47 protein-coding genes (1 of these 47 only partly in view) are annotated in these 57671 nt (G+C 37.4%); 25 read left to right on the top strand and 22 right to left on the bottom strand.

Going from position 1 to position 57671, the window contains the following annotated elements:
* Positions 1-84 precede the first annotated feature (84 nt).
* The 3 genes from GWI68_RS06930 (at position 85) to GWI68_RS06920 (ending at position 4776) form a co-directional block, all read left to right on the top strand.
* Positions 85-1344 carry an MFS transporter gene (locus GWI68_RS06930; RefSeq protein ID WP_166539799.1) on the top strand — a complete coding sequence of 420 codons (1260 nt, stop codon included), beginning with the start codon at positions 85-87 and terminating at the stop codon, positions 1342-1344.
* A 67-nt stretch (positions 1345-1411) separates the two neighbouring features.
* Entirely contained in the window at positions 1412-2437 is a 1026-nt protein-coding gene (locus GWI68_RS06925) for a mechanosensitive ion channel family protein (RefSeq protein ID WP_109409598.1), read from the top strand.
* Positions 2438-2613: 176 nt separating this feature from the next.
* Entirely contained in the window at positions 2614-4776 is a 2163-nt protein-coding gene (locus GWI68_RS06920; RefSeq protein ID WP_166539798.1) for an ornithine decarboxylase, read from the top strand.
* An 85-nt stretch (positions 4777-4861) separates the two neighbouring features.
* Here GWI68_RS06920 and ybbP read toward each other — a convergent pair whose 3' ends face one another.
* Together ybbP and ybbA are read right to left on the bottom strand one after the other, a co-directional pair.
* Complete coding sequence (ybbP, locus tag GWI68_RS06915) at positions 4862-7303, bottom strand: putative ABC transporter permease subunit YbbP (RefSeq protein WP_166539797.1); 2442 nt, start codon at positions 7301-7303, stop codon at positions 4862-4864.
* The gene (ybbA, locus tag GWI68_RS06910) at positions 7300-7986 is read right to left on the bottom strand and encodes a putative ABC transporter ATP-binding protein YbbA (protein WP_109409595.1); all 687 of its coding nucleotides are present in this window, start codon (positions 7984-7986) and stop codon (positions 7300-7302) included. Before ybbA ends, ybbP begins: the two co-directional genes overlap by 4 nt.
* Between ybbA and tesA the strand changes: the two genes are divergently transcribed.
* The 5 genes from tesA (at position 7957) to GWI68_RS06885 (ending at position 11816) form a co-directional block, all read left to right on the top strand.
* The gene (gene tesA / locus GWI68_RS06905; protein ID WP_166539796.1) at positions 7957-8586 is read left to right on the top strand and encodes a multifunctional acyl-CoA thioesterase I/protease I/lysophospholipase L1; all 630 of its coding nucleotides are present in this window, start codon (positions 7957-7959) and stop codon (positions 8584-8586) included. The genes ybbA and tesA overlap by 30 nt on opposite strands.
* Positions 8587-8636: 50 nt before the next feature.
* Positions 8637-9422: an SDR family oxidoreductase gene (locus GWI68_RS06900; RefSeq protein WP_166539795.1), complete on the top strand. Its 786-nt coding sequence runs from the start codon at positions 8637-8639 to the stop codon at positions 9420-9422.
* A gap of 84 nt (positions 9423-9506) precedes the next feature.
* Positions 9507-10364 (top strand): co-chaperone YbbN, encoded by an 858-nt coding sequence (locus GWI68_RS06895; RefSeq protein WP_166539794.1) that lies wholly within the window; start codon positions 9507-9509, stop codon positions 10362-10364.
* A 37-nt stretch (positions 10365-10401) separates the two neighbouring features.
* Complete coding sequence (locus GWI68_RS06890; protein WP_166539793.1) at positions 10402-11325, top strand: SPFH domain-containing protein; 924 nt, start codon at positions 10402-10404, stop codon at positions 11323-11325.
* Positions 11326-11327: 2 nt separating this feature from the next.
* Complete coding sequence (locus GWI68_RS06885; RefSeq protein ID WP_166539870.1) at positions 11328-11816, top strand: NfeD family protein; 489 nt, start codon at positions 11328-11330, stop codon at positions 11814-11816.
* Here GWI68_RS06885 and cueR read toward each other — a convergent pair.
* A complete protein-coding gene (gene cueR / locus GWI68_RS06880; protein ID WP_109409590.1) occupies positions 11770-12183 on the bottom strand; it encodes a Cu(I)-responsive transcriptional regulator in 414 nt (137 codons plus the stop codon). The two genes, GWI68_RS06885 and cueR, sit on opposite strands and share 47 nt — an antisense overlap.
* Positions 12184-12317: 134 nt before the next feature.
* Here cueR and copA point away from each other — a divergent pair, with 134 nt between their 5' ends.
* From copA to ybaK, 4 genes are all read left to right on the top strand, one after another.
* Entirely contained in the window at positions 12318-15260 is a 2943-nt protein-coding gene (gene copA, locus GWI68_RS06875) for a copper-exporting P-type ATPase CopA (RefSeq protein WP_166539792.1), read from the top strand.
* Positions 15261-15629: 369 nt separating this feature from the next.
* Positions 15630-17036, top strand: a complete 1407-nt coding sequence (locus tag GWI68_RS06870; protein ID WP_166539791.1) for a YadA C-terminal domain-containing protein — start codon at positions 15630-15632, stop codon at positions 17034-17036.
* Between the two features lie 110 nt (positions 17037-17146).
* Positions 17147-17956 (top strand): TraB/GumN family protein, encoded by an 810-nt coding sequence (locus GWI68_RS06865; protein ID WP_166539790.1) that lies wholly within the window; start codon positions 17147-17149, stop codon positions 17954-17956.
* Positions 17957-17990: 34 nt separating this feature from the next.
* Positions 17991-18470, top strand: coding sequence for a Cys-tRNA(Pro)/Cys-tRNA(Cys) deacylase YbaK (gene ybaK, locus GWI68_RS06860; RefSeq protein ID WP_109409801.1), 480 nt, complete (start codon positions 17991-17993; stop codon positions 18468-18470).
* 120 nt (positions 18471-18590) lie between these two features.
* On the opposite strand, the gene ushA is transcribed toward ybaK, so the two are convergent.
* Positions 18591-20255, bottom strand: coding sequence for a bifunctional UDP-sugar hydrolase/5'-nucleotidase UshA (gene ushA / locus GWI68_RS06855; protein ID WP_166539789.1), 1665 nt, complete (start codon positions 20253-20255; stop codon positions 18591-18593).
* Positions 20256-20516: 261 nt separating this feature from the next.
* Here ushA and GWI68_RS06850 point away from each other — a divergent pair, with 261 nt between their 5' ends.
* Together GWI68_RS06850 and ybaL are read left to right on the top strand one after the other, a co-directional pair.
* A complete protein-coding gene (locus tag GWI68_RS06850) occupies positions 20517-21755 on the top strand; it encodes an MFS transporter (protein WP_166539788.1) in 1239 nt (412 codons plus the stop codon).
* A gap of 237 nt (positions 21756-21992) precedes the next feature.
* Positions 21993-23753, top strand: coding sequence for a YbaL family putative K(+) efflux transporter (ybaL, locus tag GWI68_RS06845; protein ID WP_166539787.1), 1761 nt, complete (start codon positions 21993-21995; stop codon positions 23751-23753).
* Between the two features lie 111 nt (positions 23754-23864).
* Here the strand turns inward: ybaL and GWI68_RS06840 are convergent, their stop codons facing one another.
* The 5 genes from GWI68_RS06840 to htpG form a co-directional block, all read right to left on the bottom strand.
* Entirely contained in the window at positions 23865-25175 is a 1311-nt protein-coding gene (locus GWI68_RS06840; protein WP_166539786.1) for an inosine/guanosine kinase, read from the bottom strand.
* A 103-nt stretch (positions 25176-25278) separates the two neighbouring features.
* On the bottom strand, positions 25279-26397 hold the full coding sequence (gene wzz(fepE) / locus GWI68_RS06835; protein ID WP_109409797.1) for an LPS O-antigen length regulator Wzz(fepE): 1119 nt from the start codon (positions 26395-26397) through the stop codon (positions 25279-25281).
* Between the two features lie 162 nt (positions 26398-26559).
* Complete coding sequence (hemH, locus tag GWI68_RS06830) at positions 26560-27540, bottom strand: ferrochelatase (protein WP_166539785.1); 981 nt, start codon at positions 27538-27540, stop codon at positions 26560-26562.
* 174 nt (positions 27541-27714) lie between these two features.
* Positions 27715-28359 (bottom strand): adenylate kinase, encoded by a 645-nt coding sequence (gene adk, locus GWI68_RS06825; protein ID WP_023582632.1) that lies wholly within the window; start codon positions 28357-28359, stop codon positions 27715-27717.
* Positions 28360-28540: 181 nt separating this feature from the next.
* The gene (htpG, locus tag GWI68_RS06820; RefSeq protein WP_208105135.1) at positions 28541-30418 is read right to left on the bottom strand and encodes a molecular chaperone HtpG; all 1878 of its coding nucleotides are present in this window, start codon (positions 30416-30418) and stop codon (positions 28541-28543) included.
* Positions 30419-30636: 218 nt separating this feature from the next.
* On the opposite strand from htpG, the gene GWI68_RS06815 reads away from it, so the two are divergent.
* Together GWI68_RS06815 and modA are read left to right on the top strand one after the other, a co-directional pair.
* Positions 30637-31689 carry an ABC transporter substrate-binding protein gene (locus GWI68_RS06815; protein WP_166539784.1) on the top strand — a complete coding sequence of 351 codons (1053 nt, stop codon included), beginning with the start codon at positions 30637-30639 and terminating at the stop codon, positions 31687-31689.
* An 11-nt stretch (positions 31690-31700) separates the two neighbouring features.
* Positions 31701-32420, top strand: a complete 720-nt coding sequence (gene modA / locus GWI68_RS06810; protein ID WP_166539783.1) for a molybdate ABC transporter substrate-binding protein — start codon at positions 31701-31703, stop codon at positions 32418-32420.
* A 43-nt stretch (positions 32421-32463) separates the two neighbouring features.
* On the opposite strand, the gene purT is transcribed toward modA, so the two are convergent.
* From purT to GWI68_RS06795, 3 genes are all read right to left on the bottom strand, one after another.
* On the bottom strand, positions 32464-33648 hold the full coding sequence (gene purT, locus GWI68_RS06805) for a formate-dependent phosphoribosylglycinamide formyltransferase (protein WP_166539782.1): 1185 nt from the start codon (positions 33646-33648) through the stop codon (positions 32464-32466).
* 122 nt (positions 33649-33770) lie between these two features.
* Positions 33771-34682: an EamA family transporter RarD gene (rarD, locus tag GWI68_RS06800; RefSeq protein ID WP_109409791.1), complete on the bottom strand. Its 912-nt coding sequence runs from the start codon at positions 34680-34682 to the stop codon at positions 33771-33773.
* A 234-nt stretch (positions 34683-34916) separates the two neighbouring features.
* Complete coding sequence (locus tag GWI68_RS06795; protein ID WP_109409790.1) at positions 34917-35864, bottom strand: aminoimidazole riboside kinase; 948 nt, start codon at positions 35862-35864, stop codon at positions 34917-34919.
* Positions 35865-36139: 275 nt separating this feature from the next.
* Here GWI68_RS06795 and GWI68_RS06790 point away from each other — a divergent pair, with 275 nt between their 5' ends.
* A complete protein-coding gene (locus tag GWI68_RS06790) occupies positions 36140-37606 on the top strand; it encodes a glycoside hydrolase family 32 protein (protein WP_166539781.1) in 1467 nt (488 codons plus the stop codon).
* A 46-nt stretch (positions 37607-37652) separates the two neighbouring features.
* Here GWI68_RS06790 and GWI68_RS06785 read toward each other — a convergent pair whose 3' ends face one another.
* A complete protein-coding gene (locus GWI68_RS06785; RefSeq protein ID WP_166539780.1) occupies positions 37653-38648 on the bottom strand; it encodes a LacI family DNA-binding transcriptional regulator in 996 nt (331 codons plus the stop codon).
* A 467-nt stretch (positions 38649-39115) separates the two neighbouring features.
* Between GWI68_RS06785 and GWI68_RS06780 the strand changes: the two genes are divergently transcribed.
* The 6 genes from GWI68_RS06780 (at position 39116) to allS (ending at position 45442) form a co-directional block, all read left to right on the top strand.
* Positions 39116-39751, top strand: coding sequence for a LuxR C-terminal-related transcriptional regulator (locus GWI68_RS06780; protein ID WP_109409787.1), 636 nt, complete (start codon positions 39116-39118; stop codon positions 39749-39751).
* A 944-nt stretch (positions 39752-40695) separates the two neighbouring features.
* Positions 40696-41358, top strand: a complete 663-nt coding sequence (locus tag GWI68_RS06775; RefSeq protein ID WP_166539779.1) for a CDP-alcohol phosphatidyltransferase family protein — start codon at positions 40696-40698, stop codon at positions 41356-41358.
* A gap of 3 nt (positions 41359-41361) precedes the next feature.
* Entirely contained in the window at positions 41362-42084 is a 723-nt protein-coding gene (locus GWI68_RS06770; RefSeq protein WP_166539778.1) for a lysophospholipid acyltransferase family protein, read from the top strand.
* Positions 42071-43006: a phosphatidate cytidylyltransferase gene (locus tag GWI68_RS06765; protein WP_166539777.1), complete on the top strand. Its 936-nt coding sequence runs from the start codon at positions 42071-42073 to the stop codon at positions 43004-43006. The genes GWI68_RS06770 and GWI68_RS06765 overlap by 14 nt, the downstream gene beginning before the upstream one ends.
* 326 nt (positions 43007-43332) lie before the next feature.
* On the top strand, positions 43333-44154 hold the full coding sequence (locus GWI68_RS06760; protein WP_166539776.1) for a CPBP family intramembrane glutamic endopeptidase: 822 nt from the start codon (positions 43333-43335) through the stop codon (positions 44152-44154).
* A gap of 373 nt (positions 44155-44527) precedes the next feature.
* A complete protein-coding gene (gene allS / locus GWI68_RS06755; RefSeq protein ID WP_109409782.1) occupies positions 44528-45442 on the top strand; it encodes an HTH-type transcriptional activator AllS in 915 nt (304 codons plus the stop codon).
* 58 nt (positions 45443-45500) lie between these two features.
* Here the strand turns inward: allS and GWI68_RS06750 are convergent, their stop codons facing one another.
* From GWI68_RS06750 to GWI68_RS06720, 7 genes are all read right to left on the bottom strand, one after another.
* The gene (locus GWI68_RS06750) at positions 45501-46745 is read right to left on the bottom strand and encodes an MFS transporter (protein WP_072070144.1); all 1245 of its coding nucleotides are present in this window, start codon (positions 46743-46745) and stop codon (positions 45501-45503) included.
* 25 nt (positions 46746-46770) lie between these two features.
* The gene (locus GWI68_RS06745; protein ID WP_109409780.1) at positions 46771-47676 is read right to left on the bottom strand and encodes a carbamate kinase; all 906 of its coding nucleotides are present in this window, start codon (positions 47674-47676) and stop codon (positions 46771-46773) included.
* A gap of 47 nt (positions 47677-47723) precedes the next feature.
* On the bottom strand, positions 47724-48551 hold the full coding sequence (locus GWI68_RS06740; RefSeq protein WP_109409779.1) for a DUF2877 domain-containing protein: 828 nt from the start codon (positions 48549-48551) through the stop codon (positions 47724-47726).
* Positions 48552-48593: 42 nt separating this feature from the next.
* Positions 48594-49859, bottom strand: a complete 1266-nt coding sequence (locus GWI68_RS06735; RefSeq protein ID WP_166539775.1) for a DUF1116 domain-containing protein — start codon at positions 49857-49859, stop codon at positions 48594-48596.
* Between the two features lie 12 nt (positions 49860-49871).
* Positions 49872-51539 (bottom strand): acyl-CoA synthetase FdrA, encoded by a 1668-nt coding sequence (locus GWI68_RS06730; protein ID WP_072070148.1) that lies wholly within the window; start codon positions 51537-51539, stop codon positions 49872-49874.
* Positions 51540-52085: 546 nt separating this feature from the next.
* Positions 52086-52652, bottom strand: coding sequence for a YceI family protein (locus tag GWI68_RS06725; protein ID WP_166539774.1), 567 nt, complete (start codon positions 52650-52652; stop codon positions 52086-52088).
* 106 nt (positions 52653-52758) lie between these two features.
* Complete coding sequence (locus GWI68_RS06720; RefSeq protein WP_166539773.1) at positions 52759-53436, bottom strand: hydrolase; 678 nt, start codon at positions 53434-53436, stop codon at positions 52759-52761.
* Between the two features lie 280 nt (positions 53437-53716).
* On the opposite strand from GWI68_RS06720, the gene GWI68_RS06715 reads away from it, so the two are divergent.
* Positions 53717-54589 (top strand): pirin family protein, encoded by an 873-nt coding sequence (locus GWI68_RS06715; RefSeq protein WP_166539772.1) that lies wholly within the window; start codon positions 53717-53719, stop codon positions 54587-54589.
* Positions 54590-54662: 73 nt separating this feature from the next.
* On the opposite strand, the gene GWI68_RS06710 is transcribed toward GWI68_RS06715, so the two are convergent.
* Positions 54663-55568, bottom strand: coding sequence for a LysR substrate-binding domain-containing protein (locus tag GWI68_RS06710; protein WP_166539771.1), 906 nt, complete (start codon positions 55566-55568; stop codon positions 54663-54665).
* Between the two features lie 521 nt (positions 55569-56089).
* Between GWI68_RS06710 and GWI68_RS06705 the strand changes: the two genes are divergently transcribed.
* Entirely contained in the window at positions 56090-57562 is a 1473-nt protein-coding gene (locus GWI68_RS06705) for an anion permease (protein WP_166539770.1), read from the top strand.
* 70 nt (positions 57563-57632) lie between these two features.
* Here GWI68_RS06705 and GWI68_RS06700 read toward each other — a convergent pair whose 3' ends face one another.
* Positions 57633-57671: the final stretch of a helix-turn-helix transcriptional regulator gene (locus GWI68_RS06700; protein WP_109409774.1), read on the bottom strand. It continues 264 nt past the right edge of the window; only the last 39 of its 303 coding nucleotides appear in the window; its start codon lies beyond the right edge, outside the window; the stop codon is at positions 57633-57635.

Below are 57671 nucleotides of genomic sequence, written 5' to 3'. Positions count from 1 at the left end.
CGAACAGACCTTGATTAAAGAGGTCTGTTATTCGCTATTTTCTCCTGATTATTCAGGTTACTGCACCCGTTTAATGGAGTCAGGATGCAAGCCACACAACAGAGTTTTGGGCCCATTTATCAGTGGAGTATGCTGATATTACTGGGTTTGGTCTATTTTTTAGCTACCGCTACCACATTTACATCTTTGGGTGTTGTTCTTCCTAGCATGATAAATGAGCTAGAGTGGAATTGGACTCAAGCGGGCCTTGGTTTTACGTTATTAGGATTAACCTGTGGTCTTGCTAGCTTTTTACCCACCTTACTTATTCGTAAATTAAGTGTTCGCTTTACCCTTCTTATTGGACTGATGATTTTCGTCAGCGGTTTTTATTTTCTTTATGAAACCTACACCATTGCTCGATATTTCCTTGGTACTGCACTATTAGGTATTGGTTTTACCTTACTTGCAACAGTACCCGGAACTTACGTAATTTCTCGTTTATTTGAAAAACAATCTTTTGCCTTCGGTGTTTATTTCACTATTGGCGGATTAGGTGGTGTGGCGGGACCTTGGATCTACTTTTTAGCCACGCATTTATGGCATACATGGCGTATGCATTGGCTTATTTCAGCGATCACTCTTACCGTTGTTACTCTTTTCACTATTCTCTTTTTACGTGAAGGAAGTAAAGAGCAAGAGCATGCCAAAAGAATTAGCCAACTCCAAAGCACAAAACGTATCTATCAAACTAAAGAAATTTGGACGGCACGCCATGCTTTAAGAACATGGCAATTTTATGTAATCGCTGCCACTTATACTGCTTTTTTATGGTGCGGTATTACCGTTAATAGCTTTGCAGTTGCTCATATTATTGAAAATGGCTTTGGCGAAACCATTGCCGCGACCTTATTAAGTAGCATGGCATTTATCAACGCTTTCTCACGCTTAGCCGGTGGCGCGATTGGTGAATGGCTAGAGCCTAAAAAATTACTTATTGCTAGTTTAAGTATTATCATTATTGGGCTGTTAGCACTCAGCATGGCAAACTCTTGGGTTTATCTGATCCTGTTTACAGTTTGTGTCGGTATCGGTTATGGAATGACCTTTTTAGCATCAAGTATATTACTGGCTAACTACTTTGGTCGCTCTCCTTATCTCGAACTCTTTTCAGTCATGAATTTAATTTCGACGCTTGCTTGTTTAGCGCCGTTCTTTGCGGGTGCAATAAAAGACATCTCAGGGAGTTTCACGCCTGCATTCTTAATTTTAACTATACCTGTGCTATTGATCCTTGCGGTAACACTCTTTATGAAACCACCGACTTACCCTAAATTTCAGCATGCTAGTGAACAGAAAAAATAACGATTAAATAAACATGGTAATAGATCACGTATTATACAAACGCATTTTCTAAGGAGATGTTAAGCTGATGAATGATGCATTAATAATAAAATACTCAATAGGTGTAGGCATTGCTTTAGCCTGTTTTATTGGTTTTGTCGCCGTCTCTCTTTTTCATGACAAAAAGAAAAAACGTCGTAGAAATATTATTATTCATATTAGCCAAGCCATCTTCCTTTGTAGTTTAGTAATTATCTTAAGCCAATACTGTGAAATGGCTGTTGTGGATTTTAATCTCCATTTTATCTCTTTTAGGATGATTAATTTCTTTACTTACGTTGGCATAGCCTTAGTTTTAATGCGTAAGTTTTTCTTACTTATTAATAGATTAGAGCAATCACAGATTAGAAAAGGTAGTGATCCCACTTCTGCCCGTATTATTTCTCGGATATTTAAAATTACCCTTTTTGTCATCATCATCTTATTGTTTGGTGAGCATTTTGGTATGAGCTTATCTGGCTTAATGACTTTTGGCGGATTAGGTGGTATTGCCATTGGTATGGCAAGTAAAGATGTACTCAGTAACCTTTTTTCTGGTGTTATGCTCTATTTCGATCGCCCTTTTAATATTGGTGACTGGGTGCGCTCACCTGATCGTAATATTGAAGGTACGGTAGTAGAAATTGGTTGGCGTATTACTAAAATTATTACTTTCGATCATCGACCACTTTATATCCCTAACTCAATTTTTTCCTCTATTAGTGTAGAAAATCCGGGCCGAATGACTAATCGACGTATTGAAACTGAACTCGGTTTACGTTACGAAGATTCAGATAAAATTGGTGTGATTGTTGAAGATATCCGCACCATGCTAATGCAAAATGACAAAATTGATACGCAACAAACCTTGTTAGTCTATTTTAATCAATTCGCAGACTCTTCACTCAATATCATGGTGTATTGTTTTACCAAAACAACTGTCTGGGCACAGTGGCTTGAAGCTCAGCAGGAAGTTTATTTGAAGATGATTGAGATTGTGCATAAACATGGCGCTGACTTTGCATTTCCATCTCAAACAATTTATATCGAAAAATCGTCTTCTATCCCACAATAATAGAAATGGATAAGTTTAGCCTCTTATAAACTTATCCATTTGCCAATCACCAATAACGGTAAGTTATGCATTTATTATGCATAAAATTATCAATCTTATTGCTTTAATTTATTTCAATCATATTCACAACCAAGTATATTGTTCGCCAATTCTCCGATTGATTAAACACGAGTGTAATGAAAAAAATGAAGTTGGCGTGTCGCCCCTCGCTTTCACACTATTTTTCGTGTGAACGCCCTATTATTGATATTGTTGATGCAAATTTAACGCAAGTATCAGCGGTGATATTGTCATTGCCAGATATTGAGTTAGGTGAATTAGCACGTATTCAACAAACAGGCTTTGAATTACCTATCTTTATTGCTGTTGATCTTAACGATAGCATTGGTGCTGACTTACTTAATCAAGTTTCGGGTGTTGTCATTACAGATGAAAGCGCACATCAAAAGAATAGTATTTTGATCAATAAAGCAGCTCATCAATATGAAGAAAATCTAACTACACCATTTTTCTCACGCTTAGTTAATTATGTTGCTGAAAAAAATGTTGCTTTTGATTGCCCTGGGCATCAAGGTGGCGAGTTTTTCCGACGCCATCCTGCCGGTGAGCAATTTTATCAATATTTTGGTGAAAATCTATTTCGCTCTGATCTTTGTAATGCTGATGTGGAAATGGGAGATTTACTTATTCATGAAGGTGCACCTTACGATGCACAAGCCTATGCAGCACAAGTATTTAATGCAGATAAAACCTATTTTGTCTTAAATGGAACTTCCTCTTCCAATAAAGTTGCCTTAAATGCATTATTGGCACCAAATGATTTAGTGTTATTTGATAGAAATAATCATAAATCTAATCACCATGGCGCACTTATTCAAGCGGGTGCAACCCCTATTTATTTAGAAACAGCTCGCAATCCTTTTGGTTTTATCGGTGGTATTGATGCACATTGCTTTGAAGAAAGCTATTTACGCCAACAAATTGCAGAGATTACGCCTGAACGCCAATTCGATAAGCGTCCTTTTCGTTTGGCCGTTATTCAACTAGGCACTTATGACGGTACTATTTACAATGCCAGACAAGTTGTTGATAAAATTGGTCATCTTTGTGATTACATTTTATTTGATTCTGCTTGGGTCGGTTATGAACAATTTATCCCAATGATGAAACAGTGTTCGCCTTTGTTACTGACGCTCAATGAAAACGATCCTGGTATTCTCGTCACTCAATCTGTCCATAAGCAACTAGCTGGCTTCTCACAAACCTCGCAGATCCATAAAAAAGATGCGCATATCAAAGGACAATCTCGATATGTTAATCATAAGCGTATGAATAATGCCTTTATGATGCATGCATCCACCAGCCCTTTTTACCCTCTTTTTGCAGCTCTAGATGTCAATGCAAAGATGCATTCGGGCAAAAGCGGTGAAGCTATGTGGATGAATTGTGTTAAGCAAGGCGTTGAGGCCCGTAAATCCTTACTTAGACAGTGCCAGTTTATTAAGCCATTTATTCCTGAAGTTATTGATGGTATTGCTTGGCAAGATCACGACACAGATGAAATCGCTCACGATCAACGCTTTTTCAACTTTGTTCCTAATGATAATTGGCACTCATTTGAAGGTTATGCCACCAATCAATACTTTGTTGATCCTTGCAAATTAATGCTTACAACGCCGGGGATCGATCCTCATACTGGAGAATATGAATCCTTTGGTGTGCCAGCATCTATTTTGGCAAACTATTTGCGGGAACATGGCGTTATTCCTGAAAAAAGTGATTTAAATTCTATTTTATTTTTACTCACCCCCGCAGAGCATAATGATAAATTTGAGCGCTTAATTTCATTAATTATGGGATTTGAAAAACGGCTAATTGATGACTCCCCATTAGAACAGGTATTACCTTCTGTTTGTCGTCGTTATCAATCTCGTTATCAAGGTTATACCTTGCGTCAACTCTGTCAGGAAATGCATGATATTTGTATCAAATACAATATCAAATTACTGCAAAAACAGATGTTTAGAAAAAATCATTTTCCTAAGCGAGCGCTAACCCCTCAACAAGCTAATATTGAATTTGTACGTGGCAATGTAGAGTTTTTACCTTTAAGTCAATTAGACGGCAGAATTGCTGCAGAAGGTGCTTTACCTTATCCACCGGGTGTTTTATGTACAGTTCCTGGTGAAATTTGGGGAGGTGCGGTGTTGCGTTATTTTCAAGCCCTTGAAGTAACCATTAACCAGCTTCCGGGTTTTTCAACGGAACTTCAGGGTGTTTATATTTATAATGAAGATGATGGTAGTAAGCGTATTTATGCTTATGTTATAAAAGAATAATGCTTTATTTTTCCATAAAAAATGCTGATGTTTGATGGCATCAGCATTTTTATTTAACTTTATTTATAGCTCTTGTTTCTTTTCACTACTCACCTTGGATCCGGCGGTATTGCCCTTTATCTTGCAACAGCCTTACACCTAAAATACTACCGCACAGAGACAATAGAAGTGCCGCGATAATAGGCACAGTAAGCCACATTCCCCATTGAGGCTGCCAAGAAAAATTAAATACAAATTTCTGCAATAGACCTAATGCCATCTCAGCGCCAATGGCTGCGGCTAAACCAGCCATTAAGCCTAATAAAGCAAACTCCGCCCAAAGAGTGCGTCGTAATAATAATTTACCCGCACCCAGTGTGCGATAAACCACCAGCTCAATGCGTCGTTGTGTCATTCCTACCTGAATTTGAGCAATTAATAATAATGCACCACAAATCATCACCAACCCAACCATAATCTCTAATGCGCGACTGACTTGCTGTAAGATTTGTTGCACTTGCTGAATTAATGCGCCTGTATCTAACACGCTTACGGTTGGGAATTGCCGATTAAGCGCCGTAATTAACGCACCATCTCCATTATAATAAAAACTACTCATCCATTTTTCTGGTTGATTATTTAATCCTTCTTCAGAAAAAATAAAGAAGAAGTTAGGGCGCATATTTTCCCAATCGACATGGCGAATACTCGTCACAACTGACTTAAACTCTCGAGTATCTCCCACAAAAGTTAATTCATCGCCCAGTTTAATCTCAAGTTGTTTGGCAACACCTTGATCAAGAGAAACACCATTACCCACTGGTGGCCATGTTCCTTCTACAATCACGTTATCTTTTGGCAATTCGCTATGCCACGTTAGATTAAGTTCTCGGCGAACGGTGTTATTACCCGCATCATGTTTATCAGCCCACTCTTTGGCATTATTCTCATTAATCTGCGTTAAGCGCGCTAATACTACAGGATAGGCGTCTGTAGGTTCGACGTTATATTGTGCCAATAAGGTGTTAATTTCTTGAACTTGAGGTGCGGACATATTAATCAGAAAATAATTAGGGCTATCTTCTGGCAACTGTTTTTGCCATTTATCTAATAAATCACCTTGGATCAGCACCAATAGCGTTAACAGCATAAATGAAAGTGCAAAAGCAGCCAGTTGAGTCATGGTCTGAAAAGGCTGTCGCAACAAGCGAGTTACTGCCAACCGAGCACTGAGTTGGCGAAATTTAAACTGCTTTAATACCCACAACCCAAGCCAACCAATAATCCCCAGTAAAAAGGCGATAACAACGATACCAAATAGAATTGACCACAATAAAACCCCTGTTCCAGCAAAAAGCGTTAAAGCACCAATGACAATTAACGCTACGAGTGGTAAATAGTAACGCAGAGGCCAGATAGGTGCTGTGGTATCACTTCTTAATACACGAGAAGGTTGGGTTGCCATTAACTGATAGTAAGGCCTTAACCCTGTTAATAAGGCGATTAACAATAAAGAGCCTACTGACCAAAACCACGGTAAAAAACTCGCTTCAGGCAAACTTTTAGGTAAAACAGGGGCTAAAATTTGTAACAGAATGCTTTCAAAGAGAAGCCCCGTCAATGAGCCAACAATGACGGCTCCGATAAGAATAACGCCCCATTGCCCTACTATCCATTTTCGCAATGCGCGTTTATCTGCACCTAAAGTTTTTAGTACCGCAATTAAGGTATGACGACTGCGGCAATAGTGTGCCATTGAAACCGCTACTGCCGATATTGCGAGTAGTAACGTTAATAGAACTGAGAGTAAAAGAAAGTTTTTTGCTCTTTCCATAGATTGTGAAAGCGCACCACTGTCTTGTTTTAAACTATTCCAACGTTGATCGGGCTTTAATAAAGGATCAAAGCGTTGTTGATAACTATCAATTACCGACTCATTACCCGCTAACATATAGCGATAAGTTAGGCGACTACCAGGTTGTACTGCACCTGTTGATTCGACATCATCAAGATTAATTAAAATACGTGGCGCTATTTGGAAAGGGTTGAATCCGCTATCAGGCTCTTGAATTAATACGCCACTGATTGTAAATGTAGCGTCACCTACATCAATTTTATCACCGACTTTTATATCCAATAGTTCCAGTAATCTGGCGTCAACAAGCGCAGTTCCTTTTTCTGGTTTCAAACCCGCTGGCTCTGTTTCTAATTCACCATAAAGTGGATACAAATTATCAGCTGCTTTAACTAATGCAAGCTGTGGTGTATCTCCTTCTGGCGCATAAGACATTGTAGTAAATTGCATTTGGCGACTGAGGGTTAACCCCATTTTTTTCGCCTCAGTAAGCCAGTTTTCATCAACGGGATAAGATGCTCGTAGCACTAAATCGCCCGCAATTAAATCTCGACTTTGGGCATAAATACTTTTATCAATACGATCACCTATACGCCCTAAAGCAAGCACACAGGCGACCGCAAGTGCTAAAGAAAGCCAAACAATTAATAATGCAGGAGAGCGCCATTCACGCCAGAACCAACGCCAAATCATGACTCCTCCTTAAGTTGTCCATCAACTAATCGTAAACGCCGCTGACAACGAGCAGCAAGCTCATTGTCATGAGTAACTAAAATCAATGTTGTTGCATAATCTCGATTGAGAGAAAACAGCAAATCAGCAATTTTATCTCCAGTTTTACGATCCAAATTTCCTGTTGGTTCATCAGCAAAAAGAATAGCAGGCTGAGTACAAAACGCTCTAGCCAATGCCACACGTTGTTGTTCACCACCCGAAAGCTGTGCTGGCATATGGTGCAAGCGTTCCCCTAATCCTAACAGCTTAAGTAAATCTACCGCACGAGCATAACTGTGTTTTTCGGACTCACCTTTTAATAATGCGGGCAACTGCACATTTTCGAGTGCATTCAATGTCGGAATTAACATAAATGATTGAAAAACAAAACCAACATGTTGAGCACGTAATTTAGCACGCTCTTCTTCATTCATTTTTGTGAGATCTTGTCCCATTAATTTCACACTGCCAGCGCTTCCATCATCAAGTCCGGCAATAATTCCTAACAACGTCGATTTACCCGATCCTGATTCACCAATTAACGCAATTGTTTGTGCAGGCTCGACAACTAACTCAACACCCTGCAATATAGAGATCTGACTATCACCTTGTCCTACTTGTTTGGTTAACTGATGAACTTCAAGAACCTTTTCCGTCGACATACATTTTTCCTTATCGTTATGATGATGTTTAGCTTTAAGGCGATTGCTGCTGATACCTTTTTAATCTTTGGTGACAGCTTGAGTGCAGGCTATCGTCTTCCTCTTGAGAGTGCATGGCCACAGCGCCTTGCCGATAATTGGAAAACTACCCACCCTGAAATTAACGTGGTTAATGCAAGTATTAGTGGTGAAACTGCATTTCAGGGGCAAAATCGACTTCCTGATTTATTAAAACAGCATCAACCACGCTGGGTTTTAATTGAATTAGGTGCAAATGATGGCTTACAGGGATACCCTGTTGCACAAACAAAAGACGCGCTACAAAACATCATTGCACAAGTTAAATCGTCGGGCGCAACTCCACTTTTTATGCAAATTATGATTTCACCTAATTACGGGAAACGCTATACACAATCATTTTCAGCGATTTATCCTAAACTTGCAGAAGATAATGCGATCCCTCTGCTTCCTTTTTATATGGAGCAAATCGCAGATAAGCCTGAGTGGATGCAAAACGACAGTATACATCCCAATGAAGATGCTCAGCCTTTTATTGCGCAATGGATGGATAAAACATTATCCCCTTACTTAACACGTTAGACTATTCTGACAGTAGTTAACGTAGATTAAACGAGATTAATTGTAAAATTATGCAAAAAACGGTATTGATTACAGGAAGTTCTAGTGGAATAGGGCTTTGTGCAGCTAAAGCGCTTAAGAAAAGAGGTTATCGAGTCCTTGCCGCTTGCCGTAAAGATGAAGATCTTAAACGCATGGAAACACTAGGATTAGAGCCTATTTATCTTGATCTTGATGATGCGCAAAGTGTTGAAAAAGCGGCATTAGAGGTTATTCATCTAACAAATGGTCGTTTATATGGATTATTTAATAATGGTGGTTTTGGTGTATACGGCCCACTAGATGCGATTAGTCGCCAACAAATGGAAAAGCAATTTTCCACAAATTTTTTTGGTTTGCATCAATTAACTACCTTACTATTACCAGCTATGTTGCCCCATGGTGAAGGACGAATTATTCAAACCAGTTCAGTGATGGGCGTTATCTCAACACCTGGCAGAGGCGCTTACGCAGCTAGTAAATATGCCGTAGAAGCATGGTCTGATGCCTTAAGAATGGAATTAATACATACCGGTGTTAAAGTGAGTTTAATAGAGCCAGGTCCAATACGAACTTGTTTCACTGAAAATGTTGCTCAAGCTGAGAAAGATAAACCCGTAAAAAATCCGGGGATTGCGAGTCGTTTCACATTAACACCTGAAGATGTCGTGAAAAAGCTTGTACACGCTTTAGAAAGTCCAAAACCTAAGATACGTTATCCCGTAACGCTATTAACTTATGCTGTCAGAATATTAAAGCGTTTTCTACCTGATACCTTGATGGATGCAATTTTAAGTCGCCAAAGTGGCAAGGCTTGATTTTTTTGGTTTCACCCTTACTTATTAATGAAATAGCGTTATAAATCGCATCTATATTTAAAACTCTCAAAAAGGGACAAGTTAATGTTAGCAACTGCACATATTGTTGATGTAAATGAATCAAATATTCAACAAGTTATAGAACAATCCATGACCAAACCCGTCATGATGTATTTCTATTCAGAACATAGCCCTCATTGTGCAGAGCTTGGTGCAACATTGAATAAACTGGCAGCCGAATTTGCCGATCAATTTATTTTGGCAAAATTGGATTGCGATGCAGAACAAATGATCGCCTCACAATTTGGTCTACGTGCGATCCCAACTGTTTATATTTTACAAGAAGGTCGCCCTGTCGATGGTTTCCAAGGTCCTCAACCTGAAGAAGCAGTCCGCCAAGTTTTAGCCAATGTATTGCCAAAACCTGAAGAGCTAAAAGCAGCACAAGCAGCGCAACTTCTTTCAGAAGGAAAAGCGGATGAAGCTTTACCTCTATTAAAAGAAGCACATCAACTCGCGCCTAAAAATAGTGAAATTACACTAGCTTTAGCTGGTGCTCTTGTTTCTTTAAATAAAAATGAAGAAGCACAAACACTGTTAATCACTATCCCATTACAAGATCAAGATAGTTATTATCATAGCTTACTGTCACAAATTGAATTACAAAAACAAGCGGCTGATACCCCAGAAATTCAGCAATTACAAAATGATTTTAGTCAACAACCTGCAAATACTGATATTGCCATTCAACTTGCACTAAAATTACATGAAGTCGCCCGTAATGAAGAAGCATTAGAATTGCTATTTAGCTTTATCAAAAAAGACTTAAATGCAGGTGATGGCCAAGTTAAGAAAACACTGATGGATATTTTATCTGCCTTAGGCACTAATGATAATTTAGCGTCTAAATATCGCCGTATGGTGTATTCTTTACTTTATTAGTTTTATTTTCTTATAAAAGCAGACTTAGGACAGATATATGGAAATAGTCATTGGTATTATCATCTTATTCGCTATTATTTTAGTTTTAAGCGGTGTTAAAACCGTTCCACAGGGTTATCAGTGGACTGTCGAACGTTTTGGTCGTTACACACGAACACTCACTCCAGGACTTCAAATTCTTATTCCTTTCATCGATCGTGTTGGTCGCCGTATTAATATGATGGAACAAGTACTTGATATTCCTTCTCAGGAAGTCATTTCTCGTGATAACGCCAACGTCAGCATCGATGCAGTCTGCTTTATTCAAGTAATTGACCCAGTAAAAGCTGCGTATGAAGTTAATAATCTTGAACTTGCGATTATCAACTTAACACTAACGAATATCCGTACAGTATTAGGCTCAATGGAACTTGATGAAATTCTTTCTCAACGTGACCAAATCAATAGTCGTCTTTTACTGATTGTAGATGATGCAACAAACCCTTGGGGTATCAAAATTACCCGTATTGAAATTCGTGATGTTCGCCCACCAAAAGAATTGATTTCTGCAATGAACGCTCAGATGAAAGCTGAACGTACTAAACGTGCAGATATCCTTGAAGCTGAAGGTATTCGTCAAGCCGCTATCTTAAAAGCCGAAGGTGAGAAACAAGGACAAATTCTGAAGGCTGAAGGTGAGCGTCAATCTGCATTCTTACAAGCAGAAGCCCGTGAACGTGCGGCAGAAGCTGAAGCCAAGGCAACACAAATGGTATCTGAAGCCATCGCAAAAGGTGATATGCAAGCAATTAACTACTTTGTTGCTCAAAAATATACTGATGCACTCGCACAAATTGGCTCAGCCAACAACAGTAAAGTTGTCATGATGCCACTAGAAGCCAGTAATTTAATGGGCGCAATCGGTGGTATTTCAGAGCTCCTTAATACCAAAAAAAATGACTCTGGTAACAAGAGTAATTAATGATGATTGAATGGATTAGTGCTCACCCCGCACTTTTCTGGCTTTGTCTTGGTGGCTTGCTGTTAATTACAGAAATGTTAGGAACAGCAGGATATCTTTTATGGTCAGGAATGGCGGCGCTGTGTGTATCGTTGATCACATGGATACTGCCTATTAACTGGCCTATTCAAGGTGTGTTATTTGCGATATTAACGGTTATTAGTGCTGTTCTTTGGCACCTTTGGCTTAAACGCAGAAAACAATCAAAAGAAGCTGAGAACTTAAATCAGAAAAGTCATCAACTGATTGGTGTTCACGCTGTTCTATCATCAGATACAGAAAATGGGTTTAGCCGCATAAAACTAGCCGATGGTAGTTGGCGTGTTTACTCAGACACGCCATTACAAGCGGGTGATAAAGTCGAAGTCATTGCTATTGATGGCATTACTTTACACGTTATTCCACTTAAACCGACTGCTTCTGATGGTGGCAACACCCTGACAAATGATTGATAATGGGGCAATCAGCACCATCATCGCCAGGACATTCGCTGGCTAACAAGAGAAGACGTTGACGAATTGCATTAAGTTCGTTAATAGTCTTCTCAATTTCAGCCACCTTTTTTAACGTCGCTTCTTTCACATCAGCGCTATGTCGTGATGGATTTCTTAATAGCATTAACAATGCACGACACTCTTCTAGGTTAAAACCAACCTCTCTCGCTTGTCGCAATAATGTTAACTCTTCAATATGTTGTGCCTGATAATAACGATAGCCGTTTTCACCTCTTCCTGGGGGTGTAATCAAGTCTTTTTCTTCATAAAACCGAATGGCTTTAGCTGTTAATCCTGTTTTGTTTGCGATTTCACTAATATTCAAAATTCCCCCTTGACCTTCCCCTTGCGGAAAGGTTTAGCCTTTATCTCTGATAAGAAAAAACCTTTAAAGAAAGCAAGTTACCGGATATTGCGCAATAATAGAGGTAACGCTTTTTATTTCGGAGATAAACTAACATGGCAAAAACTACGCTACTCGCATTACAAGGACTTTCATGCTCCCACTGTGTTAACAGTGTAAAAAAAGCACTTGATGCTCGCAATGATATAGAACAGTCAAATGTGACTATTCAATACGCTAAAATTGACAGTGATGCAACTGCTGAAAGTTTAATCAAAACGATTGAAGACGCGGGTTATGAAGCTAAAATTGCAACTCAGCCTGATGTAAAATTAAGCCTAAGTGGCCTTAACTGCATGAAGTGTGTAGGTAAAACCGAAAAAGCATTATTAGCCGTTGAAGGTGTGGCTGCGGTTAATGTGACAAAGGAGTCTGCTGAAGTTTTTGGCGATACTACTGCAGATACCTTAATTGCAGCAATTACGGCTGAAGGTTTTCAAGCCAGTTTAGCCCCCACAGATAACACAATTTATTTAACCCTTTCAGGCTTAAATTGTGGCCATTGTGTCGGCTCAGTCAAAAAAGCACTTGAAGCGACAACAGGCGTTGATAGTGCTGAAGTTGAATTAACTCATGCAAAAGTAATCGGATCTGCTACCACAGAGACATTAATAACAGCTATTAAAGATGCTGGTTTTGAAGCACAACTAGCAGGTACTGATTTCCCAAAAACTGAGCCGCTGACGCAAATGCATGAACAACTGGAAGCATCGTCAGCGGCTGTTTGTGACATTCCAGTTGAAAATGTAGACATTGAAAATAGCTCAGAAATAGACATTGATGATGACAGCAGTGTTCAGCTTTTAATTGATGGCATGACCTGTGCAAGTTGCGTAAACAAGGTTCACAAAGCATTACAATCCGTTGATGGCGTTGAGAATGTACGTGTAAACCTTGCTGAACGTAGCGCATTAGTGACAGGTGAAATTGATCATGATGCACTAGTGACTGCCATTGAAAAAGCAGGTTATGGCGCTGAAATTATTCAAGATGATGTAAAACGTAGAGAGCGCCAGCAAGAAGTCGCTGTTGCTAATATGAAGCGTTTTCGCTGGCAAGCTGCATTGGCCTTAGTTGTTGGTATCCCTGTCATGATTTGGGGAATGATTGGCGACAATATGATGTTAACCGAAGCTAACCACAGTATTTGGTTAGGTATTGGTATTGCAACATTGTTTGTTATGGTTATTGCTGGTGGTCATTTCTATCGTAGTGCATGGCAAAGTTTAAAAAACCGCAGTGCGACAATGGATACCCTCGTTGCGTTAGGAACAGGAACAGCATGGCTCTATTCCATTACCGTGAATTTATGGCCAGAAGTGTTCCCTGCTCAAGCTCGACATCTCTATTATGAAGCCAGTGCGATGATTATTGGTTTAATCAATCTAGGTCATATGCTTGAGCAAAGAGCGCGTCAGCGTTCATCTAAAGCACTAGAGCGCCTATTAGATTTAACGCCACCTACAGCAAGGGTCATCACTGAAAACGGTGAAGTTGAAATGCCATTAGCTGATGTTAAACAAGGAATGACATTACGTTTAGCAACAGGTGATAAAGTACCGGTTGATGGTGAAATTATCCAAGGTGAAGTGTGGATGGATGAAGCCATGTTGACTGGTGAGCCCATCCCACAGCAAAAAACAGTGGGCGATACTATTCATGCCGGAACCACAGTTCAAGATGGTTCAGTTTTATTTAAAGCGGCGGCTGTGGGAAGCAAAACAACACTGGCACGTATCATTAAATTAGTTCGCCAAGCACAAAGTAGTAAACCTGAAATTGGTCAGCTAGCGGATAAAATTTCAAGTGTTTTTGTGCCTATTGTTGTCATTATTGCCTTAATTGCAGGTGCTATTTGGTATTTCTTTGGCCCTTCGCCACAAATTACCTATGCACTCGTAATTATCACAACGGTTCTTATCATCGCTTGCCCTTGTGCCTTAGGCTTAGCGACACCAATGTCCATTATTTCAGGTGTAGGCCGTGCGGCTGAATATGGTGTGTTAGTCCGTGATGCGGATGCGCTACAACAAGCCAGTAAGCTAGATACTTTAGTCTTTGATAAAACAGGAACATTGACAGAAGGTATGCCTCAAGTCACTGAAATTCATACTTTCAATCAAGTAGATGAAATTCAAGCACTTGCATTGGCAGCATCACTGGAAAATGGCTCTAATCATCCATTGGCTAAGGCAATTTTAACACGCGCTGAAGGCATTGATTTACCCGAAGTAAATAAGTTTCGTACATTAGCAGGTATGGGATTAAGTGGTGAAATTAAGGGTAAAATAGTGCTTTTAGGTAACCCCAAATTGATGGTTGACTCTGGTGTTGATATTAGTGAAGTTAATTCGCTAATTGACTCTCAGGCAGCCAAAGGGGTTACTCCGGTTTTATTAGCACAAGACGGCAAAATTGCGGCACTACTTTCTATTCGCGATCCTCTTAGAGAAGATACTGTAAGTGCGTTACAACGTTTACATAATCAAGGTTATCGACTCGTGATGTTAACGGGAGATAACCCAATTACAGCGAATGCAATTGCAAAAGAAGCAGGCATTGATCAGGTTATTGCGGGTGTGATGCCAGAAGGTAAAGCACAAGCTATTACTGAGCTTCAAGCTGAAGGACGTCGTGTTGCAATGATCGGAGATGGTATTAACGATGCCCCTGCATTAGCCAAAGCTGATGTCGGTATTGCAATGGGGGGTGGTAGTGATATCGCTATTGAAACAGCCGCTATCACGTTAATGCGTCATAGTTTGCATGGTGTTGCTGATGCCGTTGAGATCTCAAAGGGTACGCTACGTAATATGAAGCAGAATTTATTCGGTGCCTTTATCTATAACAGCTTAGGTATTCCTATCGCAGCCGGTATTTTATACCCATTTACAGGCACGTTATTAAACCCTGTTGTTGCTGGTGCAGCAATGGCATTGTCTTCAATCACTGTAGTAAGTAACGCAAACCGTCTATTGCGTTTTAAACCCAAACAATAATACTTAATAAAGTATTTTCCTAAAACCTCTTTTACTTATCTGTAAAAGGGGTTTTTTATTATCTTATTTTTTGTTTTCTATTAATCATTATTAGCATTTTCAAAAGGTTAAAAAAAAGCCGATATTTCTATCGGCCAGTCAAAGAGGAATTTCTCATTATACAAGAGAGTCATTACTCCGCCCTCTTAACGCTAGGATAGCAATATATTATAAGTTTTTCATTAAAATTTAGTGGCACAATAAACTTAAATTATAGTTTTAAAAAAAGAACAAATTTTCATTTAATTTCTATTTATTATTGTAGAAAACCATTATTTAAATAAAATAAAGAATCTCACACAAAAATGATGTTTTTAAAAGGATTTAAAAATGAATTTAAATAAGACTATTATTATAATCTTACCTTTAATTTATTCATCTCATGTATTTTCAGATGAAACATATTATATAACACCAGATAAAACTCCATTTATCGCTATTGAGCCAGATACGATAATCACATCCCCCTCATCTTTTGATCAAAAAATAAGTAACCATTATGTTAAGTTAGAAAAAAATAAAATATCATTAACTGATGAGATAATAGAAAAGCTCAACAAACACATTGGGAATATAAAAACAACATTCGGAGAAAGTATTACAAAGGAAAATATTAAAATAAAAAATAGTTTAATTATTTCACCGAAAGATATAGAGATAAGATCAAAAATTGCTTCTTTTTTTTATAATAAAATAAAAGATAATCTACTAGAATCAAACGATGCCCCACATATTTCATTTAATAAAAAAGCCGTTCTTCACTTTCTAGCCGAACATACAAATGATGATATACAGATTGCACAAACGACATTACCTAACCTCACCATTAAACAATATGATGATATTGTTCATGGAGAAAATAACAATGAAATAAACCAAGGAGATTTATTTTCAATTGAAAATGAATTCAATAAAAAGATCATTACGTTAATCAAAAAGAACAATATTGAACTGAGTAAGTTTGATAATCAAATTAAGCTTAATAAAATGATGAGCAAAGTTAATCAATCTGGTCACGCAATGAATTTAGAAAGAATATTAGCAAATGAAGACAATTTTGGTGCTAATAAAAAAGACATTGATACCAATAAAAAAGACATTGATACCAATAAAAAAGGCATTGATGCCAATAAAAAAGATATTGATAACAATAAAGAAAGTATTGATGCCAATAAAAAAGACATTGATACCAATAAAAAAGGCATTGATGCCAATAAAAAAGATATTGATAACAATAAAGAAAGTATTGATGCCAATAAAGAAGATATTGATACCAATAGAATAGGCATTGATACCAATAGAAAAGATATTAATATAAATAAAGAAGACATAGATAACATTAAAGATAATTATATCGATAATCTAAATATTAATGGAAACAATACTTCATTAAAAAACCATTTTGCTACTCTTTATATGGAACAATCAATCTCAAGAAGCGAAGTTAAAACGCTAAAAAATGATTTTGAACATTTTAAATCTGATACTCAAAATCGCTTTTATAAAGTTGAAAAACGCGCCAACCAAGGTATTGCTTCTGTGGCAGCAATGAGTAATTTACCTTTTACCGATTCTGCTACATTTAGTACCGCTATCGGCATAGGTAATTATCGTAATGCCACTGCTCTTGCTTGGGGTATGCAATATCGTATTAATGAAAATATTAAAATAAGAGCCTCTACTGCATGGAATGAATCAAGCTGGGTCTCTGCTGGCGGTGTTGGGGTAAGCTGGTAAAATAACATAAAAACAACGAAAGCTAAGTAAAGCTTGGCTTTCGTTGTTTCATTCCATTACAAATCCGTTATGCTAAAACCTTGTGATTTTATATTCAAAGGAGCATATCAATGACGGGTATTTTTCAGAAAATCAAACACTGGGTTGGGATAAAAAATACTACCCATTACCCTTATCCCGCTGTCGATATTATGCTACCTAATAATGTCTCTTTGCACCTTGTGGGTAGTATCCATATGGGTGTTCCAACAATGACACCGCTATCTAATGTACTTATAAGCGAAATAAAAAAAGCAGATGCTGTTATTGTTGAAGCCGACATTTCAACTGATGTACAACCTTTTGATCAATCGTCTCTTTTTAGAGACTCATTAGAGACGCGCTTAAATAGCTCTCTTTTTTCTCAAATAACACAGCATTGTGAAGATCTTTCCCTTTCTCTTTATCAGCTCGACAATAAGCCACTTTGGCAAATCGCCTTAATTTTACAATCTACACAAGCGATGCAACTTGGATTACAACCTCAATATGGTATTGATTATCAAGTTATCCAACATGCTAATGAATATGAAAGAAGTATTATTGAACTCGAAGGTATTGAGAGTCAGGTCGCATTATTATTAGATTTCCCTGAAGATGGCCAGCAATTACTCGAAGATACACTAAAAAATTGGCACGAGAACGCACGTACATTGCAAATCATGATCAATTGGTGGTTAAATTATAATAGTAGAGAGAAGCAGCCACCGTTACCAAATACTTTTAGTAAAGCTGTATTTGATATTTTAATGCAAAGCCGTAACCAAAAATGGGTAGGTATATTATCTAAATTACCGGCAGGCCGCTACGTAGTGACTGTAGGTGCCCTTCATTTATTTGGTGAAGAGAATTTGATTGATTTATTAACGCACCAAGCATAAACATATTGTTCTAACCTTGTAAGTAGGAATAACTATGACTCCCGCTGTAAACTTATTAGAAAAACAGAAAATTAAATTTATCCTCCATCCTTATGAGCATGATGCTAATGTTCATAATTTTGGTGATGAAGCCGTTGAAAAACTGGGTTTGAATAATCGTCAAGTCTTTAAAACATTGTTAGTTTCTTTAAATGGTGATGCTAAAAATCTTGCTGTTGCAGTCACTCCTGTTTCTGGTCAGTTAGATTTAAAACTTGTCGCTAAGTGCTTTAAAGCGAAAAAAGCAGATATGGCAGATCCACAAATTGCACAAAAAGTGACTGGTTATTTAGTGGGTGGAATAAGTCCATTAGGTCAGAAAAAACGGTTACCCACTGTAATTGATGAACAAGCCCTTGAATTTAACACCATTTTTGTTTCTGGCGGTAAACGCGGCTTAGATATTGAATTATCAGCAAAAGATTTAGGTTCTGTATTAGGTGCTCAGTTTGCACTAATCCGTAAAGAATCATAATCATTAATGATTTTTTATTTTAAGGCACATCCTCAAAATAAAAAATTAACGTGACTTAAATCAAAAATAAAAGGCGACATTAATGTCGCCTTTTGTCTATATAAGCGTTATTGATAAGACTTATTTTTTGTAAACAATTTCGCCTTTAGGTTCGAAATCAGCAGCTTTCAATGGAGAGTGTGATTCGATATAGCCTTTTAATACTTCAGCATCAACAAAACCGGTATTCACATAACCAGGGTGTGAATCAATCTTAGGATATCCATCACCACCAATACCGTTAAAGTTTAATGTCGCCATACGATAAGATTTGGTTTTATCTAATGGTTTACCTGCAATTTTAACATCGCTGACTTTACAATCGGCATCAACTGTTAAGCTAACATTGTAGAATTGTGCGTAAGCACCGGAGTCTACTTTCATGCAAGCAACGGCTGACAAATAAGGCTCTACCTCTTCACCTTTAAAATCAACATAAACCAGTTCATTTGCAAATGGTTGAACTTTCAATACATCTTTGTAAGTGATATCACCAGATTCAATTGAATCACGCACACCACCACCACTCATAATGGCAAAGTCTGCATTAGCACGTTCAGCTTGAGCTGATAGTAATAAACGCGCCATATTGGTTTGAACAAAGCGAACTTTACTACGATCACCTTCTAATTTACCAACAACCTCACCAACTTTAACATTCAGTTGCTCGCCACCTTTTTCTTGGTAAGGGGTTAGCAATTTCATCATATCTGGGTTATGAGGAATTTCTTCTGTGTAGTAGACAAGTTCAGTAGTACCGTCGTCTTTCTTCACTTTTTGATTTAAGTTGATTGGGATGAGTTGATAATGCTTTAACGTGAATTCACCATTACGGAATTCGAAATCTGCACGACCAACATATTTGCCCCATTCATGAGCCTGAACAATCCATGTACCATTTTGATTATCAGGCGCACAAGGCGTTCCTGGTACATAATCAGCTTGTTTGTAGTTTTTGTTCTCTTGAGACATACAAACAGGATCTTGTGAGTGACCACCCACAATCATATCAAGGTAGCCTTTTGGTAAGGCACGTGCCATTTCCACATCACCTGGTGCGTTAGAACCGTGATTACCATCATCATAGTGACCCATATGGGTTGCAGCGATAATAATGTCTGGCTTTTCTGTTGTACGCAGTTCTTCTACAACTTTTTTAGCCTCATCAGAAGGCTTACGGAATTCAGTATCAGGGAAGTTTGCTGGGTTACCGATACGCACAGTATCATCAGTCGTTAAGCCCAACACTGCAATTTTCACACCTTGCTTATCAAAAATGGTGTAAGGCTTAAATAAACGCTCACCTGTACTTTTCTGATAAATATTTGCAGACAAGAACGGGAATGTTGCCCATTTCTCTTGTTGACGTAAAACATCTAACGGATTGTCGAATTCATGGTTACCCAGTGCCATTGCATCGTAACCCACAAGATTCATACCTTTAAAATCAGGCTCTGCATCTTGTAAGTCAGATTCTGGAACACCTGTATTGATATCGCCACCTGATAACAGCAGTACGCTACCACCTTTTTTAGCCACTTCATCACGGATATTATCAACAACGGTTTTTTGAGCTGCTAAGCCGTACTCACCACGATCGTTATGCCAGAAATGGCCATGATGATCATTGGTGTGCAAAATAGTAATTTCGTACGTTTTATCCTTTTCCCATGCCTGAGACAACGCCGGCGCCATAGCTAAAGAAACGGTCAAAGCGCATGCCGATAATTTAAAAGATAAGCTCATGGTATATCCCCATGTATATTATTTATTGAGAAGGTTCTGCCATGCATCTACTGTAGAAAAAAAAGACAGAAGTTAAATACTTTTGCTGTATTTTATGACGTAGGTTATATAATTTTTTAATTATTTCATTGATCCAATAGTTTTTTTGAGACATGAATCAAACTCTATTTCTCACAAAAGCACTCAACTCCAAATAGATGTAAACTAGACTAATAAAAATAGAAACAATTCATTAACAAAATAATATGACAGGGAATTAAAATGAGTAATGCTGACCCAACGCTTCCCATAGAAGAAACTGATGTTTTACAACGAAAAGCCAACAAGCGTAATACGGTTTTTAGTATTTTAACTGCCATCAGTTTTTCACATCTCCTCAATGATATGATCCAATCATTGATATTAGCTATTTACCCTATGTTGCAATCTGAATTTTCTCTCAGTTTTGTGCAAATAGGGATGATAACGTTGACTTATCAAATTACAGCATCCTTATTACAGCCATTTATTGGCCTCTATACTGATAAATATCCTAAGCCTTACTCATTACCTATTGGTATGGGTTTTACTCTAACAGGGCTTATTCTCCTTGCCTTTGCTGATACATTCCCAATGTTATTATTTGCTGCTGGGTTAGTGGGTACTGGCTCGTCTGTTTTCCATCCTGAATCATCCCGTGTTGCTAGAATGGCATCAGGTGGAAGGCACGGACTTGCACAATCGCTCTTCCAAGTAGGCGGGAATCTCGGTAGCTCATTAGGCCCTCTTTTGGCTGCATTACTGATAGCACCTTATGGCAAAGGAAATGTCGGTTGGTTCTCCCTTGCTGCATTGCTGGCTATTGTCGTGTTATTACAAGTTAGCCGTTGGTATAAAATTCAACAAGAAGCTCAGAAAAAACAACCTAAAAGACTCAGCAATAAAGCAATATTGCCACGCAAAGCCCTTTTGGGATCTTTAGCCATTTTACTTATTCTGATTTTTTCTAAGTATTTTTATCTTGCAAGCATCAGTAGCTACTATACTTTCTATTTAATACATAAATTTGGCGTTTCAGTACAAAATGCACAAATTCACCTATTTGTTTTTCTCTTTGCTGTTGCTGCTGGCACCATGATTGGTGGCCCTGTAGGCGATAAAATTGGTAGAAAATACGTTATTTGGGGATCTATTCTAGGTGTTGCACCTTTTACACTGATACTCCCTTATGCCAGCTTGTACTGGACTGGCGTACTTACTGTATTCATTGGTGTAATTTTAGCTTCAGCATTTTCTGCTATCTTGGTTTATGCTCAAGAGTTAATTCCGGGTAAAACAGGTATGGTTTCAGGGCTTTTCTTTGGACTTGCTTTTGGAATGGGAGGGATTGGTGCTGCAGTCTTAGGGTATATTGCAGATCAGAAGAGTATTGAATATGTCTATCATATTTGTGCTTATCTCCCACTGTTAGGTATTTTCACCATTTTTCTTCCTAATATTGGGGTAGATAAAACTGAATAAGCTGTAATTAACCCTGTTATTTAAATGAACCAATAACAGGGTAACTCTTACCTTAAAAGACAAGACTTATTAAAATAACATAAAAAAACGCATTTGCGTCATAAAACTCAATCAACTTGCTATTTTTATAAATAATCGATAATTTTTAGCGAATTTATTGCATAAATACGTTAAACTATCCGCCTGCTATATACTCGCCCCCCGATACATGTAGTTTTATAAAAAGAAGGAGAATTGATGCCGCATTCAACACCCCTCATTACCACCATTGTTGGTGGGTTAGCACTTGCTTACATTTTAGGCATGATCGCTCAACGGCTAAAAATCTCACCTTTAGTAGGATATCTTGCTGCGGGTGTACTCGCTGGCCCATTTACCCCAGGCTTTGTCGCTGATACCTCTCTCGCCCCTGAACTCGCTGAAATCGGCGTCATTCTGCTAATGTTTGGCGTGGGTTTACATTTTTCTTTAAAAGATCTTATGGCGGTAAAAGCTATCGCTATTCCGGGTGCTATTGCGCAAATTGCAGTCGCAACACTATTAGGATTGGGATTATCGGCATTTTTTGGCTGGGGTTTATTTAGTGGCATTGTATTCGGTTTGTGTCTATCAACAGCAAGTACCGTTGTTCTTTTACGAGCACTTGAAGAAAGAGGCCTGATTGATAGCCAACGAGGCCAAATTGCTATTGGTTGGCTGATAGTTGAAGACCTAGCAATGGTATTAGCCCTTGTGCTACTACCCGCTGCCGCCAATATGCTGGAAAGTAGCGACCAAACCAGTGTTTCTCAACTGATGATTAATTTAGGGATCACTATCGGTAAAGTCGTTGCCTTTATCTTAATCATGATGGTTGTCGGCCGTAAGCTTATTCCTTGGATTTTAGCCAAAACCGCAGCAACGGGCTCTCGTGAACTCTTTACGTTATGTGTGTTAGCTCTAGCCTTAGGTATCGCTTATGCCGCTGTAACCTTATTTGATGCTTCTTTCGCATTAGGCGCATTCTTTGCCGGTATGGTACTCAATGAGTCTGATTTAAGCCACAGAGCTGCTCAAGATACTTTGCCACTGCGTGATGCCTTTGCAGTACTGTTCTTTGTGTCTGTAGGTATGCTGTTTGATCCTATGGTCTTAATTGAACACCCACTCGGCATCTTAGCAACGTTGGCTATCATTATTATTGGTAAATCAGCAGCAGCGCTGGTACTTGTACGAATGTTTGGGCATTCTAGACGAACAGCCCTAACTATTTCTGCTAGTCTTGCTCAAATTGGTGAATTTGCCTTTATTCTTGCTGGTCTTGGTGTTGCTCTAAACGTTTTAGAGCCAGATGCACGTAATCTTGTTTTAGCCGGCGCTTTAGTTTCTATTATGCTAAACCCAGTATTGTTCTCTTTATTAGACCGTTATCTGGCAAAAACAGAGACAAAAGAAGAAGTGGAACAACTACAACAAGAAGAGCTGGAAGAAGAGATGCCAGTTCCTGTTGATATCTGTGGCCACGCTATTATCGTTGGCTATGGACGCGCGGGAAGTATGCTTTCTGAAAAATTATTAGCTAAATCTATTCCATTGGTTATTATCGAAAATAGCCGTAATAAATTCACGGAATTAAAAGAGAAAAGCTTAAATACGGTACTGGGTAATGCTTCAACAAAAGAATCACTTGCTTTAGCCCGTATTGATTGTGCTAAATCTTTACTACTGACTATCCCTAATGGTTATGAAGCCGCTGATATTGCCGAAACAGCAAGAAGTATGAACCCTGATTTAAATATCATTGTTCGTGCTCATTTCGACGATATTATTGTTCGGGCTAACTACGATGAAGAAGCATCTTTTATCCTTGAAAAAGGTGCAAATCACGTCATTATCGATGAAGATCAAACTGCATCTGCAATGGCTGATATGTTAGTGAAGGAAGTAGAGTTTGGTTGTGCTATTGATGATACTCCTGAAAATGGTCAGCAAATTATTGCTCCAAGTGCAGCACAATAACCAAATATAGATAACCTATTAACGCTACAATTTAAGTCAATAAAAAACCTATCAATTTTGATAGGTTTTTTATTTCACTCTGATAAAACAAAACTGAGAAACAATATAAACTTAACGTTCCCAATAGGCTTCTTCTAAGCTGTCTTCTTTTTCAGGTAAACCACGCGTTAAACGAGGTGAATGCTGACTTAACACTTGATAACTCACTCGATTAGCATATTTACACACTTGTGCTAATGATGAGTAGGTTAAATAAGTTCGAGGATGCTTACTCGAATTCGGCACATTAATTCGATGGTAACTATTTGCTGTAATATCATGCAGTAATGCCGATAATGCTGCATCACCCGCACCATTTGTATTCATGATTTTCTCAGGGCCACCCATATAAGGCTCAATATGGGAATAAACTTTTTCTGGCTCTTCACAATCTTTGTAGCGCATTGCACGGCTAAATTCATAACGGTTAAATTCAGCAATTGCACCAGGTAATAAAGGATGCGTTGTTTGACGTTTAAAGCTTTGTTCCGTATACCCCCCCATATAAAGCCCTGCGGGGCCTGCGGTACAAAGAACTAAGTCAACCCATTCTAATGCGACATCAGAGGCAAGGAGAGGATCAGAATGCCCTGTTAACTCAAATGCTTCATCTTCATTCATTGCCACAACAGATACATGCTCTTTTAGGAAATCACGCCACCATTGTGGATCATCTGCAATAACATATTTAGTACCTAATGTAAGCACTACGGGTACGTCATACTTTTTCGCATATTCAATCGCTTTCATGGTAGCCAAAGGCATTGGCTCACCAGGTTTACAACGCACTAAATAAGCGGTTAAAACCAATGCAGAAGCTTCTGCAATCACCTCTTCTGGAATACTCTTAGGCTGAAGTTGGTTCATTTGGCCTGGGCTAATTGCAAAAGTACGTTCACCATTTTCTGTGATCAGCGTAAAACAGCGCCCAATAGCACCATCAACACCTTGAAGATAATTCAAATCAGTGCGGCTAGACGTGTTACATAAATAGCGATAAGCATAGCTACCAATCTGAATGTTATTACACATAGTACCTAATAACACAGAACGGTCATCAGCCAATACAGAGTAATTATGCAGTGTATTACCAATAGTGCCACCCGCAAATTCGTGAGTGATTAAGTTATTATCTGTTAATTCACGATAAAGCGCTTCTGCGACATCATCTTCAATAACTAGAGAGTGTCCCTGACTCAAGTTATAACGGGTAATAAATGCCTCATCAACTTTCGCTTCGATATCCACCAATGTTTGGTCAATGCCGACAATATAGGCGCGCGAAGATTCGCTCTCCGTCATATTGATGATGGGTTGTAGTAAAGGATCTCGTAAACTAACGGGAAAATAGTGTTTGGATTTTCGTTTGCCAGGGAATTTCATTGTGAACGATGCTACACAGCTAAAAAAGATGCGCAATGTTAACACAATATTATGGGAGAGACAGTAGGTGTACGTCTGTACACCTACTTATTTGGCGATATTTTTATGCAGCTTTACGACGGCTTCTTGCCATATAGCTCAGTAAAACACCCATTACAGAAAGGATAAAACCAACAAAAGCAGCACCGACTAAAATCAGAGCACGTTTAGGCGCATCTTTTTTAGTGGGTTCATAAGGCTTCAACATATATTTGAATGGTACAAATTGAAGCTCATCTAATTTCACTTTTTCTAACTGCTTCATGTTATATAAACGGTTTTTCAGATCAGCACTCACTGTTGTTGGATCAGTGATAGCTTCTGTGATAGCCAATTTACTACTTAACGCATCAGAACCCATGGCAATAGAGTAATCAGGGTCATCTTTAATTTGTGCGCCTTCACTTGAAATTGGTTTTTTTACTCCTGCCGCATTAGCAATCTCTAACGCATATTTTAAGCGTTGAACATTTACATTACGTGCATTAGCAATACGTTCTAAATCCATTTCATACGCTTTTTGAGCAAAGCTTAATTTACGTTCAATTTGATCATCAATCTCGTCTTTCACTTCCATACGTACTTTGGTGGAAATAAAACGAATATAGCCTGAAAGTAAATCGTAAGCCTCTTCTGAGGTTGGTGCCGTAAAGCTTAGATTAATTTCGCCACTAAACTCTTCTTCACTGTTTTTATCATCTGAAGCTTTTAAATTAATATCTTTCGTTACGATTTCTTCAATTAATTTACGTTTATCGAGTGGCGTTGGCTCTTCCATTTTAGCCAACAAGCTTTTGTAATAATCTGTGCTTATCAAATACTCTTCACGCAAAACACGAGAGTTATAGTTATTGATAAATTTTTGATAAACGGAAGAACCATTAACACCCGTATCAACATCCACTAGGCTTAGTTCAGTCAATGTCGCTCTTAGTTGCTTCATTTCATCGAGCATTGGCTTGGTAATTGCAGCTTGGCTTGTCCATTTTTGGGGTAAAAAACTTGCAACAGTAAAGCCAACGATAGCAAATAATAACGTGATACCAATAATGACAAATTTTGATTTATAAATAACAGAAAATAATTCAAAAAGATCGATTTCATCGTTCTGTTTTAGATAAAAGTCATCAAAATTCCCTTTATCAATTTCTGAAGATTGTGGTTTTGAAAGCTTACTATTCATTTTCCTGCCTAAATTTATGTAATGCAGTGTCCGTTTATCAGCATTTTAGTGATTAACACTAAAACACTTAAAAAATGAGAAAAGATAAGTTTATATATAACTGAAATATGATCAAATTAATATATCATCAAATCCGATAATTTTATTTATAGAATTCAGTAATTATTTTTTGCATATCTCACGGATCATCACCTCTAGCAAGTCAATATGCCCAGGATCATCATTTAATGCAGGGATATATTCATACTGTTTTCCCCCTCCATGAATAAAGAATTCACGGTTCTGTTCGTTAATTTCTTCTAATGTTTCCAAACAATCAGATGAAAAGCCTGGGCATACAACTTGAACGTGTTTAACACCTTCACTTCCCAACTTTTCCATTGTTTTATCAGTATAAGGTGATAACCAAGGCTCACGTCCGAAACGTGATTGGAATGTCAACATGACCTGCTCTTTAGGGTAGCCTAATTGTATTTCTAATTGTTCTTTAAGCTTTTCAGTTGTAAGGCAACATTCATCATAATAAATATCCCCTGTTTTAATAAATCGCTCTGGAATACCATGGAAAGAGAGAATTAAACGATCAGGTTTTCCATATTGCTGAAAGCTCTTCTCAATAGAGGTAACAAGTGCTTTGATATAAAGCGGATGTTCAGGGTAGCTACGAATAAAATTTAAGGATGGAATAGTGCGCATCCCTTTCAATATTTTGCTTACACCATCAAATACCGCGGCAGAGGTAGAACAAGAGTATTGAGGATAAAGTGGTAACAAAATAAGGTTCTCAACACCTTGTTGTAACAGTTTTTCAATCCCTTCATTTAGCGATGGATTGCCATAACACATCCCTAATTCCACAGGTATATTAGGTAATCGCTGAGCAAGCGCGCGTTGTTGGGCGCGACTATAAACTAACAGAGGGGAACCTTCTTTCATCCATATTTGTTGATAAAGTTTTGCTACTTTAGGAGAACGAAACGGCAATATCGCGCCCTGTAATATTGGTTTCCAAATTAAAGGAGAAACATCAACAACACGAGGATCGCTAAGAAATTGTGCTAAATAACGTCGGACAGCACCCGTTTTCGGCGCATCAGGTGTACCAAGATTAACGAGAAGAACGCCATACTTAGCATGATTCATACCATGACTCCTTAGAGTTATTTTTATTAGGATAACCAAAGGGTAGAAGAATAAAGGAAAATAATGAATTGTGCTTGTCAATTTATTGGATCGAATTTTTTAACTTATTTTATACCGGTTAAATAAGGTAAAAAAAATCCCGGCTCAACCGGGATTAATCATAGCGATGACAAATTAGCCAAGGATACTTTTCAGTTCAGCATTAATTTCGCTAACTTTTTGTGTACCATCAACTTTGAAGTATTTTGCATTGCTTGCTTTAGCTTCATTCTGATAATAAGAAACTAACGGTGCCGTTTGAGTATGATACTCAACTAAACGTTTACGAACGGTTTCTTCTTGGTCATCTTTACGTGTTGTTAACTCTTCACCTGTCACGTCATCACGATTTTCCACTTTAGGTGGATTAAATTTCACATGATAAACACGACCTGATGGTGCGTGAACACGACGGCCAATAATACGTTCTACAATGATGTCATCTGGTACTGCGAATTCCAGTACGAAATCCACATTGATCCCTGCTTCTTTCATTGCATCAGCTTGCGGAATTGTTCTTGGGAACCCATCCAACAAGAAACCATTACGGCAATCGTCTTGTTTGATGCGCTCTTTAACTAACGCAATAACTAATTCATCAGTAACTAACTGACCATTGTCCATCAGTGCTTTTGCTTTCAGTCCTAGTTCTGTACCTGCACTTACTGCCGCACGTAACATATCACCAGTTGAAATCTGTGGGATACCATAGTTTTCTTTAATGAATTGAGCCTGAGTGCCTTTACCAGCGCCTGGAGCGCCTAGCAGAATGATACGCATCGCGTAAATCCCCTTGCATTTAATTTTTTATATTTAAACTCGAAAACGCATTACCATACCATTTTGTGAGGTCATCGCTCAAGAAATCACGGTAGCGATTGCATTTTATTTTTGTCGAAAAAGAAAAAACCACGCTCTCTTTTCAGAGAAACGTGGTTTAAATGTTTGAAAACGAAAACAGTTACGCTTTTTGAACTAAAAGTTGATTCACTAAGCGAATAAACTGGTTTGGATCTTCCAAAGAGCCTCTTTCAGCAAATAATGCCTGATCGAGTAATAAATTAACCCAATCAGCAAATAAAGCGTCATCCGTTAACTCGGCTGTTTGTTTCACTAATGGATGATTTGGATTTAGCTCAAAGTTATATTTTACTTCTGGCACTTCTTGTCCTGCTGCTGCAAACAATTTCGCCATTTGTGTGGTCATTTCATCCGCACTGGTTGTCACAATCGCAGGGGTATCTGTCAAGCGGTGTGTTAATTTCACCTCTTTAACTCTGTCGCCCAACAAAGTTTTAATGCGCTCAACGAAAGGTGCTAATTGTTTATCTGTTTCTTCTTGTTCAGCTTGTTTTTCTTCATCAGCCAGTTTATCAAGAGATTCATCTGCTTTACTGACAGATTGGAATGACTTGCCATCAAACTCTGTCAGATAATTCATCATCCATTCATCAATACGATCTGATAACAGTAATACTTCGATACCTTTTTTGCGGAACAGCTCTAAATGAGGGCTATTTTTCGCAGCAGCGTAGCTATCAGCGGTGATGTAATAGATTTTTTCCTGACCTTCCACCATGCGGCTAACATAATCTTCCAATGAAACCGTTTGAGCATCACTGTCGTTATGTGTTGATGCAAAACGCAGTAACTTAGCAATAGTTTCAATGTTAGATGAGTCTTCTGCTGGGCCTTCTTTTAAGACTAAACCAAACTCTTTCCAGAATGCTTGATACTCTTCAGGCTTATTCTCAGCCAGTTTTTGTAACATTTGTAATGCACGTTTAGTTAATGCACTACGTAAGTTACGTGTAACAGAGCTGTCTTGTAGAATTTCACGCGAAACGTTTAGTGGTAAATCATTAGAATCAACTAACCCACGAATAAAACGTAGGTAATTAGGCATAAACTGCTCAGCTTCATCCATAATAAAAACACGCTGTACATACAGTTTTAAACCATGGCGCTGTTCACGATTCCATAAATCCCAAGGCGCTTTTGAAGGCACATATAATAAACTTGTGTATTCTTGTTTACCTTCAACGCGGTTGTGTACCCAGCTTAATGGATCAGCAAAGTCATGAGAGATATGCTTATAAAACTCTTTATACTCATCATCACTTACTTCAGCTTTATTACGAGTCCACAGCGCTTGCGCCTTATTAATTTTTTCCCACGTTACTGTGCCGTCTTCTTCATTTTTCGTTTCAATTTCAACAGGCAAAGAAATATGGTCAGAATATTTACTAATAATGCTACGTAGACGCCAATCATCTAAATACTCATCTTCGCCTTCACGCAAATGAAGCGTTATTTCAGTACCGCGATCCGCTTTTTCAATATCAGCAACGGTATAATCACCTTCACCTTCAGACTCCCAGAAAACGCCTTTATCGGCTGTTTCACCCGCAGCACGAGTGCGCACAGTCACTTTATCTGCAACGATAAAAGCTGAATAGAATCCCACACCAAACTGACCAATTAACTGGCTATCTTTAGCTTGATCTTGTCCGATAGATTCTAAGAATGATTTGGTACCTGATTTTGCGATAGTACCTAGATTATCAATGACTTCATCACGAGTCATACCAATACCATTATCACTGATAGTCAGAGTTCGGTTCTCTTTATCAGTGGAAATGCGCACATGCAATTCACCGTTATTTTCATAAAGTGCTGCATCTGATAATGCACGGAAACGCAATTTATCAGCCGCATCTGATGCGTTCGAAATCAATTCGCGAAGGAAAATTTCTTTATTGGAGTAAAGAGAATGGATCATTAATTGAAGAAGTTGTTTAACTTCTGACTGAAATCCTCTTGTTTCCTGACCTTTCATACTCATTTTTACCTCAATTAATCCTAATTTGGCGAAAAAAAATCAATATGAGTAAAAAGTGGGGATAGATAAGCAAGTTTCAAGGGTTGAGTAAAAAATTAAGCTTATAAAATTAATTAACTACCTTATATGATTAAAGTTTGAGCAAAAATAATACTTGCTGTATATTTTTAGCTGTATATTTTATTATATAGCGATATTAACTTAGGTTTATGACTATGAAAGCTTTATTACAGCACTGTTTATTAGGTATTGGCATACTCTCCCTTTCTTCCTTCTCTTACGCAGACAGACAAATCGTAGACCAAATTGGTCGCACCGTGACCATTCCAGATAAAATAGAAAGAACGGTGGTTTTACAACATCAAACACTGAATTTACTAGTTCAACTTGATGCTACAGATAAAGTTGTTGGTGTAATGTCTAACTGGAAACAACAATTAGGTGATGGCTATGCACAATTAGCGCCCTCACTGGAAAACACCCCAAAAGTGGGCGATCTCACCAGTTTTGATGCTGAAAGCTTAGTAAAGCTACAACCTCAAGTTGTTTTTGTAACCAATTACGCCCCAAAAGAGATGATCGATAAGATCTCTGCTCTTGGTATTCCTGTTGTGGCGATTTCATTACGCAAAGAAGCTAATGAAGATAAATCAACACTCAATCCAACATTACAAAACGAAGAACAAGCCTATAACGAAGGGCTAAAAGAAGGCATTTTGTTGATTGGGGATATCGTCAATAAATCAGAAAATGCAAAAACCTTAGTAAATGATACTTTTAAACAACGTGAGCAAGTAAGTCAGCGCTTACAAGATATTCCTAAAGAGCAACGAGTGCGGGCTTACATGGCAAACCCAGACTTAACTACTTATGGTTCAGGTAAGTATACAGGCTTGATGATGGAGCACGCTGGCGCATTCAATGTTGCGGCATCAACCGTCAAAGGATATAAACAAGTTTCTCTTGAACAAGTTATTGCATGGGATCCTGAAGTTATCTTTGTTCAAGACAGATACCCACAAGTTGTGGATGAAATAAAACAAGATACACGTTGGCAAGTCATTAATGCTGTTAAAAATAATCGCATTTATTTAATGCCTGAATATGCAAAAGCATGGGGATACCCAATGCCAGAAGCCATGGCAATTGGTGAGTTGTGGATGGCAAAAAAACTATATCCTGAAAAATTTAGCGATATTGATATGCAAAAAGCGGCTAATGATTGGTATCAAAAATTCTATCGTACTCAATATCAAGGGAAAGAGTAGGATATAACACAATGACATTTTCCCTTTTTGCAGCAGGTAGCTTAAAAGCAACGCTACCTGCTTTTATTGAGCATTATCAGCAAAAAACTGGTGAAAAGTGGGCACTTACATTTGGGCCTGCAGGATTATTACGCCAACGAATTGAACAAGGAGAAGTTTGTCATTTATTTCTTTCTGCTGATAAAAATAATCCACAGCAATTAATCGATAAAGGTTTAGCACTACAATATGCCCCTTTTATTGCAAATCAACTTTGCATTACAACTCGTCGTAATGATATTAATGAGCTGGATACTTGGCTTACTGTATTATCAAATACCGCATTAAAATTAGCGATATCCACACCAAAATCTGATCCATCAGGTGATTATAGTTGGCAGCTTTTTGATAATATTGCACAAATTGATCCTGATTTAAGCCAGACATTAAAAATAAGAGCGCTCTCTTTAGTTGGCGGTGAACATTCACTTACTATTCCTAAAGGTAGAATGGCAGCCCATTACTTAATTACAACTCATCAAGCCGATGCCTTTATTGGTTACCAGCACTATCAAACACAATTAAGTGAATTTCCTGAACTAAAAACATTCACTATTCCAAAACCTTTTAATGTCACAGCACACTATTGTGCAACACTCATCCATTCACAAGCTTATAGTTTATATCAGGAAATTTTATCCCCTTATGCAAAAGACTATTTTATTAAAGCCGGATTTTTACCGCTAAGCTGATAGTGTTCACTTAGCAGTAAAATGGATAACTAATGATATAAAATTATTTAGCATCACCCACAACAATGGCTTGAGCGCCTTCTTTGGCTTCATCAAGCGCGTGTTTTATTGTATCAGCATGGGCAAGTACAACACCTAAACGGCGAGAGCCTGCGATTTCAGGCTTGGCGAAAAGGCGAATTTGACGGTTCGCCTTCAACGCTTTTTCAATACCAGAATACACAATATTCGTACTATAAAGCTCTGGTAAAATAACCGCTGATGCACAAGGGCCTAATTGGCGAATTCCACCAATGGGATAGCCTAAAAAAGCACGAACATGAAGCGCAAACTCTGATAAGTCTTGAGAAATTAGTGTCACCAATCCCGTATCATGAGGGCGAGGTGAGACTTCATTAAAGAATACCTCATCACCTTGAACAAACAACTCTACGCCAAATAAGCCGTACCCACCTAAATTTTCTACCACTTTACTTGCAATATGTTCTGCTTTAGCAAGGGCTATATCACTCATTTTTTGAGGTTGCCATGACTCACGGTAATCTCCTTTTTCTTGCCGATGACCAATGGGAGCACAAAAATGGATACCATCAACAGCATGAATAGTCAGTAAAGTAATTTCAAAATCAAACGGGATCATTTTTTCAACGATAACACGCCCTTTTCCTGCTCGTCCGCCCTCTTGAGAATAGGCCCAAGCATGTACTAAATCATTTTCACTACGGATAACACTTTGCCCTTTCCCCGACGAGCTCATAACAGGTTTGACAATACAAGGAAAACCGATGTCTAAAGCGGCTTTTTTAAAATTCACTTCATCATCAACAAATTGATAATTTGATGTTGGTAAAAGTAATGTTTCTGAAGCTAAACGACGGATACCCTCTCTATCCATTGTGAGCTTTACAGCGCGGGCACAAGGAACAACTTTTTGCCCTTTTTGTTCTAATTCAACCAATAACGAGGTTGCTATCGCCTCAATTTCAGGAACAATAAAATCAGGTTGCTCTTGTTCAATAATGAGCTTTAATGCATTGCTATCAAGCATATTCACCACATGATGGCGATGTGCAATATGCATCGCGGGTGCATTGAGATAGCGATCAACGGCAATCACTTCAATTCCCAAGCGTTGGCATTCTATCGCGACTTCTTTGCCTAATTCACCTGCACCTAATAGCATTACCTTTGTTGCATTAGCTGTAAGAGCCGTACCCAACACAGTCATTCTTCATCCTCACTATTTATAAAAAATACAATGACGCAAACGATTGCCTTTGAGTAGCATAACGGATTTTACTTGATAGAAAAATAGGCAGGCAAAAATAATCACTCAAAGAAAGAAAACCATTACAAAATTTGGCTGCGTTTTCCTTTTTGGATTTTTAGATAATTAAGACGTTTTCGAATAAGTGCCAAGATACAGCATAAAAGCCCCAGCCAAATTAGAGAAAAGCTGACACCTTTAACTTCATCAAAAGCTTCATGAAATAAGAAAACAGCCAGTAAAAATTGAATAGTAGGTTCTATATATTGCGCTAGTCCAATAACTGTTAGCGTAGTTCGTTTCACGGCTGCCGTAAAAAACAATAATGGCAAGATGGTAACAGGTGCAGTTAAAACATAATAAAAACGAGTCAGATTATCTGCAGAAGGTAACGCGCTTTTATCTGTCATAAACAACCAAATGGTCGCGCCTATTGCTAATGGCATTAGCCAAAGAGTTTCCATAAATAAAGAGGTTATGACATCAAAACGAATAAATTTACGAATTAATCCATATACAGCAAATGCGCCTCCCATCATAATAGCCAGCACTGGTAATTCCCCGTACATCCACAGCTGGTATCCCACCCCCGCACAAATTAAAGTAACCGCCCACTTTTCTGCAGGATTAAGCTTTTCTTTCAGAAAAATGACACCTAATAAAATCGAGAAAAGTGGATTAATAAAATACCCTAAGCTCGCTTCTAATACTTGTTGATGCGTTAATGCATAGGTAAAAGTACACCAAGAAACCGCCATTGCCATTGAGCTAAATAAACACATAAAAACAGAACGTTTATCTTGGAAAACCGCACACCATTGAGTTCTATTCTTGATAAAAAGCCGCACTAGCAATAATAAAGGAATAGACCAAATTAGACGCTGGGCTAACATTTCTAATGGTTGGGCACCCGGTAAAAGCCGATAAAACAGAGGAGTGATACCCCAAAGAATATAAGAAAAAATGGCTAATACTGCGCCCGATTGAGCCCACATTTAATGTTCCATCAATAAAAGTTGATATGTTTTAATATCATACGCTTAAAACAAACAGAACAATATGATCAACATCGCTGATTGATTGATAAAAAATAGAAGCGTCTAATCGAAAAGATAAAAAAATCTCCACTAATAATGGCTTCGAGAAAAACCAGTATTAATGGAGGGTAAGGAAATACCATTAAGAGAAAAGCGTGGTAAAAACCACAACCAGAAAAAATCAGTGAGCTATCAGAAAATCTCCCGAACATGCAAAGGAGGTTGTTGTTGAACAAAATCATGTAATTTTTTACGACTTGGTGCCGCTGCTATCGCCCCTTTTTGAGTTGTGGCCAAAGCACCACAAGCAGCCGCTTGCGTCACTATTCTTGATAAGTATTGTTCATCTTCAGCAAAACCATATTCTGCAAGTGCCGCCAACAAACCAGACATAAAGGCATCCCCTGCTCCCGTAGTATCAATACACTCAACGGTAAAAGCACTAAATGCAACTTGAGTATTTGGTGTTAACACTAAACATCCTTTAGAGCCTTGAGTGATCACTTTTAAACGCGCGGGATAACCTTCTAATTTTTTAAGGGCATTATTCAATGTCACTTCTTGTGTCATCCACGTAAGTTCATCTTCTGATAATTTTAATATGTCGGCTTTATGCGCATAATTATCGATAACTTCGCGCATTTCTTCGTGATCACGCCACATTTGAGGGCGTAAGTTAATATCAAAACTCAGCAATGAATCCGTCTCTTTAATACTCTTAATCGCTGTATCCAAAGTTGAGCGACAAATGGGATTCACTAATGCTAAAGAGCAAAAATGCAAAATATCTTTTTCGAACGCTGGTAAAGATTTTTCTGTTAAAAATTGATCTGCAGATTCAGCGACTAAGAAAGTAAAATCACGTTCACCATTTTCTTGTAAAGAGACAAGAACTGTACTGGTACGGTGAAACTCATCAAATTCCATTGCTCGAGTATCAACCCCCAGATCAAACAATGTTTTTTGCATAAAATGGCCGAACGCATCTTCACCCACACGCCCAATAAAACCACTTTGTTGACCAAGTTTAGCAACACCCGCAGCAACATTGACAGGCGCGCCACCAGCACATGCTTCATATTGCATATTTTGCAATGGGATCAGGTCAACAACAGCATCACCTAAAGACCAGACTTTCATAATCTCTCCTGAAGATAAGCAATTATTTTTCTTCACTATATTCTGTTTTTATAACTATTCATAACGATTAAAGGAAGATATTGCTCGTAAATCCACTCTGATAACGTTAACATAATGAGATATTATGATAAAGTCAATCTTATGAAAAGTGTTTTTTTGCCCTCTAATGTTATCGTTAACAAAGAAGGGAAACGTATAGTTTAATCTGTTTTTTTATTCTTTTATAACCTAAAAACGTGGGCTAACGACACTGAAAATATAATAAGGATAATGATATGAAACACCGTTTAGAACAATCAACAAATGCCTTAAATACCTTGATTGAAAAGCGAGGTAATACTTTTTATCCCCAATTTCATTTAGCTGCACCTGCGGGGTGGTTAAATGATCCTAATGGTCTTATTTATCATGATGGTTTATATCATGCTTTTTATCAGCACCATCCTTATTCTCAAGATTGGGGTCCAATGCATTGGGGACATGCCACAAGCACCGATATGATCCACTGGCAACATCAGCCGATTGCGTTAGCTCCTGGTGGTGATTACGATAAAAGTGGTTGTTTTTCAGGTTCAGCTATTAGTCATGACGGTAAACTCTACCTTTTTTATACTGGTCATAATTGGTTAGGCGAAGAAGGTGATGATAGCCAAATTTATGAAGCACAATGTGTGGCTATCAGTGAAGACGGTATTCATTTTGAGAAAAAAGGGATCGTTTTAGAACCTCCTAAAGGTTATATGCATTTTCGTGATCCTAAAGTGTGGTATCAAGACGGGAAATGGTGGATGGTTGTCGGTGCCAGAGATGAAAAAGATCAAGGGCAAGTTTTACTTTTTTCTAGTGAAACCTTATTTGAAGAAGGAAAACAGTGGAGCAACGATTACACTATTTTGGGAAAAACTGACGATAAAAACGTCTATATGTGGGAGTGCCCTGACTTCTTCCCGATCAGCCAAGACAATCAATTCGCGATTGTCTTTTCGCCCCAAGGAAAACGCGCAGAAGGTTATCAATACCGGAACCTCTTTCAAGCTGGCGCATTAATCGGTCAATGGTCACCAAGCCAACCTTTTAAACCACAAGGTCACTTTGTTGAGTTAGATAATGGCCATGATTATTATGCCCCCCAATCATTTATGACTCCTGATGGTCGTCGTGTTTCTATGGGCTGGATGGATATGTGGAATTCACCCATGCCATCAAAAGCGGAGTTTTGGTCTGGTTGCTTCACATTACCTCGCGAAATTACCTTTGATAAGAGCAAAAACCGTTTACGTATGGTGCCAGTCAAAGAAGTTGAATCATTACGCCAAGAAAAAAACACCATTAAACCTCTTACATTAAGCCATCAATCTATAGAGTTAATTGATAACACATCAGCTATCGAACTCGATTTAACATGGTCTTTAGACAGCCAAGCCGAAAAATTTGGCTTATGGCTAGGTGAAGGGCTTGAGCTTTTTGTAGATAATCAATCAAATCGTTTAGTGCTTAATCGTCATTATCCTCAATACAATATCAGTGGTGCTCGCAGTATTCCATTACCTGAAGGCTGTCAATTAAACTTGCGCATATTCATTGATCGTTCATCAATAGAAGTCTTTGTTAATCAAGGTGAATATACATTAAGTAGTCGATATTATGCGCCACAAGACGCACGCTCTTTACGCCTTTTTGCAATGAGTGGTGAAGCAATATTGTTATCAGGTGAATATTGGCGATTAAATCATATCGGCTAATTTTAAAAACATTCATTCTATTTGAATGATGATAAAACGTGAGTCCTTATAACGACTCACGTTCAACTAATTGGCAAGGTACGTGTACTGTATTTTGATGATTTCGTTCTTGAATAATATGTAATGTTGCTTCTTTACCTAATTCATAATGAGGTAGTTGAACCGTTGTTAATGGAGGATAAAACAGATCTCCTATACCAATCATATTGTCATATCCTAAAACAGCAACCTGATCTGGAATACGCAATCCCATAGACAACAAGACTTGATAAGCCAAAAAAGCAATACGGTCATTACCACAAATCAGAATATCAAAATCTGCTTTTTGATGAGTGCAATGCTTTTTCAATATTTCAATCACATCACGATAATGCTCATCACCAAACATCATCGTATATTGGCGTAAATGCGCTAATGGTAGTCCAGCTTCTTGCCAAGCATCTTCAACCGCTTTACGGCGAATAGGCCCCGCAACCGATTCTTCAGGTATATAGAAGCACAAAGGATGACGATATCCCTTTTCAATGACTTTTTTCATTGCATAATATTGCCCATGATAATCATCTGGAATATAAGTTGGAAAAGAGCGTGCCTTATCCAAACAGTTCGCTAACACTAGATTCTTATCATGCAATTTTTCATGCACAGAAATTTCACGTAATCCCATTGTCGTGTAGATGATCCCATCTGGGCGCTGGGCTAAAAGCTGCCAAATAGCATTTTCATAACAATCTTGTGCAGTCAAATTGACCACAAATGAACTCCATCCAAATTCTCTTGCTGTTTGTTCAATAGATAAAATCATTTCAACAGAAAATGGTGTCGTTGCGGTATCAATTGCTAAAACGCCAATTGAGGAAACTTTTGTTCCTTGTCCACGGATTTTTCGTGCAGAATAATCTGGAACATAGTTAAGTTGATCAATAGCACTTTGGACTTGTTTCAGTGTTTCTGGTTTTAATAACTCAGGGTTATTAATCGCTCTTGAGACTGTCATCAAAGAAACGGATGCAAGTCGAGCTACATCTTTCAGTGACGCCATAGTATTGGCTCGATTGGTTTATTAAAAGGAATAGGTATAAATAAAGTGCTATTTTACAAGAAGTAAAGTCAAAAAGCCACAAAGGGAATTTTATTGTAACTAAATATAACTATTAATTTCCTCGCTAATAGACACCTAGATATATTATTTTTTTTACTTATTGAGTGTGTTTAATATAGTTAAAATCACTTACGGTAAAAAACTTAGTTACAATTAATAATAGTTATTCGAACATCCATTATAGAAATAAATTATTCTTATCTTTAAAATACAAATATTGAAACAAAACAAAGTTCTGATATTTTATCTATAATATAATACAGAAGTATTAATCATTTTTAATTTGATATATTCTGAATATGGCTCCGTTACGTGAATGTTACCCTACATAAAAAATTTATAAATTAGTCAAATTTCGTTACTCATTCACTTTTAGTGAACGAGCTGAGTAAAACCAGGAGCAACATATGGAATCAATAATCCACTTAATCACATTTGAAGATGACAGTACAAAAGTTCAACTTAAAGCTGTTCTTTCTTCTTTAGCTGCTAATGTGAAAACCTATTCAAACGAACAGGCTTTCTTGAAATACTATTTTTCTTCAACAAAAGGAGCACATAAAGAGTGCATCATCATTAATACAAAAAGCAGTGCGGCACCATCAATTGCACTGATTAAAGAACTCAACAAATTGAAAAACATCATCCCGGTTATTATTATTTCTGGGGATAGTTCTATTGAGAGTTGTCGTAGTGCATTTAAATCAGGTGCTTTTGAATATTTAACTCGCCCTTTAAATGTAAATGAACTTCTTAATATTGTCTCAGAATCATTCCTTCATTATGAAAGTGAAGTTGAGCAATTCCGAACATATATATCTTTAAAAGATAAGTTTGGTAAGTTATCAAATAGAGAAAAAGAAGTTATGGAAATGATCCTTGAGGGAAATACGAGCAAAGAAGCGGCAGAAAAACTTTCGCTATCACCTCGTACAGTTGAAGTACATCGCTCAAATATGTATACAAAATTGAAAATAAGATCACTACCACAATTAGTACAAGAATATGATTTCTTTAAGAAATATGACTTAAGAATAAACTAATTTCCTCAAGTGATTTTTATTTATCAATAGGTTGTATTATCTAAAGATATAACGATATGACCTGTTTAATTTTCATTATCTATTATTAATGAGAGAAACCTATACTTCTAAAATATTCTATTTGGGATGATTTGCACCTAATATGGGAATAATTAATACGTTAGACTCCATTCTACGATAGAAGGGGCGGCAACTTATTTTGATGCCACCCTTTCATTATGGTTCGTTTAATTTCGATTTAAAACATTCGTATATTTTATTTTCATAATCGCTATTATCAATCACTATAATGACTATTTTTTATTAACCATGCAATATAAGAATACATGAAGCATTTCATTTGATATAAATCATTTTTTACTTTTTATAAATATGAACATTCTTATTTTAAATTTCCATTTTCTTTTATTCTTATTTTACGATAGAAATTATTAATGATTAAAAAATAATACAAAATGGATCCTGGTCTCTTTTTCTTATGTTCATTTAGAGATTGTTTTTGCGATTTAACTTTCGATTTAAACGAAATTTTATTAATAAGAATATTCTAATTAACGTATTTAAATTGTCGTAAATTTAGTCGTAAAATAAGAAAGAATAATAAGTATTATCCTTTATACTCCCTTTTACTTAAGAAATTTATTCTTTTTATAGTTTAATTAATGTAATACATTATTTATCATTTCTACTCAATAACACTCTAATAAAGATAATCATTAAATGAATATAGCAAGTAAGTATAATGCACTACCATCAAATAAGTATTAACCCCTAGAAAAGTAAATATTTATTGATACTTATTTATAGTCTTGATTTGAGCATCATAAGATGGGATAAATATTCACTTTTGAAATATAAGATAAACTTATACGTTTATTCTTATTCTCACCTTGACCAAATAGCCTTATGCTATCCCCTCCTAACTCGCTTTTTTACAAAGAAAAATGAATAATCAAGATAAAAATCGCCGTCCTATAAAAGCAAGACAAACAAACTGGGCAACAAAGTCAAGTCGCTATTTACAGCAAAAAGGGGCTACGCCCAACGGTATTTCGGTGTTTAGCATTGTATTTGCATTGCTTGCTGCCCTATCACTCTTTTTTGCCCTTTCTTATTCTCATGGCTTATTACGCTCGTTCTTATTGATCCTTGGTGCTTTAATGATCCAAGGTCGCCTTATTTGTAACTTATTAGATGGCATGGTTGCGATTGAAGGCGGAATGAAAAGCCCTGTTGGAGCGGTTTATAATGAATTACCAGACAGAATTGCAGATACACTGATCATTTTAGGTATCGGTTATGGTTTATCCAACGACTTTTCAATGGCTATTACTTTAGGTTGGGTAGGTGCTTTTTTTGCAGTAATGACTGCTTATGTTCGTGTGTTAGGTGGGAGTTGTGGATTAGAACAACACTTTACAGGCCCTATGGCTAAACAACACCGAATGGCTTTACTCACTTCAATTGCTGTAATTGCTGCTTTTATTCCTAACCTTTGGGGAGTATGGCTCTTTTTTATCGCATTATGGATTATTATTTTAGGTTCAACGCTAACCACAATTTTCAGAACCCGTCGAATTTTACGGGATTTAGCACAAGGTGTCTGATTAATGAAAAATGGAAAACTTGCTTTAGACGCAAAAGTGGTGTCATCCGTATTAGTCTCTATCTGTCGTTTTCTAACGGGAATTCGGGCCAAACAAACGTCTCCGATAGCGAAAGATACACCTTGTATTTATTACGCTAACCACTCTAGCCATTTAGATGGTTTGGTAATTTGGTCTTGCCTTGCGCCTGATATTCGTCCTTATGTACATCCCGTTGCCGCTGAGGATTACTGGAATAAAAATCGCCTACGTCGTTATTTATCTCGCCGTATTTTTAGGGCAATCCTTATCCCTCGCCATGCTGCTAAAATGAATATTACTGAAGAAAGTCACCTATGCGAAAAAATACTTGAACAATCAACGGACGAAACTGCATCATCAACATCGAATAAAGTAAATGCACTAGCTATCATGCAAGATATTTTAGACCAAGGTGAATCTCTAATCATTTTCCCAGAGGGCACTAGAGGCAATGGCGAATCTATTCAAGATTTTAAAGCGGGGCTTTGGCATCTTTCTCGTAAAAATCCGAATGTTCAATTAGTCCCTATTTATCTTGAAAACTTAAATCGGGTACTCCCTAAAGGCTCTCGCTTAGTTGTTCCCGTTATTTGTAGTGCAATTTTTGGCGCTCCCATAGTGCCTACTCATGAAAATGAAAGTAAACAAGAGTTTCTGATAAGAGCCAAAAGTGCGTTAGAGGAGTTACACAATGGAACGTATTAATAATGAAGTCCTCTGGATATTTATCGGACTCTTCTCTTTCTTAATTGTTGCCAGCATTATTGGCGCTATTCTTGCAGCAATTAAAGGCCCTACATCAACAATTACTAACCTTAACTCAAGGATCAATGCTTGGTGGGTAATGTGCATTATTGCGGGTGTTGCAATCGGTATTGGTGCAATTGGCTCAGTGGTACTGTTTACTATTATTTCATGGCTTGCTCTTCGTGAACTCATTACATTAACCCCAACACATCGAGGCGATCATGAAGCCTTGTTTTGGTGTTTCTTCGTGATCTTGCCTATCCAATACATTCTCGTTGGTGTGCAGTGGTATAATTTAATGGCAGTATTCATTCCTGTTTACGCCTTTTTATTAATCCCAACACGCATGGCACTTTCAGGTGATACCCGTCATTTCTTAGAGCGTATGGCAAAAGTACAATGGAGTGTGATGATAGCCATTTATTGTCTAAGTTATGCGCCTGCACTATTAATGTTACCTATTGAAGGTTTTGAAGGCCGTAATATCAACTTACTGCTCTTTTTAATGATTGTGGTACAAGTTTCTGACGTACTCCAATATGTCTTTGGTAAATTATTTGGCAAACATCCTATCGTGCCTAAATTAAGCCCAAATAAAACAGTCGAAGGATTTTTTGGTGGCATTATTTCTGCCAGCCTGATTGGTATGATGTTGTGGTGGGCAACGCCCTTCTCATGGTGGGCAGCCTTTTTACTCTCTTTAGTCATTACATTGGCGGGGTTTGCCGGTGGTCTATGTATGTCAGCGATAAAAAGAGACAGTGGTGTAAAAGACTTTGGCACAATGATAGAAGGCCATGGTGGCATGATGGATAGAATGGATTCACTCTGTTTTGCGGCCCCTATTTTCTTTCATGTTATTCGCTATTTTTACGTTTAATTTTTACACTATTTAGTCAAAAATAAGCGAATTCAAGACAAACAAACATGCCGATATCCACATTATCGGCATTTTTATATATTCACTTTTATCCGATTACTCATACTAATTTAATATCAGATATTGATTATCAACATAATAATTAAACAATTGTTTTGATTTTAGACTAAAAGTAAATTTCATTATTTTTATAATAAAATCAAATTATTAATTAATAACATTCTTAATCAAGAGGTCTGATTTCTGTATTTTTTATTCATTATGATAGCCTAAATGGTAGCTATCTTTTACCCTAACGCCCCTTTTCATTCTGAATATCTATAATTATGATCACTTGGCTACTTCTCGCTGCTTCTTTATTATTTTTAGGTTTTAATCGCATACTTGCACTTATTACACTTGCAGTCACCGCACTTAGCGCATTTATAACAGGCATTATTACATGGCAAGCCTTGCCGATTATCTTTAGTATTCTGTTATTAACGTTTGCTTATTCCCGTTATAAAACACAACCACTGCTTCGGGCAATTATCATTCTTGCTCTTATTATCATTGCTAGTGGCTTAGCCTTTCATCTTATTCCTGGCTTTAACAATTTACGTTACCTTTCACACACCTCTATAGGAGTAAAAAGCGTCCCTTTTACGTTTTATTTCAATGCGGATAAAGCATTGATACCCTTTATTTTTCTCATTTTCATTCCCACCCTTTTTGTCTGTCCTCCATTAAAAAAAGCGAATAAATTACAATGGATAATGTTGATTATCGCTATTCCTGCATTGTTACTTATTGCCGTAAAATTAGGGGGATTAGCCATTGAGCTTCATTTACCACATTGGTTACCTGCATTTATTTTGGCAAATATCTTTTTTGTCTCTCTTGCTGAAGAAGCTTTATTTAGAGGTGTTATTCAACAAACCTTATCACGTTATCTTCCTCCTTATGTTGCACTATTAATTGCGGCCATAATTTTTGGCCTTGCGCATATTGCAGGAGGAATATTGTTAGTTGTTTTCGCTTCGTTGGCAGGGATTATTTATGGTTTGGCTTGGATGTGGAGTGGTCGGCTTTGGGTTTCGACCGCGTTTCATTTTGCGCTTAATTTAACTCATCTACTCTTTTTTACTTACCCATTTAAAATAGCCTGATCTCTTTTTTACCTCTTATTGAAGATTTTTTATCCTGACTTTCACCACCTTTTACTGATATCTTAACTTCATCGGTAAAAGGATGAGTGAAACGTGAAAGCAATCACACAAATGGAATATAGATATTCTTATTTGCGCCCATCATCCGATGAAATTTTTGTTAGTATGCTTTATCGCTTATCTATAAATAATCAAAACTTCATACGGTACACAGTATCAAGCCAATAATAATAACATCCATTAACACGATAAGAAGTTGTCTTACTTTGCAGTATAGACCTTAGAAAAAATAGGTAAGCTTTGCTTTGTTTGCTTTTTTTAGTTCAGCATTATCTGCTGAAATTTTGCCTCTCTTATTACCAGGACAAAAGATATGTTAGACCAAGAAATGATCCGTACTTTTATACAGGTCGCCGATTGCCAAAGTTTTACCAAAGCAGCTGATATGCTTCATAAAACATCCGCAGCCATTAGTTATCGAATTAAAACATTAGAAGAAAATATCGGCACTCAACTTTTTAATCGTACAACCAGAACCGTAACGTTAACCCCTGCTGGTGAATATTTATTAGAAAAATGCCGTCAATGGATTGTATGGTTAGAATCAATGCCGGTGGAACTTCAGCAAATGAATGCAGGTGTCGAACATCAAGTGAATATTGTCATAAATAATCTTCTTTATGATCGCACTGCGGTTGCCAGTATGCTGGCTTGCCTTCATCAACGTTTTCCTTCAACGCAATTTCATATTACTCGCCAAGTTTATATGGGTGTTTGGGATGCACTTATTAACGAAGATTATCATTTTGCTATTGGCGTTACGGGGAATGAATCCCTTAAGAATAATATTAACATTTGTGCGATGGGTGAAATTCAATGGCAATTTGTTGTTGCACCTAATCATCCTTTAGCCAATATCAGTGGCGTATTAAGTGATGACCAAATGCGCATGTATTCTGCGGTTAACGTCGAAGATACATCTCGCCATCTTTCTAAACGCACAGCATGGCGCTTATCTGGTCAGCACGAAATTCGCGTACCTGATTTACACACCAAATTAGCCTGTCATTTAAAAGGCGTCGGTATCGGATTTTTACCATTAAGTTTATGCAAACCTCTTATTGATAGTGGGCAACTAATTGCCAAGGAAGTAAGGAATCGTCGTCATAATTCACCACTTTCTTTAGCGTGGTGTGAAGATAAAAAAGGTGCGGTAGTCAGTTATTTAGTGGAATTATTTAAGCAAAATCATCCCAGCGTGCAATCGTTTTACGATCCTTTAAATTAAAAGGGCAAACCGAAGTTTGCCCTTTTGCTGCTAATTCAGTAACTATCTGAATAGATAACTATGCTTTTGCTTCTTCATTATTATTGTTGCTTTCTTTAATAAAGAGGCTTGCCACAATACCAATACAAATCAGAATAGCGGCAAAGTAGAAACCTGAGTCCATACTTCCTGTTTTATCTGATAAGAAACCCGTTAGTGTTGGCGCAAAAACAGAACCTAACATACCGATACAGTTATAAACACCAAACGATGTACCTAACGCATGACGCGGTGAGTTATCAGCAACTACAGCAACTAATACTGGGTTTGTACTGATTTTACCTACAATACCGTAAAGGATCAGTGCACCAATTAACACAGGCATTGATTCTGACATTGGTACAGCCAAAATAGCGACTAATGACAACGGTAACATGATCAGTAATACAGGTTTACGACGACCAATTTTATCTGAAACCCAGCTAAAAATAAGTGAACCAGGAATAGCAAACCATGGCATTAATGATGCAATAGTTGAAATTTGTGTCCCTGTAATTCCACGTTCAGTTTCTAAATAGTACGGTAACCAAGTAACTAGTACAAAGAAGCCATAGATTGAACAGAAGATAGTGACATACGCAAGGTTGATATTGCGATTACCAAATAAATCTTTAAATGTCAGTTTAACTTTCTGTTTTGGTGCTCCAGCTTCTGTCGCAGATTGTGCTTTTGGTTTATCTTTAATGATCCATAACATCACCAAACCAATGATGATAATAGGGACACCAATAATATAGAACGGCGCACGCCAGCTCATTCCCATCTCACCAACAGAAATACTTGAGATGTAATAACCAATAGACAGACCAAATGCCATACCACTATTGATAATCGCACTACCTAGCGTAATACGATGTTTCGGTATCGCTTCTGAAGATAAACCATACTGAGGGCCATAATAGAATCCTTGGAAGATCCCCACCATGACCCATGCAAACATAAAGGTCACGTAAGTTGGCATCATCCCCGCAATAATGGTGAATCCACCAAAGAGCACAACCCCAGTTACTAATACTTTTTTCTTACCTAAATAGTCACCAATCATGCCTGATGGAATATTGAGTGCCGTATATCCGATAAAGAAAATACTCATGATAGAACCAAGTTGAGCTTTAGTAAGATCAAACTCAGCACCAATATTTACCATTAATGGGCCGACAATGGCGCGGCTACCATAAAGTGCAATCCAACCAAAGAAGAAGATAATGGTCAGTTTGACCCAATAAGGGACTTTGCCTTTCTCATTCACTTGTGCATCGTTCATAATGACGCTCCTGAAAGAATTTTTATTAAGACTTATAAATTAAAGTGCCAGACTGACCTTCAATAACTTGTTGAATATTTTGTAATGCACCAATATGTGCTTGTTGCCCAGTTGCATTAACAAAATCACTCACCGCCATAATTTTTGGTCCCATTGCACCATCAGCGACAGCCATTGGTGCAAGTTCTTCTGGTGTTGCTTCACGAATTGCGGCTTGTTCTGGTGTACCCCAATTTTTATAAATAGCATCAGCCTCTGTTAAAATAACAAAGTGTTCTGCATTTAATTCACGAGAAATTAAAGCCGCTGTTAAATCTTTATCAATAACCGCTTCACTACCAATAAATTCATTATTTGTGTTGTTAACTGGAATACCGCCACCGCCACCACAAATAACAACATGGCCTTTATCTAATAAAAGTCTTACCGCTTCGATATCAATAATCTTTTTCGGTGTTGGTGATGGCACAACACGGCGGTAATGTTTACCATCTTGCTTAAATGTCCATTGATACTTCGCAATTAATTCTTCTTTATCAGCTTCATCATAAATAGGGCCAATAAATTTACTTGGATCGTTAAATGCTTCATCATTAATATCAACAGAAACTCGCGTCATTACCGTTGTAATAGCTTGATCTGGGTTATTTTGATTAATTTTTTGCATCATCATATAACCAATCATACCTTGGCTTTCAGCCACTAGAATATCCAACGGATATGCAGGAACATCTTGATATGCCAGGTTTTGTAGTGCAAGCAATCCAACTTGAGGCCCATTGCCGTGTACTAATACAACACGGTACTCTTTTGCTAACTTATTAATTGTCTCTGACATTAATTCAATATTTTTATATTGATTCTCAGCAGACAAAACTTCTCCGCGTTGCAATAATGCATTTCCGCCTAAAGCAATAACAATTGTTTTCATAATTATCCGTATCCGAATGTTTATATAAATTCTTTTATTAAAGAAATTTAATCAATATGCTGTTGTTGTTTTTTAGTTTGGTAACCAATCCATAATCCCAGTAATGTATCTGCACCGGAATGATGACCAATAGAGAGTATTTCCAACATATCCTTAAAAATAATCTCTTTATTCTTTATTTTTTTACCTAGTTGAATGAGATAGGTAGAAAATATTCCCTGGGTGGCATATTCCAAATAATGCTTACTGACAACGGTGGTCAATTCAGATAAAGGAGGTGTGTTATTAAAAAAATAATTAAGTTTTTTTTCTGGCTCTGCTAAATAATGTGCAAATAACATTCCCACTAGCATATCATCTGAACTTGGCGTTAATCCTGGGCCTTTCCCTGTAAAAATGGCCCAGTTAACAGCATTGCCCACTAACTGATTATGAAATAGCTTAATTAATAACTTAATTTCACTGAGTTGCGCGATTTGGCGATAATTTTTTAATGGTCCATATAACCCTGTTGCAATTGAGGGTGAGAGTAGAGAAAAAAAACTTTCTAACCAACGCAAATCTAGTTCCGCTTTATCTTGTAAACGTAAATTTTCACTCTGACCTGCGAGTAGAGTGAGTTTATTTGCAAGTATTGCTTGATGATCTTTTAGACTCATCATGACCGAGGGATGGCACTGTTTAGCAAAATAATCGAAATCATCTTGTTTCAATAACCATCCCATCGGGCTTAATCCTCTCCCTTCGCGATGAAAAGTGATTAAGCGTTGTTGAGGGCAAATGAAATTCAAAGCATGGTCATAAATGCCCACACATTTAATCTCACCTTCAAAATCAGTGATATGCTGGCTGGTTTGAAGTGCTTGAATTTGCATAATGCCCCCTTTATTGCTGTGATTAATCGTTACAAAGCACGATTAAGCGTCGATGCCTAATTCTTCTGCCAATGCAACAATCGCTTTTTCAAAGCAACCTAAAGGTGCGCGTACAGTACCTGCACCAATCTGGCCAACACCCGGCTCTTTATGTGCAATACCCGTATTAATCAGCGGGGTAATGCCCGTTTCAACAACGCGACGAGCATCTAATCCTAAACATGCACCTTGGAAATCCCAAGTTGGAATTTGCAACATCATGTTACGAGCAAGGTAGATCTCAGCCATTTCTTCAGTCACTTCACGTGCTGCATCCATACCACCTGATGCACCAACAAAGCGTGTTACACCCGGAGCTGCAACCATTGCTGCGCCACCAATACCGAAAGTTTCAGTAATCGCACTGTCACCGATATCTGGGTTTGCATCTGCTTGACTAAAACCAGAGAAGAACAGACCTTGTGGTGTATTTACTGGGGCCGTAAACCATTGGTCACCCATTCCACTGATTTTGATACCAAAGTTGCTACCATTACGGGTCATAACGGTAACGATAGTGCCTTGTTTGATTTGAGCACCTGCATCCATCGCAGCTTTACAGTAAGCCATTGCTAAGTTCAGGAAGAACTGATCTGTAATGCTCAGGAATTTAGTCACTTTTGTGATTTCAGCATCTTCAAAATCTAATGTACTTAATACTGGAGCTAATTGACGCAGTAACAGGGCTGAAGCTGCGATATTACGTTGGTGGAATTCATCACCCATAGTAATTGCCTGCCCCATAATTGCAGTCAGATCGATACCATCTTCAAACGTTGCTATTGCGGCTTTTAATACTGGTGCTAAGCTATTTTGCATCCAATGTAGACGCTCTTGCACATCTGGGCCGTAAGCACCAAAACGCATCACTTTGCCGATGCCTTCGTTCATGTTGCAGTAAGCGTAGTTACCATGAATGTGGTTTTTGATAACTAGCATTGGCATATGAGCAGAAGTAATACCGCCCATTGGGCCTACTGCATTTACGTTGTGGCAAGGAATAAACTCAATTTCACCCGCTTCTAACATCGCTAATGCTTGTTCTTCAGTTTCTGCCCAGCCTTCAAATAAAGAAGCACCGATACATGCACCGCGAACAGGACCACTCATTTCACCCCAAGTTACAGGAGGACCTGCATGAAGTAATTTTTTGCCTGTTTCTAAAGCCGGTACAACTTCTTTTGCTAAGTTAACATCACACCAGTGAGGACGGGCTTCACGGATACGTTCGATAACTGCTTCATTCGCTTGTTCGATAGTTGAATACATATCTGCAATTCCTTATTTCAATTTCTTTAATATTTCAGCCAGTTTTTTATTACCACCTGCGACAGGTGCCCACTGATAATGCACAACAGGAGTCCCACTTGATTGCAGATCATCTGCAAAACTACGTAGACCGGCGTTGATCACGGAGATCCCGTTAAGCAGTGGTGACACTTCAGCATGTGCTTCTGCTGGATGTGGCTGGATTAATTCTTTTGCTAATAAAACCGCTTCTGGCAACGTATCCATGACAATAATGCCCGCTTCTTTTAGCTGTTTTTGCTGTTCGCTACGGTTTTGCGGATCGTCTTCAGTACCAGTAATGGTTGCGATGGTGATTAATGGATTGGCTTCGCCACGTTTTTCATTCAGTTTTTTGATTTCTTGAATTAACGCACCGGCAGGATCTTGAGTTGCACCATAACCAATAACAAAATCAACCAGTAACACGCCAGCTTCTGTTTTATTGCTTAGCTCACTGATAAATTTGTTACGTGTAGATGGGTCAATCATTGGGTGTGGTTTACCCTGTGTATAAAAATCATCACCCATATCGATGATTTTGTGACCATCAGCATCTAGCATTGTGCCTTGTTTATGCTCGTTATCGACTTCAACATTAAGTTTTTCAGATAACAACATGGCGCATTCAGCCGCTAGCGTACCACCGGCATAAAGACCAATGATTTTCTTACCTGTAACTTTTGGTAATTCCGCTGCGATATCTTCAACACGCGCTAGTTCAGCCGCAATGCGCGCCGTTTCATCTAACGTGCGAGTAAAATAGATATTGTCGTCTTGGAATTTCTCAGGTGTTGTTCCTAAGAATTGCGCCACAATCGGTTTATTATGGCGTTTCATTTCAGCAATAATTTTTTGGCGAACCGCTGGCGCTGGTGGCTTAGAAACAAAAGCAATAACACGCGTATTAGGATCTGCCGCTAGCATATTGATAGCAGTAATTGCACTGATACCACCAATTTGCTCTGTTAAATCACGACCACCTAGGCCAATTGAATGAGAAATACCTTGGCGTTGTAAAACGATTTGAGAGGTAATTTCTTGAATACCCGTACCTGATGCGCCAACAATACCAATAGAGCCTTTAGGTGCAATGTTAGCGAAAGCAAGAGGTGCACCTGCAATATTTGCAGTACCACAGTCAGGCCCCATCACAATCAGACCTTTTGCTGCTGCTTTTTCTTTTAGTGCTTTTTCATCTGCAATAGAGACGTTGTCAGAGAACAGCATGACGTTACAACCATCTTCTAAGCCCGTGTCAGCCAATTCCGCGGCATATTCACCAGCAATAGAGATAAGTAACATATTGGCATTAGTGCTTTTTTGTTTAGCGGTACGCCAGCTACGTACTGTCGTTAATTTGTTACCGCCTTTCTGGCCACTTGCAATTTCAGCTAATGCTTCTTCTAAAGCAGTAGAAATCATATCGATAATGGCAGGATCGTCTGATTCTGCTTTAATCGAAACACAAATGTCATTCGGCGTTGCTTCGTTAAACATGTCATGCCAAAAGCCGGTGACATCAAGAAGAGATTTATTCGCTGGTGTTCCCATCATGACGGAAATTTCTTCCACCTCTGGGGCTTCACTTAATTTTCGGGAAATAATCATCAGGCTAACTGAATCCTGAAAGCTCCCTTTTTTAATAAAAGCATGGATCATTATGATATCCTTAACGCATTTAATATATGTAACAGCACATATCTATTTGCATTTCGTTTTTTTGATAATAAGAAGCCTATTTGCTTAAACTGTTAAGCAATATAAATAAATGTCTGATTTATTAATTTTGAATCTCTGCGTATAAACATACTGAAGAAATATCGAAATGTAGAGTGATTGAAGTCACACTTATTTATTGTAAAAAATTTTTATTTAATCGGATGATATTTATTAAATAAATTATGATGAGGAAAGTTTATTAATTCAGAGATAAAACCAAAAATAGAAAGGTAAAATTTAACGGATAATAAACAAAACAATAGTGATAAAAATCATATAAAACAATAGGAAATAAAAGTAAAGCAACATTTCGATAACATACAACATTAAATCATTATTATCAACGATTAAAAATAAACTCTCTTTTAACTCTATTTTTAGAATTTAACGCCTAACTTAAATTATATTTATTATTATATAAAAACAGGAAAGGCCTCATATTTAATAAGGCCTTTTCTATAAAATAAAAATAAAATATGACTTAATTTATTGCTTAATAGCTTCAACTTGAATTTTTAATGTCATATTATCCGCCATCCCTTCTTTGACCAAAAAATCCACCCCCCAATCTGAACGTTTAATGGTTGTTTTAAAATCACCACCACAGACTGGCGCATTAAACACAGGGCTTTCATAACAATTAAACTTGGTTGTTGTTAATTTAACTGGCAATGTTTTTCCTTTCATCGTTAATAGCCCTTCAATGGATGTGGGTTTATTATCAGAGAAATACCATTTTGTTGAAGAAAACTGAATTGTTGGGTATTTATCTGCATCTAAGATATCTGCACTTTTCACATGATTATCAAATGCCGTTAATCCCGTATTTAGTGTTTTAACTGGAATAGAAACGTTTATTTTTCCTATATTCTTTTCTGGTGAGTATGTTAAATCACCTTCAATTTCATAGAAACCACCACTGTTAGTTGAAGTCCCAAAATGATCAATATAAAACATTGCCTTAGTATGCGTTGGTTCAAGCTTATATTCATTAGCTTGTACTGCTGGCACAAGTAATAATGAAGATAATACGGTAGATAAAATAAATTTCATTATAATTTCCTAATCTATTTTTTATAAAATAATGCCCATAAAGAAAATACTTTATAGGCATTTTTAAACACAGATAATATAAAGTACAAAGAGAGTTGAGAATTAATTAACGCTGAGAATCTAATATCTCGTTATTTTTTAATACATCTTGAGCTTTGCTATAGCTTTCAATTAATAATTGATAAGCTGGGAAAATTTGGGTGTATGCTTGCGCCCATTGTGCTGCATCATCACGATTCCATGTCTTCTGAATTTCAGAAGCAACTGCCGCGGTATCCATTGGTACAACCCCTGCTTGAACGATACGAGCTAAGGTAATTTCTTCAGCCATTTTACTGTAAGTACCTGATGCATCAATCACTGCAAAGACTTGATAACCTTCAGCAACGGCACTAATTGCAGAGAATGCCATACAAACACTCGTAATAGTACCAGCAATAATTAATTGCTTTTTGCCTGTTGCTTTAACGGCTTCAACAAACTCTGGATTATCCCAAGCATTAATTTCACCTTTACGTGCAATATATTTTGCATGCGGTGCATTTTGGTGAATTTCAGGAATTAATGGGCCATTAGGGCCTTGTGGTACAGAAGCTGTTGTAATAACAGGTATGTTAGCTAATGTTGCTATTTTTGCTAATACTGAAGCACGCGCTCGTAATTCAGTCATTGGCATATCACCAACAGTTTGGAATAAACCACTTTGGTGATCAATTAATAACATAACAGCATCTTCTGGATTAATTACAGGGCGCTGACCATTAAAATTTGCGGGAGTGCTCATTTATTTATTCCTTTTAATTAATAAATATTGATTATTAACTAAGTTAAGGAGAAATATTAAAAAATGATATCTTTATATCGTTTCCCCTCGTTGTAATAAACAATAGTCAATTAATTAAAATATCGGTAGAGTCAATTATGATAAACACTATTCCAAAAATAGAACACTGAAACATATTATTATTGTTCTATATTCAGAATAATGAAATCTATTTTTAATACTACTTAAATATATTAATCACTTTAAAATACACCTATAGAAATTTTATAGGAACATTATGATGAAAAAGATTATTGGTATTTATAAAGCACCTCGTCAACATTGGGTTGGTGATGGCTTTCATGTTCGTTCACTCTTTAGTTATAGCAACCATGGTAAATATTTAAATCCATTTTTACTATTAGACCGAGCTGGGCCTACTGATTTTCCTGCATCTCAAGGCCATAACCGAGGGGTAGGTGAACATCCTCACCGTGGATTTGAAACAGTGACCATCGTTTACAAAGGTGAGGTTGCACATCATGATTCAACGGGTGAAGGCGGTGTTATTGGTCCCGGAGATGTCCAATGGATGACTGCGGCATCGGGTATTTTGCATCAAGAATACCATTCTGATGCTTTTACCAAAGAAGGTGGTGTATTAGATATGGTGCAATTATGGGTTAATCTCCCATCAGATGCCAAATCAGCACCTGCTGGTTATCAATTACTGAAAGAAAGTGCGATCCCTGTATTGCCTTTATCTGATAATGCAGGGCTGCTTCGCGTTATTGCAGGGGATTATCACGATACGAAAGGCGCAGCAAAAACCTTTTCGCCTGTTGATGTATGGGATATTCAATTAAAGAGTGCAAAATCGACCACATTACTAACGAAAAAAGATCGTTATGTTGGTTTAGTGGTTTTACATGGCAGTGTTTATCTTGATAATCAAACCCAATTACAAACTGGAGATTTGGTTATTTTAGATAATGAAGGAGGCTCTGTTAATCTTGAAGCCATTGAAGATGCCGTTATCTTATATCTCAGTGGTGAGCCTATTAATGAACCTATTGTAGGTTATGGCCCTTTTGTAATGAATAGCGAAGCTCAAATCAGACAAGCCATTGATGATTTTAACCAAGGTAAATTTGGTCGTATATCTAACGAATAACGTTTTTATTTTATACAAAAACAATGAAATCAAACGGCTCCCTATTCTATTCGGAGCCGTTTTTATATCAATCTTACTCTTTCATTGGTGACATATTATCAGCAAGGTATTCCAACAAGACTTGGATTGCAGGTAATAGCCCTTTTCTTGATGGATAAACAGCATGAACCACATCTTTAGGAAAACGCCAAGATGGCAATACCTCAATTAACTTGCCATCCTGTAACTCTTTTTCAACCACACTTAAGGGTAATCTTGTTATTCCCAATCCCTTTAATGTTGCTTTATAAAGAGTCAAAACATCGGTTGTGGCTAATTTAGGCATAACATGTTGTGTAGAAACCGCACCATCTTCATGAGTGAGTGTGAGTGTATAATGCTGGGAATGTTCGCTATTTGCCAAAATGGGATAATCTGTAAGTTGTTCGGGGGAATTGGGGATCTCTCTCCCTTGAAATAACAATGGGCTAGCAACTAACACTCGCCGAGAATAACCTAGAATTTTCATTGTTAAACCTGAATCATCTAGCGGCAATGCTCTGACTCGTAATGCAAGATCAAGGCCTTCACTAATCACATCAACTGGGCGATTAATGGCTAATATCTGAATATTAATATCCGGATATTTTTCCATAAAATCGACCAAAATATCTTGAATATATATTTGTAATAATGCGACAGGACAAGAGAGTTTAATTGTGCCATGAGGATGCCCTTGTGCTGAACAAATAACCTCTTCCGCAATCTCAGCTTCAGCAACCACATTTTTACATTGTTGATAAAAAGTTTGCCCAATTTTGGTGACATGAAATTGTCGCGTAGAACGATATATTAAAGAAACATTGAGCTTTTGTTCTAAATCAGCAATACGGCGACTCAGCTTAGATTTAGGTATTCCTAATGTTTCAGCCGCTTGAGAGAAACCACCAAACTCAACGACTTTCACAAAATAGTAGAGGTCATTTAAATCATACTTCATTGTGTATCACCCATTAGGTTATTTTACATATTAAGCTGAATTGTTTCAGTTATTGATGTTATGGAGAAAATAATTGTAATTACTATTTTCCATTATTCAACTTTTGTTAATAACATTATAATCACATGGGGTAATAAAATAAAGACGACCTAAAATAATATCATAATTCAAAAAAAACCAATTAAATTAATATTACAAATGTGACATTGAATTAATTCACTTACCATAATTTAATTTTATTACCACCTATCACTGAAATTTGTTTTTATTATTAAATTTTGATTGATTTAGTAAAATTTAATATAAAACATAAAGATAGATAATTACTTTGCATATTAATAACATCAAGTTACATAAAAAAACTTATTTTAAAAACAAGTTAATAAATAATTTTATTTTTATGACATTAATCAATGAATATTTAATAATATGTTAATAAGATCATCCTTAATAAAAATACTTATTAGCTTTATTTTTACTTCCGATTATTTATTTAACCTGCAACCTAATGGAATAACCTGATGAACAAATTAACTCCATTACGACCCATACCTACCTTAATCGCTATTTCTATTACCCTTATTATCTGGTTTTTTATTCCCGTTCCAGAAGGCGTTGATCCCAATGCTTGGCATTTATTAGCCCTTTTTGTTGGTACTATCGCTGCTATTATTGGTAAAGCACTTCCTATCGGTGCTGTTTCTATTATTGCTATCGCATTAGTGGCTGTTACAGGTGTCACTAACCCTAATTCAACTAAAGCTGCTATCGGTGATGCATTAAGTGGTTTTTCCAATGATCTTATCTGGTTAATTGGTATTTCCATTATGGTCTCTATGAGCCTAAATAAAACTGGGCTTGGTGCCAGAATTGGTTATTATTTTATTTCGTTATTTGGTAAAAAAACGATTGGAATAGCCTATTCATTAGCCATTGCCGAAACAATATTAGCGCCAGTAACGCCCAGTAATACCGCACGGGGTGGCGGTATTATTCACCCAATTATGCGTTCAATTTCAGACAGTTTTAACTCTAAAGCAGAAGATGGCACAAGTGGAAAAATAGGTCGTTACCTCTCTTTAGTGAACTACAATATAAATCCAATTACTTCTGCCATGTTTATTACGGCAACAGCTCCTAACCCACTTATTGTGAGTTTAATTATCAGTGAAACTGACCCTACACATGAACTTAGTTGGTCTATGTGGGCAATTGCTGCGTTTGTGCCCGCTATCGTTTCATTAATATTAATGCCAATTGTTATCTACCTTCTTTATAAACCTGAAATAACCAGCACCCCGAATGCTCCACATTTTGCTAAAGAGCGTTTAGCACAATTAGGCCCTATTTCGTTACCTGAAAAAATAACCCTTGCAGTCTTCGCCTTATTATTAATTATGTGGGCGGGTGTACCTGCATTGTTATTTGGTGATGGATTTAGTGTTAATGCCACAACAGCCGCATTTATTGGCTTATCGATTTTATTATGTACAGGTGTTTTAAATTGGGATGATATTTTAAAAAACAAAGGTGCATGGGATACCGTTGTTTGGTTCTCTGCCTTAGTAATGATGGCATCCTTCTTAGGAAAATTAGGATTGATTAAATGGTTGTCACTCAGCGTAGGGGCAAGTATTGATAGTATGGGAATAAGTTGGGTCAGTGGCATGATATTACTGGTACTAATTTATGTTTATTCTCACTACTTTTTTGCCAGTACCACCGCGCATATTACCGCAATGTTTGCCGCTTTCTATGCCGCAGGCTTAGCCCTTGGCGCACCACCAATGTTATTAGGGCTTATTTTGGCGTTCTCATCTTCATTAATGATGTCATTAACACATTACGGCACTGGTACTGCGCCAATTATTTTTGGTTCAGGTTACGCCACATTGGGCGAATGGTGGAAAGCTGGCTTTGTGATGAGTGTAGTTAACCTTATTGTTTGGATAACGTTGGGTAGTGTATGGTGGAAAGTATTAGGATATTGGTAAGATTTAAAAAAAATAGCCTTAAATAAAACAAATATAAGATGCCTAGTTTATTGTTAGGCATCTTATAAAGTTAACGCCAGATATCGTTACTTGCGATAATTGACTCTGA

Source organism: Proteus sp. G2669 (assembly GCF_009915245.1).
GTDB lineage: Bacteria > Pseudomonadota > Gammaproteobacteria > Enterobacterales > Enterobacteriaceae > Proteus.
Note: the sequence above shows the minus strand (reverse complement) of the source record. Positions and strands in the feature narration are given on the sequence as shown.

Bases quoted from the DNA above. Each gene is read 5' to 3' on its own strand.
- GWI68_RS06930 (WP_166539799.1), top strand. From the start codon at position 85: ATGCAAGCCACACAACAGAGTTTTGGGCCCATTTATCAGTGGAGTATG.
- GWI68_RS06925 (WP_109409598.1), top strand. From the start codon at position 1,412: ATGAATGATGCATTAATAATAAAATACTCAATAGGTGTAGGCATTGCT.
- GWI68_RS06920 (WP_166539798.1), top strand. From the start codon at position 2,614: ATGAAAAAAATGAAGTTGGCGTGTCGCCCCTCGCTTTCACACTATTTT.
- ybbP (WP_166539797.1), bottom strand. From the start codon at position 7,303: ATGATTTGGCGTTGGTTCTGGCGTGAATGGCGCTCTCCTGCATTATTA.
- tesA (WP_166539796.1), top strand. From the start codon at position 7,957: ATGAACTTCAAGAACCTTTTCCGTCGACATACATTTTTCCTTATCGTT.
- ybbA (WP_109409595.1), bottom strand. From the start codon at position 7,986: ATGTCGACGGAAAAGGTTCTTGAAGTTCATCAGTTAACCAAACAAGTA.
- GWI68_RS06900 (WP_166539795.1), top strand. From the start codon at position 8,637: ATGCAAAAAACGGTATTGATTACAGGAAGTTCTAGTGGAATAGGGCTT.
- GWI68_RS06895 (WP_166539794.1), top strand. From the start codon at position 9,507: ATGTTAGCAACTGCACATATTGTTGATGTAAATGAATCAAATATTCAA.
- GWI68_RS06890 (WP_166539793.1), top strand. From the start codon at position 10,402: ATGGAAATAGTCATTGGTATTATCATCTTATTCGCTATTATTTTAGTT.
- GWI68_RS06885 (WP_166539870.1), top strand. From the start codon at position 11,328: ATGATTGAATGGATTAGTGCTCACCCCGCACTTTTCTGGCTTTGTCTT.
- copA (WP_166539792.1), top strand. From the start codon at position 12,318: ATGGCAAAAACTACGCTACTCGCATTACAAGGACTTTCATGCTCCCAC.
- GWI68_RS06870 (WP_166539791.1), top strand. From the start codon at position 15,630: ATGAATTTAAATAAGACTATTATTATAATCTTACCTTTAATTTATTCA.
- GWI68_RS06865 (WP_166539790.1), top strand. From the start codon at position 17,147: ATGACGGGTATTTTTCAGAAAATCAAACACTGGGTTGGGATAAAAAAT.
- ybaK (WP_109409801.1), top strand. From the start codon at position 17,991: ATGACTCCCGCTGTAAACTTATTAGAAAAACAGAAAATTAAATTTATC.
- ushA (WP_166539789.1), bottom strand. From the start codon at position 20,255: ATGAGCTTATCTTTTAAATTATCGGCATGCGCTTTGACCGTTTCTTTA.
- GWI68_RS06850 (WP_166539788.1), top strand. From the start codon at position 20,517: ATGAGTAATGCTGACCCAACGCTTCCCATAGAAGAAACTGATGTTTTA.
- ybaL (WP_166539787.1), top strand. From the start codon at position 21,993: ATGCCGCATTCAACACCCCTCATTACCACCATTGTTGGTGGGTTAGCA.
- GWI68_RS06840 (WP_166539786.1), bottom strand. From the start codon at position 25,175: ATGAAATTCCCTGGCAAACGAAAATCCAAACACTATTTTCCCGTTAGT.
- hemH (WP_166539785.1), bottom strand. From the start codon at position 27,540: ATGAATCATGCTAAGTATGGCGTTCTTCTCGTTAATCTTGGTACACCT.
- adk (WP_023582632.1), bottom strand. From the start codon at position 28,359: ATGCGTATCATTCTGCTAGGCGCTCCAGGCGCTGGTAAAGGCACTCAG.
- htpG (WP_208105135.1), bottom strand. From the start codon at position 30,418: ATGAAAGGTCAGGAAACAAGAGGATTTCAGTCAGAAGTTAAACAACTT.
- GWI68_RS06815 (WP_166539784.1), top strand. From the start codon at position 30,637: ATGAAAGCTTTATTACAGCACTGTTTATTAGGTATTGGCATACTCTCC.
- modA (WP_166539783.1), top strand. From the start codon at position 31,701: ATGACATTTTCCCTTTTTGCAGCAGGTAGCTTAAAAGCAACGCTACCT.
- purT (WP_166539782.1), bottom strand. From the start codon at position 33,648: ATGACTGTGTTGGGTACGGCTCTTACAGCTAATGCAACAAAGGTAATG.
- rarD (WP_109409791.1), bottom strand. From the start codon at position 34,682: ATGTGGGCTCAATCGGGCGCAGTATTAGCCATTTTTTCTTATATTCTT.
- GWI68_RS06795 (WP_109409790.1), bottom strand. From the start codon at position 35,864: ATGAAAGTCTGGTCTTTAGGTGATGCTGTTGTTGACCTGATCCCATTG.
- GWI68_RS06790 (WP_166539781.1), top strand. From the start codon at position 36,140: ATGAAACACCGTTTAGAACAATCAACAAATGCCTTAAATACCTTGATT.
- GWI68_RS06785 (WP_166539780.1), bottom strand. From the start codon at position 38,648: ATGGCGTCACTGAAAGATGTAGCTCGACTTGCATCCGTTTCTTTGATG.
- GWI68_RS06780 (WP_109409787.1), top strand. From the start codon at position 39,116: ATGGAATCAATAATCCACTTAATCACATTTGAAGATGACAGTACAAAA.
- GWI68_RS06775 (WP_166539779.1), top strand. From the start codon at position 40,696: ATGAATAATCAAGATAAAAATCGCCGTCCTATAAAAGCAAGACAAACA.
- GWI68_RS06770 (WP_166539778.1), top strand. From the start codon at position 41,362: ATGAAAAATGGAAAACTTGCTTTAGACGCAAAAGTGGTGTCATCCGTA.
- GWI68_RS06765 (WP_166539777.1), top strand. From the start codon at position 42,071: ATGGAACGTATTAATAATGAAGTCCTCTGGATATTTATCGGACTCTTC.
- GWI68_RS06760 (WP_166539776.1), top strand. From the start codon at position 43,333: ATGATCACTTGGCTACTTCTCGCTGCTTCTTTATTATTTTTAGGTTTT.
- allS (WP_109409782.1), top strand. From the start codon at position 44,528: ATGTTAGACCAAGAAATGATCCGTACTTTTATACAGGTCGCCGATTGC.
- GWI68_RS06750 (WP_072070144.1), bottom strand. From the start codon at position 46,745: ATGAACGATGCACAAGTGAATGAGAAAGGCAAAGTCCCTTATTGGGTC.
- GWI68_RS06745 (WP_109409780.1), bottom strand. From the start codon at position 47,676: ATGAAAACAATTGTTATTGCTTTAGGCGGAAATGCATTATTGCAACGC.
- GWI68_RS06740 (WP_109409779.1), bottom strand. From the start codon at position 48,551: ATGCAAATTCAAGCACTTCAAACCAGCCAGCATATCACTGATTTTGAA.
- GWI68_RS06735 (WP_166539775.1), bottom strand. From the start codon at position 49,859: ATGTATTCAACTATCGAACAAGCGAATGAAGCAGTTATCGAACGTATC.
- GWI68_RS06730 (WP_072070148.1), bottom strand. From the start codon at position 51,539: ATGATCCATGCTTTTATTAAAAAAGGGAGCTTTCAGGATTCAGTTAGC.
- GWI68_RS06725 (WP_166539774.1), bottom strand. From the start codon at position 52,652: ATGAAATTTATTTTATCTACCGTATTATCTTCATTATTACTTGTGCCA.
- GWI68_RS06720 (WP_166539773.1), bottom strand. From the start codon at position 53,436: ATGAGCACTCCCGCAAATTTTAATGGTCAGCGCCCTGTAATTAATCCA.
- GWI68_RS06715 (WP_166539772.1), top strand. From the start codon at position 53,717: ATGAAAAAGATTATTGGTATTTATAAAGCACCTCGTCAACATTGGGTT.
- GWI68_RS06710 (WP_166539771.1), bottom strand. From the start codon at position 55,568: ATGAAGTATGATTTAAATGACCTCTACTATTTTGTGAAAGTCGTTGAG.
- GWI68_RS06705 (WP_166539770.1), top strand. From the start codon at position 56,090: ATGAACAAATTAACTCCATTACGACCCATACCTACCTTAATCGCTATT.